This is a genomic window from Pandoraea bronchicola, from assembly GCF_902459805.1.
Taxonomy (GTDB): domain Bacteria; phylum Pseudomonadota; class Gammaproteobacteria; order Burkholderiales; family Burkholderiaceae; genus Pandoraea; species Pandoraea bronchicola.
This window is the reverse complement of record NZ_CABPST010000002.1, coordinates 57,672-115,342: the sequence shown is the minus strand read 5'-3', so window position 1 is coordinate 115,342 and position 57,671 is coordinate 57,672. Positions and strand designations below refer to the sequence as shown.

Sequence of the window (57,671 nt, the reverse complement as noted above, 5' to 3'; positions counted from 1 at the left end):
TGGTGAGCGCAGCGTGCGGCTGCGTCTGGAAGTGCGGCGACATGATCTGAACGCCGTAACGATTGAAGACGTCCTGAATGTTCTCGTGCAGCGCCGAAATCGCCGCGAAGCGCGTGGTCGGGTCGCGCAACGTGGCGAAGACCTCATACTCGACGTAGAAGTCCGACAACGCGCGTTGCAAGACATACGGCGCCGGCTGGGCGGCGACCTGCGGCGTTTGCCCCGCAGCTTCGATCAGCATGGCATGGACTTGCCGCCAAGGGCAGTCATAGCCGATGGTGATCGTCGTGCTGATGGCGACGCCCTGCTCTCGCCCCTGAGTCGAGAAATTGCGCACCGTCGACGCAACGACCACCGCGTTCGGGATGGTCAGCGACTCATGCGCCAGATTGACGATCTTCACCGACAGCGCGTCGATACTCACCACCACGCCCGTCGCATCACCGATCGAGACGAGATCGCCCTTCTTCAACGCGCGACTGTAGATCACGACCATCCCGCTCATCAACTGGTTGACGATGCCGCTCGACCCCAGGGTCACCATCAGGCCCAGCAACACGGACAGCCCCTTGAAGACGTCGCTCTGCGCGCCAGGCATATAGGGGTAAGCAAAGGTGATCGCCAACCCCCACACGACGACGGACACCACGCGCCGCGTGGCTCCGGCCGTCTCGGGGTGCATGCCGGGAATGCTCAGGCGCCCGCTCTGCACCGCATCGAACACGTTGTTGATGAGGCTTTGCAGCGCCCGTGTCAGCAAGAAGATGACAATGACCGTCATGACGCCCGGAATGGCTGCGGCCACCCCGATTCCGAAACGGTCGATCAGCGTCCACAGAAAGGCCGACAATCGCCCCGCCGTTGGCTGGCTCGCCGGGAACTGCATCAGCACGAAGATCAGATAAAGATAGGCGAAGACCAATACCAGGCACACGGCGCCGATCTGCACGACCTGATGGACGAGGTGGACGGCAGAGCCGGTCCAGTCGAAAGAGCGCGCGGTGCGTTGCAGAACGCGCTTCTCGAAAGCGATTTGCAGACTCGCCTCGAGCCGCGCGCGCATGCGCCCCACCCCCACCACAAGCACGGCCAGCACGACGAGTGCGAGCGCACTAAGGGCGACGCCGCGCAGAATCGTCGGCCAATGCAGTTGTTCGCGACGGGCGGCGAAGGCAACCTGGAGGCGATTTTGAACGTCGGCGGCGACGGCATCGAGCGTGCGCGGGTCGCCCGGCGCGAGGTCGTCGGCCGTCAGCGCAAAGAGAATTCGGTCCTGAACGCGGAAAGCGACACCGGAGACACCCCCCAACGAGGCGCGCAGCACGTCGACCGGTGCGTCGAAGGCCCGGCCGGGCAGACTCTCGAGCACCGACTGCGCCCGCGCCGCTCGCACGGCCGGCGTCGCACCAGCCAGCACGCCGCGAAAGGTCACGACGGGACGGTCCATGAAGCGCAGCTCGACGCCGTCCTGCGCGTCGCCAGCAGAAGCGTCGCTCTCCGGGGAGACCGCCCCGGACGCCCCGCTGCCTCCGCTTGCCGTGTCTGCGCCCTGAGGCGCCGCAGCCACCGCCGAAGACGTTGCCGCATCAGCCGGAGCGCCCGGCGCCGCAGCCACACCGCATACCACCAGCACTTGCAACAGCCACATGCGAATGCGCATAGCACGGCTCCTGCGGGCAAGTTGGCCACCAAGATTGACGCAGTGCGAGGAAATCCCACGGAAATCAGGCAAAATCGAGGGCTGCCATATTCTGCCCCCGCCTGCGCCGGAGTTCGTGTCCTCGACTTCGTGGTTCCGACGGGTTGCCACCGGCGCGTTGCACGCAAGACGCCACGAGGGCAGTCATCGCCGAGAACGCCGGCCGGGGCAAATATGGAAGGATTATTCACTATGGGATCGGCACTGTCGAGCACCGGCGCGACGCTCGCAGACATCGGCCGACGCCCTTTTCCCGTCGCATTGGACGGAGTGAACAGTGCGTTGTCGGAAAAATTCCGACACCCTCCCTCAACTATTGGCCGCCATTGCCGATAACCAGTTAAGCGGGACTTTTCGGTCGGTTTTCATATGTCCAGTTCGTACAGTGGTTGGCTCGTTGGGTTATCACTTGCAGTCGCAGTGCTGGCGTCGTTCACGGCGCTCGACCTTTCCGGTCGCATCTACCTTCTGACTCACCGTGCCATGCGCCATGCGTGGCTCGCCGTGGGCGCCACCGCCATGGGCATCGGCATCTGGTCGATGCACTTCATTGGCATGCTTGCCCTGTCGCTGTCGCCCGCGCGGTCGCCGCTGACGTCGACTGCCACCATCGCGCTGGGCTATGACCCAGCCATCACGGCAGGCTCGCTCGGCATTGCCATCGCCATCTCCTGGGCGGCGCTCTGGCTGATTGCCAATGAACACTTCACCCGGTGGCGGCTGGGCTGTGCCGGCGTCACGCTCGGTCTGGGCATCGCCGCCATGCACTACAGCGGCATGGCCGCGATGAAGATGAATCCGGCGATCGAATACGATCCTGGGCTCTTTGCGACGTCGATCCTGATCGCCATTGCCGCGGCAACGGCCGCTCTCTGGATCGCACGAACCCTGCGCGACGGCAGCCTGCGCTATGTCATGGCCAAGCGGGTCGGTGCCGCCACGGTCATGGGGCTGGCCATCACGGCGATGCACTTCACCGGCATGGCGGCCGCCAGTTTTGCCCCGGGCGCCATTTGCGGTGCCGCCGGCGGCGTCAGTTCGCCCTGGCTGGTGACGACCGTCAGCCTGTTCACCTTCCTGATTCTCGTCACCACGCTGCTCGTCTCGCGCCTCGACGCCCGCACCAGCTTCCTCGCCAATTCCGTTCTGCAATTGAACACGCAGATCGCCCGCATGGCGACTTACGATGCGCTGACCGACCTGCCCAACCGACGCGCACTGCACGACGCCGCGGCCCGCATGCTGATCAACTCCCGTCGCGACCAGCGCCGTTTCGCAGTGCTGTTCATGGATCTGGACGGGTTCAAGACCATCAACGACTCACTCGGCCACAACGTGGGCGACGATGTCCTGCGCGCGTTCGCCAAGCGCCTTCGCAAGAACGTGAACGGCGACGATGTGGTCGCCCGGCTGGGTGGAGACGAGTTCGTGGTGCTGCTGGGCTCCTTGTCGTCGCCGGAGGTTGCGGGCCGCGTGGCACAACGCCTGCTCGACGACATGCGCGACGGCCTGCGTGTCGGAGACCAGTCGCTGCACGTCGTGCCCAGCATCGGCGTAGCGCTCTTCCCGGACGATGGCGACAGCATCGACATGCTGCTCAAACACGCCGACACCGCCATGTACGAAGCCAAGCGCGCCGGGCGCGGCATCTATCGCTACTTCGAGCCACGCATGAACGCCGCGGCCCAGCGCACGTGGGAAATCCAGCAGGCACTGCACGACGCGGAGAACGAACAGTATTTTTCACTGCACTTCCAGCCGAAGTACCGGGGCGATACCGAAGCGTTGGCTGGCGCCGAGGCGTTGCTGCGCCTGACGCATCCGACCTTCGGTGAGCTGCAACCTGTTGACTTCATTCCCGTCGCAGAGCGAACCGGCCAGATCGTGCAGATTGGTTATTGGGTCGTGCGCGCTACGTGCCGGCACATCAAGGAATGGGACGCCGCCGGCCTCGCGCCGATCAAGGTCGCGATCAACCTCTCCCCGCGCCAGATGGCACAGTCGTCCCTGGTGGAGAACATCGTCGAGATCGTGCGTGAGGCTGGCATCGACTGCTCCCGGCTCATGTTCGAAATCACCGAGACGGTGGCGATGTCCGACGCTCAACACACCATCGACGTGATCCGCGCCTTTCAGGATCACGGCTTCGAAGTCGCCATCGACGATTTCGGCACCGGGTATTCGAGTCTGGCGTACTTGCAGCGCTTCCGCGTCAAGCAACTGAAGATGGATCGCTTCTTCACGAACGGCCTCGACACCTGCGGCCGCGAAGGCAGCGCTGTCGTCTCCGCCATCATCGCGCTGGCTCACTCGCTCGATATGGATGTCGTGGCTGAAGGGGTCGAGACCGCGTCGCAGCGCGAAGCGCTAAAGACACTCGATTGCGACGAACTGCAAGGCTTCCTGCTGGGCAAGCCGCTCACGGGCGAAGCCTTCGCACGGTTGCTCGCGTCGCCGCCGGGCGTCCCCGGCACGCCAGCGATGGCCTGAGCGTCCGGACGTCCACCGGCAATCGGATTAACGGGTGGCCGCCGCAGCGTCGGCGTCCCCCTTGCTCTGTGCCGCACCCTCATCAAACGGCTCGCCAGTCACAAAGGCGGCCGCCCGGGCGAGCCGCTTGCGCATGCCCTCATTGGCCGCCGGTCCTGCGCTCGGTATGTGACGCTCCGGGTCCAGACGCACCCCCGTTGCTGCATCGACCACGACCGGCTCGACGACTTGCCCCGTCTCCCGGTCAATGAGTTGAGCCGAGATGCCCTCCGGCGCAAAGTGCCGGTTTCCCCACGCGAGCAGTGCCCAGAGCACCGGCCGGAAGTCCTTCCCGGCGTCGGTGAGCACGTATTCAAAGCGCGGCGGTCGGTCGCAATACTGACGGCGCGCCAACAAGCCTTCCTCGACGAGCGCATTCAGCCGCCGGGTCAGCATGTTCGGCGCAATGTCGAGACGTCGCTGGAAATCGTCGAAGCGGGTCGTGCCGTAGCCCGCTTCACGCAAAATCAGAATGCTCCACCATTCGCCCACGCGCTCAAGGCTGCGGGCAATCGGGCACTGCATATCGCGAAAAGTCTTTCGATGCATAAGGAATCCTCGCGTTCGGAGAGGGCCGACGCTGCCTATTACCATGCAAGTGAGCATAAGCGCGTCGACACCTGCGGGCAAGCCGGCCGGTGCCTCCACAACATCATTTTTCGATCATGGGCCAAACACTCAAACTCAGTTAATAGAAAAATCAACAACTTACCCGTCATTCGCGATGTGAATTATTTGAAGTGAATTCTGATGCATCCGCCTCAATGTGCGTCTGCGCTCGGTGCTTTGGGCGGTGCAACCCGGCGCATGAGGGGCACCATCAACGTCACCCCAAGGAAGATCAGCCCCAACCCGCCGTAGATGTCTCCGAACGTGACCGTTTGCGCCTCGCGCAGCGTCAACGACCAGAGCTGACGAAGCGCCGCCGTTTGCGCATCCATGACATCAAGGCCCGCAGCACTCATCCTCGCCCCCACACTGGCCAGCCATGTCTCGATTGCCGGACTACCCTCACCCATGCGCTCGGCAAGCCGGAAGAAATGCAGGTTCGTGCGGTCGTTCAGAACAGTCGTACACACCGCAATGCCGATGGCACCCCCGAGATTTCGCATCAGGTTGAACAGGCCCGACGCCAGACGGAGCCGAGCAGGCGGAAGACTCCCCAGCGTCAGCGTGACAATCGGGGCGACGGCGAACTGTTGCGCCGCGCCGCGCAACGCCTGTGGGAGCATCAGTTGTGCCGCGCCCCAGTCATGCGTGATCGGCGAGAACTGCCACATCGACAAGGCAAAGGCGCCGAGCCCGACCATCATCAACACCCGCAGATCGACGCGGTTGGCCAGCATGGCGTAGATCGGAATCGACATCAGTTGAAAGATCCCCGTCGAAAAGACGGCCATGCCGATTTCAAAGGCCGAGAATCCACGCACATGTCCGAGAAATAGCGGCGTCAGGTAAATCGTCGCAAACATGCCGATACCGGTCGCGAACGAGAAGAAACAACCGAGTGCGAAGTTGCGCTCCTTGAGCGCCCGAAGATCCACGATGGGCCGCGCGAACGCCAGACTGCGCCAGAGAAACGCGATCATGCAAAGCCCGGCCAGCCATGCCGTCGTACGAATGGTGCTGTCGCCGAACCAGTCCCAGTGCGGCCCTTCTTCAAGCGTGTACTCCAGGCAGCCAAGACTGACTGCCATCAGGACGATGCCCAGATAATCCGCACCGCGCAGCAACGACCAGTCGGCACGGTCGATTCGCACCAGTAACGGCACCGTGACTGTCACGAATATGCCGGGCACGAGGTTGACGAAAAACAGCCAGTGCCACGAGTAGTTGTCGGTGATCCACCCGCCGACGGTCGGGCCCAATGTGGGCGCGAGCGACGACAGGCCGCCCACCACCGCAGCGGCCAGCACCCGCTGCGACCCCGTGAAAAAGGCAAAGGCCGTCGTGAACACCAGCGGAATCATCGAACCGCCGAGGAACCCCTGCAACGCGCGAAACGCGATCATGCTCTGGATGTTCCACGCCGCACCGCAAAGCAGACTCGCCACGGTAAAACCGGCCGCCGACGCCGCGAAGAGCCAGCGGGTCGACATGACGCGCGAGAGCCAACCCGAGAGCGGAATCACGATGATCTCGGCGATCAGATAGCTCGTCTGGACCCACGCCGTCTCATCAGCCCCCGCCGACAGGCCGCCGCCGATGTCTCTGAGGGAGGCCGACACGATCTGAATGTCGAGCAGCGCGATGAACATGCCGACGACCATTGTCGCGAAGGCAATGACCTTCGCATGGGTCGACATGGCGTCTGCCGAGAAGCCCCCGCCCGGCGCGGGGGCTGCGCCTGGGCGGCGTTCGTCGTTGGCGGAATGTGCCGGCTTGACCACGCCAGCGTCACCCGCAGGCAGCGGCTGCGCTACCTCCGTTTGCGCGGCGCTCATCGCGCGGCTACCTTCGCGGCTCCTGGCGCCAGTGGCTTGTCGTTGCCGTCGCCACGGGCATCCACTTGCGCCGTCACCGACAGTCCGGGCCGCAGCGTCCCCAGACGACCGTCGGCATCATCGAGTTGCACCCGTACCGGCACGCGTTGAACGATCTTCGTGAAGTTGCCCGTCGCATTCTCCGGCGGCAGCACGCTGAACTGCGCCCCCGTGGCAGGCGCAAGGCTCGCCACACGACCATGGAACACCCGGCCCGGCAGCACGTCGGCTTCGATCCTCACCGGCATACCTGGGCGCAAATGCGCCACTTGCCCTTCCTTGAAGTTCGCATCGACCCACAGACCGCGCGCAGGCACGATCGCGAGCAACTGCGTGCCCGCCGGCGCATAGGCGCCGGCCCGGGCGCGACGATTGCCGACGGCGCCATCGACTGGCGCACGCAACACGGTGTCTTCGAGATTGAGTCTGGCAACGTCACGCTCGGCCACGGCCTGCGCCAGTGCCGCTTGCGCCTGCTGCTTTTGAGTGGCGATGACCTCAAGCTGACGCTCGGCCGCTACGGCACCCGCCTCGGCACGCTCGCGGTTCGCCGCAATCTGCTGGTAATCCGCGTCCGCCTTCTGCGCGCTTTGGACCGACACCGCCGACTTGGCGACCAGATCCCGATAGCGCACCTGATCGTCATGCGCGCGGCGGGCATCTGCCGCGACCGCGACCACGCTGGCGCGTGCCTGCGCGATCACCGCCGCCTGCAATCTGGCGGTGGCATCGAGATTGGCCAGCAATGCCTGCTGTGCTGCCACCGCACCTTCGGCTTTTGCAAGCGCCGCGCGGTAGTCGCGATCGTCGAGACGCACGAGCACGTCGCCTGCACGCACCGACTGATTATCAGTGACCAGCACTTGCGCAATGTAGCCAGGCACCTTGGGTCCCAACACGGTGACGTCGCCACCGACATAGGCATCGTCCGTCGACTCCAGATAGCGGGCTGTCGTCCACCAATAAGTGCCGTAACCCAATGCCGCCAGCGCCACGACGACCAACGCACCGCGCAGGGCAAGGCGCCGGGCAAATGCGCGCCTCTCGGAATGGCCGCCAGATTGGCTGGATTGACTGGATTGGCTGACGCTCTGGGCGGGAGTCCTCGAGGATGTCATGAATTGATCCTTCTTCGCGCTAAAGGGGGTGACGAGACGTGCAACCATGAGTTGCTTTCATAATGGAAGTGAGTATAGAGTTGCAACTATCATCTTGCAAGTAACGAGTTAAACACCATGAACCACGCACTGTCGAAGATGCCCGGAATGACTCCCCCGATCCTGCGCCACGCCATGCTGGCCCTTTGCGCCGGTGCCCTTGCCGGTTGCGCCGTCGGCCCCGACTACGTTGCGCCGCCGGCCAATTTGCCCGGGCATTTCGCGGGCAGCGCCTTACTGACGCAACGCGATGCCACGCTTGGCGCGGCGGGCAACAAGACCGGCGAGTCGGCACAACTTGATACCTGGTGGACGAGCTTTCATGACCCGGTGCTCACCGGCATCGTCGAGCAAGCGCTGGCACAGAACCTCGATTTGCAGGCGGCAATGGCGCGCGTGACGCAAGCCCGGGCACAGGCGCGCGCGGCGGGTGCGCAGCGGCTGCCGTCGCTCGCGCTCGACGGCAGCGTCACCCGCGAGCATCAGTCGCTGGAAAGTCCGCTGGGCTCAGTGGCACGCACAGTGCCGGGCTACAACCGCAATTTCACGGACTACGGCATTGGGGCGGGCGCGAGTTGGGAAGTGGATCTGTTCGGAGGGTTACAGCGCTCGGCACAAGCGGCCAGTGCATTGGCACAGGCGGCACAAGCGCAGCGCGACGGGGTACGCGTGAGCATCGTGGCGGAAGCGGCCGACGCCTATTTCCGAGTCCGGGCCGCGCAGCGACGACTGGCCATCGCACAAGATCAGATCAAGACGGACGGACGCCTAATGGAGATCGTGCGTTTGCGCTATCAAGATGGCCTGGCGACGGCTCGCGAAGTGGCGCAGTCCGAGGCCCTGCTCGCTCAGGCACGCACCACGTTGCCGCCGTTGCGCATCGAACGCGAGACACAACTCAATCGACTCGACGTACTAATGGGCGCAGTACCCGGCACTTATGCCCGCCGCATGAGCGCAACGACGCAGAACGACGACCTGAACGCCCGGCCGCTGACGATCCCGGCCATTAGCGACGCAAGCGCCCCGGCCGACCTGCTGCGTCGACGCCCCGACGTCATCGCAGCCGAACGCCGGCTGGCCGCATCGAACGAGCGCATCGGCGCCTCGCTCGCGGAGTACTACCCAAAGTTGTCGCTGTCAGGGGTGCTGGGCTTCGAAACCTTGGCAGGGGGACGCGTGCCAAGCGTGGCAACGTTCCAGCCGCTGGCCGCGCTGGGATTGCGCTGGCGACTGTTCGATTTTGGCCGGATCGATGCAGAGGTCGCACAGGCGCGCGGCGCGAATGCGCAAGCGCTTGCGGCGTACCGCCTATCGATGTTGCGCGCAACGGAAGATGTGGAGAATGCGATTGTCACGCTCGTGGAGCTGGAGCAGCAGCGCAAGGATCTGGCGAACGCAGTGGATGCGCAAGCGCGTGCCCGCGACAGCGCCCAAGAGGCCTACACCGGCGGCACCGTCAGTCTGTACGAAGTGCTCGACGCCGACCGCCAGCTATTGACGGTACGTGACGCCGACGCCCTTGCGCAAACCGACAACGCCCGCGCCGCCGTCGCCACGTTCCGCGCGTTGGGCGGCGGCTGGCAATCGGATGCCCCGTCGCTGGCGCAAGCGAAGTGATTGCACGAAGGCGACGGCCGGGGGCTGCGCAGCCCCCGGCGTTCAGGGACGCCGCCCCCGGCGCAATACTGACGTCGCGGGTGCCGTGGCGCGACTCACGCGACGCTTGCGTCCAGCCGCCGCACCTCGCCCGACAGCCGCTGCCGGCGCAGGCGGTACAGGCGGTACAGGCGGCGCAGTCAGCATCGCCTGATAGGTCGCGGCAAGCGCCTCCTGCGCACTGACCTGCTCACGCAACCGCGCAATGACCGCGTCCTGCAACGTCTTGGCAGCACGCATCTCATGCTGCGCCTCACTCATCGCCGTCAACCCCGCCTCTGCCTCTTGCAACTGACGCTGCGATTGCTTGCGCTCTTGCTGCAACGATTTGATCGACTCGCGCGCGGCATCCAGCTCGAGCATCAAACGGCGCTCGTTCGCGTCGGCCCGCTCCCCCAGTCTGGCCCGCTCCGCATCCCAGTTCGCGCGATGCACGGCGTGCTCGTCCTGAAGCGCTTGCGCGGCATCACGCGCGCTTGCGAGGGCTTGTCGAGACGCAACGGCATCCGCCTGTGCCTCGATCAGCAGCGCCTCGGCGCGGCGCGCCTGTGCCTGCGCCTCATCTCGCGCCTGACGCGCATCCGCAGCCGCCGTCTCTGCCGACGCAATTCGTTCGTGAAGGACGGCGCGCGCCTGCTCCAGCGCCTCACGATCCGCCGTCAACGCAGCCTCACGCGCATCGAGTACCGCGCGGCGAGCCGCCTCGTCTTGCGCAAGCGCTGCACGTCCCTCCTGCAAGGCGAGCGTCCACAGATCGAGCGCGGCGCGCGCCACCGGCTCCGGCATCGTCACACCTTCCGGCAATCCGGCAACCGCATGGAGCCCGCCCTGCAGACGCCCACCGAGTCCGGCGAACCACGCATCGAGATACGGGCTCACGGTATTGGGCGAGCCTCGGCCTAATTGTTGTCGAATGCGCTCAATCGTCGGGCGCTGCCCTGCCATCAGCAGCGCGTCGGCCGCCGTCCAGACGTCTTGCTCGGAAATGCCGCGCCCGCCTTGCCGGAGCAACGGCGCGGATATGGCGGATTTCGGTGTTTGAGACGTAGTCATCGCGAAGCACTCCTGGATTTCGGCGCATTGCCAAATAACTCACGATAATGGAAGATTATCGCAGGTTATTTGGTGTGCACGTTATATTTTATACATATTACATATGAAATCATATGTTAGATAGAAAAATTACACCTAAGCGCGCGTCGTCGTCAGATCCGAGGTCGGGTGCCGTAGCGGAAATCAGCCCCACCACCGCGCTGCCTGTGCCGCTGGATCCGAGCGCACTGAACGACGATGCCCGTCAAGCCGCGCAGGCGCTCGCCCACGAAGGCGATTCGGCGAATACGCGCCAGAGTTATCAATCGGCCATGCGCTACTGGCTGGGCTGGTATCGGTTGCGGTATGGTCAGGCGCTAGTCACGCCGTTACCGCCCGCTGTCATCGTGCAGTTCGTCGTCGATCACGCGGAGCATCAAGGCAAGCACGGCCTCAGAACCGAGATGCCGGACGCTGTCGATGCTGCGCTGGTCGCGCAAGGTCTCAAGGCACGTCCGGGGCCGCCCGCGCTCGCCACGCTGCGCCATCGGCTCAGCGTCATCGCCAAGCTGCACACGTCGCGAGACTTGCCGAATCCGTGCGCCGAACCGGCGGTGCGCGAACTGCTCGCCAAAACGCGTCGCGCCTACGCAAAGCGCGGCGTTCGCACGGCAAAAAAGGAGGCCCTGACACGGGAGCCCCTACGCGCGCTGCTGGCAACCTGCGACGACTCCTTGCGCGGTAAGCGCGATCGCGCGCTGCTGCTGTTCGCCTGGTCGAGCGGTGGCCGCAGACGCTCGGAAGTCGTACGCGCGACGTGCGAGAACGTCCGGCGCACCGGGCCGGCGCATTACGTCTACACGCTCGGATGGTCGAAGACGAACCAGCAGGGCGCAGACCTCCCCGAAAACGAAAAACCGGTCGCGGGCGCTGCGGCTGCGGCGCTTACGGACTGGTTGGTGTCGGCCGGGATTACACACGGACCGATCTTCCGACGAGTGCGCCGAGGCGGGCACGTGGGCGAACCGCTCTCAGAGGCGGCAGTGCGCGACATCGTGCGTGAGCGCTGTGCACTCGCCGGCCTGGAGGGCGACTTCTCCGCTCACTCGCTGCGCGCCGGTTTCGTGACCGAAGCCGCGCTTCAGCAAGTGCCGCTGGCCGAGGCCATGACAATGACGGGGCACACGAGCGTGGCGACCGTCATCGGCTACTTCCGCCGGGCAGATATGCAGCGTTCGCGCGCCGCCGACCTGATGGGCGCCAGTGAGACAGACGAGACCGGTGACAGCCCCGACGAACCGGCCTGACGCTACGTCACCTGACGGGATGCCCCTGTCATTTTCAAGGGCAGCCGACATAAAGATGTATTTAAGTGGTATCTTTTACCGCATTAAGCGTATGCCATAGTGAACATACTGCCTGCTGTGACTGTCGCTGTCTCCCTCACCGCCCCCTCCAAGGTGCAGATCGTCATGCCTAGCTCCATCGCTTCCCAATCCCGCAATCGCGCACTGATCGAACGCCTCGGCTTGCTCACGCCGATCATTCAGGCGCCGATGGCCGGCACGTCCACCCCGGCGCTCGCCGCTGCCGTCTCCAACGCCGGCGGGCTCGGCTCGATCGGCGTTGCCGCGATGCCCGCCGAGGCGGCACGCAAATCGATTCACGACACGCGCGCCCTGACTCGTAAGCCTTTCAACGTCAACGTGTTCTGCCACGCGCCGGCCAAACTCGACACCGCGCGCGACGCCGCCTGGCTTGCTTATCTTGCGCCGGAGTTCGCCCGGTTCGACGCCACGCCGCCCGCCGCGTTGAGCGAGATTTATACGAGCTTTGTCGCGGACGACGCCATGTACGCCATGCTGCTCGAAGCGCGTCCGGCAGTCGTCAGTTTCCATTTCGGGCTGCCATCGCAGGACAGGATCGACGCACTGCACGCCGCCGGGATCATGCTGTTCGCTACGGCGACGAACCTCGCAGAAGCCCGCGCCATCGAGGCGGCCGGCATCGACGCCATCGTCGCGCAGGGCTATGAGGCCGGCGGCCACCGCGGCCGCTTCGAAGATCTGGGCGACCGCGTGCCGACCGATGACGAGCAACTGGGCACGCTGGCGCTCGTGCGCCTGATCGTCACGCACACGTCGGTGCCGGTGATCGCCGCTGGCGGCATCATGGACGGTGCAGGCGTCGCCGCGGTCCTCGCCCTCGGTGCGCAGGCCGCGCAACTCGGCACGGCCTTTGTCGCCTGTCCGGAATCGGCGGCCGATGCTGCCTATCGTGAACGTCTGACCAGCACGAATCCGCCACGCACTGCGCTGATCCGCGCGATCTCGGGGCGTCCGGCACGCGGCTTCGTGAATCGTCTGCATGCGCTGGAGCAGATGGCCGGCCGCCCCGACCTGCCGGCGTATCCCGTGACTTATGACGCAGGCAAAGCCATCAACGCCGCAGCCAAGGCGAAGGGCAATAGCGATTACGCGGCGCAGTGGGCCGGTCAGGCCGCGCCGCTCGCGCGCGCCATGCCTGCCACCGAACTCGTTGGCGTGCTGCATGCGGAACTGCTCGAGACGTTCGACGCGCTGCGCGATCTGGCGGCGACGTTCTGATCGAGGCACGGCCCATGACACCGACTTTACGTATCACTCGACGTCTCGGTATGTCGACGCCGATCGTTCAGGCCCCTATGGCCGTGGCGTCGACACCGGCGCTGGCCGCAGCGGTATCCAACGCGGGCGGCCTTGGCTCGCTCGCCGTCGGCAATATGGACGCCAATGCGGCGCGCGAGGTCATTCGCCAGACGCGCGCGCTGACGGACCGGCCGTTCAACGTGAACGTCTTCACGCACGTCCCGGCGCACGCCAACGCCGCTCGCGAAGCCGCGTGGCTAGACTACCTCGCCCCGACGTTCGCCCGCTTCGACGCCAAACCGCCCGCCGCGTTGCGTGAGATCTATCTGAGCTTCGTTGAAGACGTGGCGATGTACGAGATGTTTCTCGAGACACGTCCGGCGGTTCTCAGCTTCCATTTCGGGCTGCCGTCGCAGGCATGGATCGACACGCTGAAGGCGGCCGGCATCGTGCTATTCGCGTCCGCGACCAACGAGGAGGAAGCCGCTGCCATCGAAGCCGCCGGTATCGACGCCATCGTCGCGCAGGGCTGGGAAGCCGGCGGACATCGCGGACGCTTCAACGACGAAGGCGACCGCCAGCCGAGCGAAGATGAACAACTGGGCACCTTCGCGCTGGTGCGACGACTGGCCGCGCGCACGTCGCTGCCGATCATTGCCGCAGGCGGCATCATGGACGGCGCAGGCATCGCTGCGGTGCTGGCGCTGGGGGCGCAAGCCGCCCAAATGGGCACGGCCTTTGTGCCATGCCCGGAGTCCGGCGCTGACGCCGCCTATCGTGAGACGCTACTGAGCGGGCAACCGCCGCGCACCGCGCTCATTCGGGCGATTTCCGGACGCCCGGCACGCGGGCTGGCGAATCGCTTCTGGGCATTGGAGCAAGCGCCCGGCCGCCCCGCCATCCCCGACTATCCCACTACGTACGATGCAGGCAAGTCGCTCAACGCCGCCGCGAAGGCACACAAGGAAAACGGCTACGCGGCACAATGGGCCGGCCAGTCGGCGCCTCTGGCCCGCGCCCTCCCGGCCGCGCAACTAATCGATGTCCTCACGCAGGAGACTCGCGAGGCCGTCGCCGCAGCCGCCGCCTGGGGATCGAGGTGATTCGCCAAGGTCGCCTGAATGACCTTCTGAAAACGCAACGGGCAGCCGCACAGGCTGCCCGTTGTCGTTGAATCTGCTGTGAGCCGCGTCAGTGACTGCCGCCCAGATACGCCGCGCGCACCTTGTCGTCGTTGCGCAGACTTTCCGCCGGGCCATGCACGGAAATACTCCCGTTCTCCAGCACGTAGCCGTAGTCGGCCACTGCCAGCGCGGCCGCCGCGAACTGCTCCACGAGCAGCATCGTGACCCCTTCCGATTTCAGATTGCTGATGATACGGAAGACTTCATCGACCAGAATCGGCGCCAGCCCCATCGACGGCTCGTCGAGCAGCACGATGTCCGGACGCAACATCACCGCACGCGCCATCGCCAGCATTTGCTGCTCGCCGCCCGAGAGCGTGCCCGCCAACTGATTGCGCCGTTCCTTGAGGCGCGGGAACAGGTCCATCGCGCGCTCCATATCGGCGGCGACATCGCCGCGCGGACGACTGCCCGTCAGGCGCGGAAAAGCGCCCAGGCGCAAGTTGTCCGTCACCGACATGGTGGCGAACACGCGGCGGCCTTCCGGGGAATGCGCCAGACCCAGCTTGGCGATACGATGCGAGTCGAGGCCGTCGATACGCTTGTCGCCCAACGTGATTTGACCCGACGTCGGCTTGATCATGCCGGACACCGCGCGCATGGTCGTAGTCTTGCCCGCGCCGTTCGATCCGATGAGCGTGACGACCTGGCCGCTCGGCACATCGATATCGATGCCGTGCAGCACCTGCACTTTGCCGTAGCCGGCTTGCAGATTACGAATGGAAAGCATAGTGGTTCCGTTTATCCGTCGTGGCTGCGGTGCGCACGCCGGGGCTTCCCCCGCCGTGCACCGCATGCGCGAATGTCGTCAGTGCGTCGTCGTTGCGCCGCCCAGATACGCCTCGATCACCTTCGGATCGGCCTGGATCTGCGCCGGCAACCCCTCGGCAATCTTCTGTCCGAAGTCGAGCACGGAGACCGTCTGGCATGTGCTCATCACCACGTCCATGTGGTGCTCGATCAGAATGACCGTGATGCCGTGGTCGCGAATCTTGCGGATGATCGCCAGCAATTCACGAATGTCGGGCGCCGTGAGACCGGCAGCCGGCTCGTCGAGCAACAGCAGACGCGGGTCGAGCGCCAGTGCGCGGGCGATCTCCAGCAGACGTTGCTTGCCGTACGGCAGGTTGCGCGCCTCTTCGTCCGCGAGCGACGCCAGCCCGACGAAGTCGAGCAGCCGCATCGCACGCGCACGCGCGCCCGCCTCCTCGCGCTTGTAACGTGGCAGACGCAACGAGACATCGGCCAGCGTCGAGCCGAACGTGTGATGCAGACCGACCAGCACGTTTTCGAGCGCCGTCATTTCTCCGAAGAGCTGCACGTTCTGGAACGTACGCGCCACGCCGGAAAGTGCAATGTCCGACGACGTCCGCCCGGCCAGCGACTGCCCGGCGAACTCGATGGTGCCGGCCGTCGGCACGTAGATGCCCGTCAGCACGTTCATCATCGTGCTCTTGCCTGAGCCGTTCGGGCCGATCAGCCCGTGGATGGTGCCGCGCTTAACGGTCAGATCCACCTGATTGAGCGCCTTCAGACCATCGAACTGCATGAGCAACTGGCGCACCTTGAGCAGTTCTTCAGGCCCGGTGCCCGCGGCCGCCAACACCGGATCGGTGTCGCTTGCGGTGGTCTCGTCGACCTGCGTGGCGGAGACCGTCAACGTGCGGCGGCGATGCAGCACGCGCGAACGCAGAAAGCCGACAATGCCGTCCGGCAAGTAGTACACGACGAACAGGATCATCAGGCCGAAGATCGTCAGACGCCAGTCCGTGATGCTGTCGCGCCACCAGGTCACGCCCGCCAGCGCAATCGTGCCAACGATCGGCACGGCCGCCTTGGCGATCGAGGTGCGTCCGCGTGCGATGGCGGCCACCGCCACGACCGTGGTCACCGCAGCGATGATCGTGGCGACGATGCGGAAAATGCTGATGTCGTCGAGCAACTGCGGCAGCAACACGATGATCGCCGCGCCCAGCAGCGAACCGCTGCGCGTCTTGCGTCCGCCCATGATGACAGCCAGCAGGAACAGGATCGTGAGTTCGAAGTTGTAGGTATTCGGCGAGATGTACTGCTCGGAATACGCGTAGAGACTGCCCGCCAGACCGGCAAACCCGGCGCTGATCACGAACGCATACACCTTGTAGCGGTACACCGACACGCCCATGCAGTCTGATGCCACCGGCGAATCGCGCAACGCTTCGAAGGCGCGCCCGAGGTGCGACTTCAGAATCCGGTGCGCCACGAGCATGCTCAGTAGCAGCAACACCGCGACAAGCCAGTAATACTCGACCTCGTCGATCGGATGACCGCCGATGACCGGCTTCGTGAGCTTGATGCCGAGCGGGCCCGCCGTGAGGAAGTCCATCTCGTTGATCAGAATCTGGATGATGGTGCCGAAGGCGAGCGTCACCATCGCCAGATACGGACCGATCACGCGCAGCGCAGGCAAGGCCAGCACTGCGCCGAACGCCGCCGTGATCAGAATCGCGGCGGGAAGCGCCAGCCAGAGAGAGAGCCCGAGCTTGGCGAAGAACACACCCGCCACGTAGGCACCGATGCCGAACAGGCCCGCATGGCCCAACGACACCTGCCCCGTGTAACCCACGACGATGTCCAGCCCGAAGAGCAGGATCGCGTAGATCATGATCGTCTCGATCATGTGGATGTAATACGGATTGCCAACGGCCATCGGAAAGCCGAACAACGCAGCGATACCCACGATGCCCGCGAGCTTCGCGGTCACGCGCAGGCCGCCGAGATCGCCGGCCCCGCGAGTGGTAGAGGTCTGTGCGGTCATGATTACACCTTCTTGATGGCGGTCTTGCCGAACAGGCCCGCCGGCTTCACGGCCAGCACAAGCAGCAGCAGCACGAGACCCGGCACGTCTTTGTAGCCGGTCGAAATGTAGAAGGCGGTCGTTGTCTCGGCGACGCCGAGGATCACACCGCCCACGAGCACGCCCATGCCGCTCGACAACCCGCCGATGATGGCGACGGCGAAGGCCTTGAGCCCAAGCACCGCCCCCATCGTGGCGCCGGTCAGCGTCAACGGTGCCACGAGCACACCCGCGAAGGCTGCCGCCATGGACGACAACGCGTACGAAAAGGTAATGACCAGACTGGTGTTGATGCCCATGAGTCCGGCGGCATCACGGTCGTTGGCCGTCGCCACGACGGCCTTGCCGTAGATCGAGCGGCGATTGAATAGCTCTACGGCGGCCATCATGAGCAGCGCGCCCACAACGACAAGCAACTCCATCGGCAGCACATTCGCGCCCATCAGACTGATGGGCGATTCGGGCAGCGGCGACGGGAATTTGAGATCGTCGCGTCCCCAGACGTTTTCCGCGACGTTACGGAAGATGATGCCCAACGCAATGGTGGACATGATCCAGCCAAACTCCGACTTGATCCGCAAAGCGGGTTTCACGCCAATCCGTTCGACGAACGCGCCTTGCACGAGACCGAACAGGCAAACGATGGGGATCATCAGCCAGTAGTTCAGACCGAGGGTGTCGACCAGGGTGAGGCCGACCAGTGCGCCCAGCATCAGCGCTTCACCTTGGCCGAAGTTCAGGGTGCCGGATGTCGCAAACGTCAGTTGATAACCGAAGGCGATCACGGCGTAGATCATCCCCAGCGCGATACCGCTGTAGATGAGTTGAATCAGGATGGTCATGCGGTCCTCTCTCGCGAGTGCGAGCCTACGAGCGATGCACGGGAGGCATTCGATGCTTTTGCCGCGCGCCGGTCCCGAGTGCCGGCGGCTGACAGCGGCGTGTGGCGACGGCGCGCGCACCGTGCCCGGACACCCCGTTGCCGAAGGGGCCAGAGCACGAGCAGCGCGCGCCGTCGTTCACCCGTCATGGCTGCAAAGTGCAACCGGAATGCAGCGTTGGCGGGACGTTCCGCTTACTTCGCCGGCGCCTTCTCGCGAACCTTGCTGCCAGCCTTCAGATCGGTGTCGTAGGCATACACGACGCGACCGCCCTTCACTTCGCCCATCACCGGAATGTTGGCGGTAATGGCGTCGTGATCGTCGTGCGAGAACGGACGGTCATAGGTCGTGACCACACCTTCCACCGGCGTCTTCAGGTCCTCGAGTGCTGCGCGCACCTTCGGGCCATCGGTGCTGCCAGCCTGCTTGATGGCCGCGGCCAGCAGGTAGACCGAGTCATAGCCCTGCGCTGCCGAAACCGCCGAGTCGATGCGGTTGTTCTTCGGCTTGAACATGGCCAGATAGGCGTCGATGAAGGCCTTGCGCTTGGGCGTGTTGGGTTCCTGGATGAAGGTCTGCGGCATACGGGCACCTTCGCCGTTCGCGCCCGAGTTGTCGATGTAGTTGGCCATCGCGAGCGTCCAGCTACCGACGATCGGCAGTTTCCAGCCGAGCTTGCCCATGCCGTTGGCGATCTGCGCCAGTTCCGGGCCGATACCGTACGTGAGGATCACGTCGGCGCCGGCCTGCTTGGCCTTGAGCAACTGGGCCGTCATGTCGACGTCCTTGATGTTGAATTTCTCGACGGCGACCGGCGTAATGCCCTTTGCCTTGAGCGCCTTCTCCAGATCCTCGCGGCCGAGCTGACCGTAGTTCGTCGAATCGGCGAGAATCGCGGGCTTCTTGAAGCCGCGACGCGTAATGGCTTCTTCCACGATCATCGGCGCCTGAATGCTGTCCTTGGCGGCGTTGCGGAAGACATAGTTATCGGGATACTGAGGCGGCTTGAACTGGTCGGTGATGATCGTGCCCGTCGCCACGTTGTTGAATACCGGGATCTTGGCATCCTGGTAGAAACGCTGCGAGGCGAGTGCCACGCCCGTGTTGATGTAGCCGACAGTCGCGACCACCTTTTCCTTGTTGATCAATTCCTGCGCCACTTGCACGCCACGTTCGTTCTTGGCTTCTTCGTCGCGCTCCACCAGCAAGATCTGACGACCCAGCACGCCGCCCGACTTGTTGATTTCCGACGCCGCGAGACGCACGCCATCACGCATGGAAACGCCCATCGACGACGAGCCGCCGGTGAACGGGCCAGACACGCCAATCTTGATCGGATCGGCCGCAATGGCCATCGAGGCCGACAGGGCGAACGCGACGGCGCCAGCCATGAGCTTGAATCGGAATTGCATAAGGGTCTCCTTCGGTGCGATGCGTTTCGATATGACGCTTTTGTGCTGCGTTTTCCTGGTGTCGCAGGCCCTGCCGAGGAATGCGCGACTCACGGGTTGTCTCTGCCCGCCGCACCGCCCCGGTCTTGTAATTCGTGTCAGGGCGATACCGTAAAGCACGCTTCGAACGACCAACCTAGCGCGCCGATTATGTGATCGCTGAGTTTCGCCCGCAAAGGCGGGAATACCCCTACGGGGACGCGGGTTTGCGCCCCGTTATCACCATTTGGCGCGGGTTTCCAAGGAGTTTTTCGGCACGCGCCATGTACGGCGCGTGTCGGGACATCAGCACGGAGTGCCAAAGAGTTCGACTCGGGTGACGGGTCGTAAGGCAGATGTAAGCGATGGCGATTAGTCGCCCGGCGCTATCACTTCGCGTGCACCGTTTCGTCCCATCGGGCTGACAAGTCCGGCCGCCTCCATCTGTTCGATGAGGCGCGCGGCCCGGTTGTAGCCGATGCGCAATTGCCGCTGGACGGCAGAGATCGATGCACGGCGCGAGGTCAGCACGAACGCCGCAGCCTCGTCGTAGAGCGGGTCGGCCTCGGCATCGCCTGCCGACTCGCCGAACAGGTCGACGGAGGCGGCATCGCCCGGGTCGCCCGCGAGGATCGCTTCGTCGTAGTCCGGCTCGCCGTACTGCTGCCAGTGCTGCACGACGCGATGCACTTCGTCGTCGGCGACGAACGCGCCGTGGACGCGCTGAGGATAGCCCGTGCCTGGCGGCAGGAACAGCATGTCCCCCTGCCCCAACAACGATTCCGCCCCCATCTGGTCGAGAATCGTGCGCGAATCGATCTTCGACGACACCTGAAATGCGACACGCGTCGGAATGTTCGCCTTGATGAGGCCGGTGATGACGTCGACCGAAGGCCGTTGCGTTGCCAGTATCAGGTGAATACCTGCCGCGCGTGCCTTCTGCGCGAGCCGGGCGATCAGTTCTTCGATCTTCTTGCCCGCGACCATCATCAGATCCGCCAGTTCGTCGATGACAACTACGATAAACGGCAGACGGTCCAGAGGTTCCGGGGCGTCAGGCGTGAGCGAGAACGGATTGCTCACCTTCATGCCCGCCGCATGGGCGGCGTCGATCTTTTCGTTGTACCCGGCGAGATTACGCACACCGAGTGCGGACATCAGCCGATAGCGCTTCTCCATCTCGCCCACGCACCAGTTCAGCGCATGGGCGGCCTGCTTCATGTCGGTGACGACCGGCGCGAGCAGGTGCGGAATGCCGCCGTAGACGGACAGTTCCAGCATCTTCGGGTCAATCATGATGAGCCGCACGTCGTCCGGCGTCGCCTTGTAGAGCAGCGACAGAATCATCGCGTTGACGGCCACCGATTTGCCCGAGCCGGTGGTGCCCGCCACCAGCAGGTGCGGCGCGCGCGCGAGGTCGGCCACGACGGGCTCGCCCGTGATGTCCTTGCCCATGGCAAGCGCGAGGTACGAGCGATGCGTGTCGAACACCGGCGCCGTCAGAATTTCCGACAGACGGATCATTTGCCGCTGTGCGTTCGGCAACTCCAGGCCCATACAGGTTTTGCCGGGGATCGTCTCGACCACACGGATCGACGTCACGCCCAGCGCACGCGCCAGATCCTTCACGAGACCGACAACTTGCGCACCACGCACGCCCACCGCCGGTTCGACTTCGAAGCGCGTGATGACCGGCCCCGCCGACGCACCGACAACCGTCACCGGCACCTTGAATTCCGCCAGACGCTGCTCGATCAACTGGCCCACGGCCGCGAGCGCTTCGTCGGAAACGACATTGGCGACATCCTGCGCCGTCGCGGGCGACAACAGGTCGAGTGACGGCAGATCGTAATCGATGGCGACACGCGGCGGCGGCAGTTCATACGGCGTATCGGCCGAGAAACGGGCGGCTTGTGGCTCAACCGCACGCGTCACACCGAAAGGTGCGGATGCCGCAAACGTCGGAATGACAGGCGCGGTCGCAGCGGGAAGCGCCTGTGTGGCCGACGCGAGAGGTGCTACCGGCTGCGGGGCCTCATCGTCGTAGGCGAGTGGCGTCTCGTCAGTCCGAGCCCATGTGCCGTCGGCACGCAAAACGTAGTGTGGTTTTGCTAACGGCGCTATCGTCTGCGCGGTGTCTGATGCGTCCACGCGCCCGGGGGCGTGCGCATGATCCAAGGGCTCGTCAGACGGTTCGGCAGGTGGCGGGTTAAGCGGTGCAGGGACCGGTGCGTCGAACGCCTCGACACTCGCCAGCACCTCGGCAAAGACGAACGGACGAGGCGATGCGGCAGACACCGGGGCAGGCATCGGAATCGGCGTGACAGGCGCAACGACGGGAGTGTCCGTGAGCATCGCCGCTGGCTGCGGCTCGTCCACGACATCCCATGCTGCGGGGGCTTGCGAGATAGCCACGGGGGTGTCGGCAGGTTCGATGACGTTGATCGTTTCATCGGCTGCGCGCGCCTCGCTAACTGCGGCGCTGTCCTGAAGAGAGGCCGTGGTCGCGCAAGCCGCTGGCGCTAGCGTAGAGGCATCGACAACGTCAGCCGAATCGGAAGCACTCCACTGACGCAAATCGCGCAGCAAGGCTTGCGCTTCGTCGCGCAACGCCGCGAGGGCCGCTACGCGCGCCTGCTCGGCCACGCGTGCCGCCTCCTGCTGCGCGAGCATCTCCGGTGTGGGGCCCGAGGGCAACGCTTCCACAGCGATGATGTCGGCGTCTTTCGTCGACAGATCGACGGGCGTGAATTCGGAAATGCCGGAAGACAGCGGCGTGGCGGCATCGGTTGCCGACCAGAGCGCGGCGCCACGGATCACCGGTGCGGCCGGATGTGACGCGACGGCTGGCGGCACGGTCGAGGGTGCTGGCACCGAAGTCTTGGCCGGCGGGTTTGTCGATGCCGTGGCATCGACAGAGGCGCGACCGACGGCAGATGCATTGGCATCGTCCGGGGACGGCGCAACAGGCTTCGCGCCACGCGGCGGAATATCTTCGAGCCCAAGCTGAGGCTTGCGGAACGGACTATGCACAATCGTGCCGCGCAGATGTGCCGGTGCCATGCCTACGGGGCGGCGATAGCCCGTCACACCGGGAATCGACGTCGAATGCAGAGGGTCGGCGGGCGCAGCCGGCGATAGGGATGTGACCGGCGCTTGGGGCGCTGACGCACTCGTCGCCGCCGGTGCCGGCCGCGGGTTCATGGGCGATGCACCATGCGTCTCGCGAGGTGTCAGGCCCGGCTCGGCGCGCACGAACTCCGTCATGCGGAGCGTATCGCCACGACTAGGGCCCGATGCATACGCGCCACGCGGCAAAACAGGGCGCACCCCAGCCGCTGCACTCGTCGCCGCCGTGGCGGCCACCGTCGCAGCAACACCGGCACCGGTACGTCCCGCCGAGGTGCCCTTCCCTGCCGGACGACGCCCCGCGCCACTCGCGAACGACGGCTCCGTGCGTGGCGCACCCCGCGCCGTCAACGGCGGCGGTTGCATGGCGTCCAGACGTGCGCGTTCTTCGTCGGACAGCTTCCATCGCGGTTGCGAGGCAAGCCCGCGACGACGCGGCGCCTGCGCTTCCATGAGGCTGCCGACGTTGTGATGCCCTTGCCCGAGCGTGGGTGTGAAGCGCTCGCCACGTTCGCTCGTGTCGAACGACATCTGCGACAGACCACGCACCGGCTCACTTCCACCGCTATCGAAGCGTGCGTCGTACGTGGGTTCGTCAGCGTCGTCATCGGCAGGTTTGGCGCGCGCGAGCATGCCCCACCAAGTGGTGCCGAAGACCAGCGGGAGAGAAAAGAGGAGGACGGCGCCTGCAACGCCCATCGCGAGCGTGCCGCCCAGCGCGACGTGCAAGCCGTGAGAGAGGGATTGGCCGATGCTGCCGCCAGGGATATTGCTGTCGCCGCCGGTCAGCGCGGCAAGCGTCGCGCTCGACACCATCGCGAGCGGCACGCCGAGCAACATACGGAGTGTGCCAGGGCCGAAGATTCTTATCTCACCGCCAAGCAGACCCCGTACGCCAGGCCAGCACAATGCCAGCAACCAAAACGTCGACAGTCCGAACCAGCCAAACCCCATAATCGCTCGTGCATCAGGAAAACCCGGAGTGCGATTGTAGCAGGTAGGCCACCGCGTGGCGGGCCTGTCCGCAGGGTCATTCGCGCTCCGGCCTGTGCCGGAGCCGCGAATCAGGAGTGACCGTGCGTCCCGGTCGGACGCGGTGCCAGCACTGCCGCCATCCCGGCGCTCTGGTCAGACGGCGCCGGTACGGCTTCGTCGGGAACGACCAGACTCAGGTTTCGGCGGCGCAGCGAACGCCAGTCGACCTTCTTGAAGATATCGTCGCCCAGCGCGCTGACATACGACAGATTCTCGACGCGCACGCCACGTGCTCGCAAAACCTCGGACGCATGACGGAACGACGGCTCGATCAGATCGGCGTACTCGGCATCGAGCTGCGTCGGCGCGCGGGCCTGCATCGTCTCGTAGAAGCGCGGCGTCTGCGACGCGGCGCGCAGATCCACGCCATGCAAGTACATCTCGGTAAAACCCAGCCAAGTGGCCACCTGAAGCGCGAAATACGCCACGGTGCCGCCGTGGAAGAAGCCGTTGTCGATGTCGAAGCTGAAACCCAGCCGGCCACGTTCGCCCACGAAGGCAGCGCTGGCGGCAACTCGCGGGTCCGCCCGCAATGCCTCGGGCGTGCGGGCCGCTTCCATCCCGCGCTTGAAGATGTCGTCCACCAGGTAGAAACGGCAACCGAATGCCGACATCGGGAACATCTCCAGCAACCGCGCGAGCACCACCGGCGTGACGAACAGCACCAGATCTCGCGCCACAATACGGCGCGCCAGATCCGGACGCTGACGCACGAAGCCGGCGTCGAGAATGCAGTAGTCATTGAATTTGACTGGCGCACGGTCGGCCAGCGCAATGGCTCCGTTCACGCCCATCACGTGATGCATCGGCAGCGCGTCGTAATCGATATCTGCGATCGACGGGCCGCTGGCGATGATATGGCAAGGCAATCGGCGCAAGCGCTGCAATTCAGAGCGTCTGGCAAGCGGCACATGTCGCCCGCGCCAGGTGAAGCGCTCGATGACCCCAACGGCGTCGCGCTCGATACGCGCATGCGGCCACAGTCGTTCGTTATGCCGCCACTTCGACGTATGACTGTGGCGGTACACGAGTTTGAGAAGTGTCGAGATCATTGTCGTTGTTCTGGTTAGGCTACTTGGTTGCGCCGTACGCGTCTCGTGGATGCGTGCGGTCCTAACCCCGTTCATGTCGCGTGTCTGTCCTTACCGAGCGCCGATGAGCTTCATTGAACTCCGCGGTTCTCCCCCGACTGCGGAAACCGCCCACCGGTGCATGGAGACCTGGCTCCATCACGTCGACAAACAAATTCTGCCACCCCAGCTTTGACCCGGACAATATTTATTCCGATTGGAATTCTTACGTCGAGTTACGTCCTGATGACACCTCAGCAAAAGGGGCTTGACGTCGAAACGCCCTATTCATGCGGACTTTCGGTATGTTGCGGCCGGCAAAGCAGGGGGCGAAAGGAAATCTGACGAGAAATAGAGCATTGCGGCAAATACAGACAATGCGCAGTGCTGATGGTCGATTGATGCCACTTTTGCCGGGTCTCATTGGCACGTCACCGTCGCCCCGGCCGGCGACCTAATGCAATGCCGAACGGCTGCTTCGTTGCGGGTAGAACGACTGTCCCAACTCAACGAGCAGCGATGCCAGTTGCGGATCGCGAACGAAACTCGCTGCGGAGTCGGCGGCAAGAATCGCCTCGGGAGTCTGCGGCCGGGCAATGAGGAAGCCCTGCACATAATCGACGCCGAGTTCCGACAGCGCTTCGAGCGTTGCGGCATCCTCCACCCATTCCGCCACGCTGCGAATCCCCAGATTCTTCGCCAGCGCCACAATCGACTCGACAATCGCCAGATTGGCCGGATGTGCCGCCATGCTCTTGACGAACGCCCCGTCGATCTTAATCGCATCGACGGCGAGGTCCTTCAAATAGGAAAATGAACTGAACCCCGCACCGAAATCGTCAAGCGCGATGCGCCCGCCCAGTTGGTGAATCCGATCGACAAAACGACGCGTATTGTCGAGATCGTGAAGCGCCACGGTTTCCGTGATTTCGATGCACAGCAACCCGACAGAACGCTCATGGGCCGCCAGCGTTGCAAAGATATCCCGGACGAAATGCTCGTCGTTGAGCGATGCCCCCGAGAGGTTCACGCACACGAATCGCGTCTTCGAGAGTTGGTCGCGGTGCAGATCGATCCACGTGAGCGTGTTCGTGAGCACCCATTTGTCGATCATGCCGATGCTGCCGTTCTCCTCGGCGGCACTGATGATGCGCGAGGCCGGCACGATATTGCCGTCCGAATCACGCATGCGCAGCAGCACCTCGAAGTTGAGGGACTCGCCGGGCGACGCCATTTCCATGATCGGCTGCATTTCGAGAAAGAGCGTATTCGGCGTGAGTCCGGCGTCGAGCGCGTCAATCAGCCGTAGTTCGGCAAGGCGCTCACGAAATGCCGCCGCCCCGCGTTCGTAGACGACCAGTTCGCGGCGGCCCTTCTTGGCCTCGCGGCACGCGCGATCGGCAGACGAAATCGCGTCCGGCACCCGCATATCGGCCGTCAGTTCGATCACCCCGGCCGATGCGCGCACCTGAAATGCGCGATCACCGATCTGATAAGGCTCACCGGAGATGGCGTCGACGAGCCGGCGCCCCACCGCCGCGGCTTCCTTGATCGTCGCGTCACGAAAGACCACGATGAACTCGTCCCCCCCGGTGCGGCCAACGCTCTGATCTGCCGACAGCCGTGCGCGCATGCGATCACATGCCTGACGCAGCACTTCATCACCGGCCGCATGGCCGAAGAGATCATTGACAAGCTTGAACCGGTCCAGATCCAGATAGGCCAGCGCCGCCGGCCGGGCATCCGACAAAGTCCGGATTGCCTCGCCGAGCGACTTCTCGATGCCGCGCCGGTTCGATACCCCGGTGAGCGGGTCATTTTCCGCCAGATAACGCAATTGCTCCATCGTGCGGGCGCGCTCGGTGATGTCCTGAAGCGAGCCTTCGATCCGCCCGCCGGCGAAGATCGCCTTGACGAGGTATCGGCTCGTGCGGCCATCGTCGCGCGGCAGCGAGAGGATTTCGAGTTCCGATTCGTCGCTGTGTTGGGCGACGTCGAGCAGCATGCGCCACGTGCTTTGGCCGAAGAACTGATCCCAGCGAAACGCGCGTCCCTCGGTGTTGGGAATGCCCAGCATGGTATGCAACGCGGCATTGCCTCGTACGAAAACCCCCTGATCGTTGAGGGTGAACAGGCCGACAGGCGTCACGTCATAAGCATTGCGAAGCTCGGTCTGCGCTTCGAGTTTGCCGTGATGCTCCGCCCGCATCTGCTCGGCAATTGCCAGCGCCGCCATCAGGCTCGAGAACAACGCCGCCGTCACACTGTTCAGCGCGGACGACAACGCCCGCGCGTTGAAGGCGGCGGCAATCACTTCGGAAAACGTGGCAAACAGGACGATGGCCAGCGAGGCGCTATACCAGATGGCGACTCGCGAGCGCGTCAGCACGAGAATGCGAGCCAGTAGCACCAGGACGATCACGATACCCAGCGCAGCGACCGCCCACAGCACCGGGATGAAATGCGCGTACGGCAACGCAATCGCCGCGCAACACAGCACCACCCCCGCCCATTGCAGCACCATCACCATCCATCGCAAACCGATGAGCCGCAGCTCCCGCTTGAAGAGCTGCGTGAACAGCGAATAAGTCAGCACGTAGTAAATGGCGAATGTCGCCTTGCGCACCAGTACATCCCAGTCGGTCGGAATGGCGCGCTCCAGCCACTGCGTGTCTGCGCCGAGTGAGTTCGCCGCGAGCCGCAGATTGCCGATCAGCCACGCCGCAAACAGAACGTAGAGCCATTCCTTATTGATGATGGCGGTGACCAGCACGAATGCCGAGAGCGTGAGCAGCCCACCTTCGAGCAGGCCATTGCTGCGGTGAAACTCCTTTTCGGAGATGCGCAACTGGGACGCCGGCCACGCCACCAGCGACAGATGTGCCGGCCCCGAGAACTTTCCCTCGCAAAGGAGCGTCACGGGTGTGACGAGATGGCCCAGATCGATGGCGAATCCCGCCTTCGAGACACGGATCGCCCCGCTCACCGCGCTGCGGTCAGCACGGCCGATGGGCGGCGCGTCGGGATTGCGCCAGCAGACAAGCGTTTGCGCATGGCGCGAAGGGAATTCAATGACGGTGTTCTGATCGTCGCCCACAGGCGGCACGGTCACCCGGAACCAGACCGGTGCCTCGGATAGGTGCGTGCTGAACTGCTCAACGACAGGGGCGCGCTCAAGCGAGCCCTGTACCAGCGGCAGACCGAACGTCGCGGGAAGATCGCCCTGCGCCTGAAAGCTCAATGGCGTGGCGCCGTGCACGGCGTACTGACTCTCCTGGAACATCAGCACGATGCCCGAGAGCAGCATGATCGCCGCAGGAACCGCATACAGGGAAATGCTGCGAAAGATTTCGTCCAGCCGCGCGGTTACACGCCAACGGCGCCGCGTGCCGGTGAGTTCGGCAAATTCGTCAGCGAAATCGTTCGCATTGCGGCCGTGATCGTCACGCTCGTTGCCGAGTTCCCCCGCCATATGACTCGTATGCCCTTATCTCGTTGATCGCCCCCGCGTTGATTTCCGGACAAGGCGTGCATCTCTGCCTGCCTTGCCGGCCGGGCCGGCCCTGTCCCGTGCAGCCGATGTTCCGGCCCGCACGGTCAGGTGTCTCTCGCCCGTCCTGCCCGTTACCGCCGTCGCCGCAACAACCGATACCTGCGCACGACGGGATAACGTTAGTTCGAATAACGGCATTACACCGCCAGGCTTAAGCCCGATGCTACGCATCGTACCTCGTCGGCACCAAAAGATAAATGCCGCAAATGCGCGTCAATACTGGCTTCACCCGACAATGCGCCATGCACGCCCTCTTCATCGCCCGGCACCCCCAGTCGCAAGTCCGGATGATGTGTCAGACACATGTAGGCAAACAGCGGATGCCCCGCCGCCTGCCAGCGTGCGCGCGCCTGCGCCACGTCCAGCGCCAATACGCGATGCCCGATGCCCCCCACATGCGCCATCGGAATCAGGGCTTGTGACGGGAACACGTCGACAAACATCAGTGCTTCGTACTGCCGATGCAAAGGCGGGCGCGCCGTAATCACCATCCAGTCGATACCGGAGAGTACGCAATACTGGTAGAACGCCTTGAACAGCGCCGTCTTGACGACGCGCCCGACCGGCCCCGCCACCACACCCAGACGTGTCGCCTCGGCCAGCGCTGCGCTGCCCAGCCACGAGGGCAAGGGCGCCGAGTCCTCCAGATGCAACGACTGATATCGATTGGTCTGGATGCGCATCGTACCGAGCACGGCGCCGTCGAGTCTCGCGCGTGCCACGAGTACGATGGCGCCCGGCTCGCGATCGCTGGCCTCCGGCTCGTTCAAGGTGGCGGCGAGTTCAGGAAGATGGCGTCCGTATGCGGCCTGACGCATCGCCACCGCGTCGCGTAAAGCCGTCTCATCGCTCGCAATGGTCACGATGAAGGGCAGTCGCTCTTCGCGCATTGCATTGAGATCGGAAACCGGCGGGCGGGCGGCGGCTGCCGGCGATGCCGGAGGAAGATTGCCGGTCGGCCGGTCGGTTTCAGTGATGGAAAGGACATCCGAAGCTTGTGAAAGGTCAAACATGATTGACACTCCTTAAGGTCAAAAAGAGGGCTGGTGCCATGCTCGGGCGATCTCGCCGATGCATCGCACCATTCCTTTCTTGATCCGCCGAGGCGAAGTGTCAAGTGCTTATTTCTCTTGGCTTTTTCACAGTTTCGGGAGCGTCTCACGCCCCCGCGGCCGTCAGTTGTGCCAACCGCCCGGGAACCCCCGTCGCACCGTGTAAAACCGCCCCTCCCCCGTTTGACCTGCCGGACGCTCCCGCACGAGTGTCACCTATTTGCGACAGTTGCCGCCCGAAGCGTGACTCTGGCAAAATGCTAAACGTGTTTACTATTTGCCCCGCCGGAGCCGCCTGAGCGCGACGCCGGCTTTTTTGCTGCGACATGTCGAAAATTGATTGGTCGTCCCGTTTCGGCACGCTGGTGCACGACGTCGCGCGCATTCACTCGCGCTTGTTCGACCGGCGCGCTCGCGGCAACTTCGATCTCACGCGGGCGCAATGCCGCGTGCTGGTCATGCTGCATCGCTATGGCGTGCAGACACAGGCCGAACTGGCCGAACGCATGGAGTTGACGCCGATGGCGCTCGTCAGACTGCTGGACCGGCTCAGGGAAAAGGGGCTCGTTCGTCGCGAACGCGATCCGAACGACAAACGCGCGCACCTGCTTTACCTGACAGAGGCCTCCGAGGCGAAGATCGACACGATCGTCGCCTTCGCCAACGTGACCGAGCGCGAGGCGCTGGCCGACCTCACACCGGCCGAGCGTGCCGAGTTGTCGCGCTTGCTGGGCAAAGTGCTGACGAACCTGACACGCGCCGAAGCCGAATGTCCCGCCCCCGCGCGCCGTACCGAGGAGGCGGAGCCGGAGTAATCCCACAAGGTGCAGGAGACAACGCATGCGAAGGCAAACCACTTCGCATCGCCATAACGACAAGAACAACGATCTACCCGAGGAATTACCGTGTCATCTCCGCAAAAGACTGACGATCCGGGCAAGCACCGCGCGCTCGTCAGTATGTCCGTCATGCTCGCGACGGTGTTGCAGACCCTTGACAGCACCATCGCCAACGTTGCCCTGCCCCATATGCAGGGCAGCCTTTCGGCCTCGCAGGACTCGATTACCTGGGTGCTGACGTCGTATATCGTGGCAGCCGCCATTGCGACGCCGCTCACCGGCACGCTCTGCGCTCGCTTCGGACGCCGGCGCGTCTTCCTGTGGTCGGTCGCCGGCTTCACGATTGCGTCGGCGTTGTGCGGCATGGCGCAATCGCTCACGGAGATTGTGGCGGCACGTCTGTTCCAGGGGATTTGCGGTGCCGCGCTGGTGCCGCTTTCGCAGGCGACCATGCTCGACATCAACCCGCCGCACAAACACGGTTCGGCGATGGCGGTCTTCGGCATGGGCGTGATGGTCGGTCCGATTCTCGGCCCCTCGCTCGGCGGCTGGTTGACGGATAGCTACAACTGGCGCTGGGTGTTTTACATCAACCTGCCCATCGGACTGATCGCATTCCTCGGTATTGCCGCCTATCTGAAGGAACCGCCGGAGCCGAAAGCCGGAAAGTTCGATGGGCTGGGCTTCGTCACGCTGAGTCTGTCCATTGGACTGTTGCAGTTGTTGCTCGACCGGGGCGAGCAACAGGATTGGCTGAACGCCACCGAGATCTGGCTTGAGATGCTCGGCGCCATCGTCTGTTTCGCGTACTTCATCGTCCACACGTGGACCGCTGGCGAGCACTCGTTCTTCAACCGTGCGTTGCTGCGCGACCGGAACTTCAACACGGGCGTCGTCTATATCTTCGTCGTCGGCATCATTCTCTACGCCACGCGCGCCCTGCTCCCGCCGATGCTGCAAAGTCTGTTCGGCTATCCCGCGATCCTGACCGGGCTGGTGACGGCACCCTCCGGGGCGGGCACCATGGCCGCCATGCTGATCGTCGGGCGGCTGGTCGGCAAAGTCGACGTTCGCTATCTGCTTGGCTTCGGCTTTGCGCTCACCGCGTATTCGCTGTACCTGATGGCCGGATACTCGCTCACGCTACGTCCGTCGGACATCGTCTGGCCAGGTGTCATTCAGGGCTTCGGTCTCGGCTTCGTCTTCGTGCCGCTCACCACGGTCACGTTCGCCACCCTGCCCGGCACGTTACGCGCCGACGGCGCAGCGATCTACAGCCTGTCACGCAACATTGGCAGCAGTATCGGCATCTCGGTCGTGCAGACGCTGCTCACGCAGAACACGCAGGTCAATCACGCAGTGCTCTCGGAGTCCATCACGCCGTTCACGCAAGGCGTCGAGGCGTACGCGCAGACCTATGGGGCGGCCGCAATGGCTGCGCTCAATGCTGAAGTCACGCGACAGGCCGCGATGATCGCCTATCTGGACGATTTCAGACTCATGATGGGGCTCACGCTTGCCGTCATGCCACTGCTGCTCTTCATCCGCATGAAGAAGAAGCCCCCCGGCGGCGTGGACGAGATGGTGCACGTGGCGGCGGACTGACGCCTACGGCTTGACGCGGCGGGCATGCGCCGCCGCGCGCTTGCCTGCCTGACGTGGCTGACGAGGCTTCGGCGCCACGCCGATACGCGGATCGCCAGCGAGAACACGTGCCGTCAAACGCTGCGCGATGGACTCGAAGTCCGCTTCGCTCTGCGGCAGATACAGCCACTTCCCCAGCACCGGGTGCGGACGCAACGCTGGCATCTCCGCCATCAGCGATGCGTGATGCTCACGCGACGTACACACGAGCAGCCCATCCCACGGCGCCTCACGGTCGATCACGGCCAGACACTGCATCCCATGCACGTAAGCGGCATCGGCACCGAACATTCTACGAGTCAGAAAAGTCTCGTCCTGTTCGAATGGATCGAACACCCAAATTAACGAATTGCGAACAGTCGGGGGCACGGCGCTAGTTTTTAATCAAGACAATGGGTGAAATGCGTCGCAGAACACCGATTCACGACGCCCAATACACGGCGTACCCGCGTTGCGGGCCGCAGGCCGTTGCGCAGCGGGGGCCGCGTGGACCTTAGCGGCAACACGCCTCTCGTGACCCGCGCCGCCTGCCGCCAATCTCGGGGCACCCAGGCAATAATGTGTCAGCCCCCGGCCGCTGTGCGTAGCGGCTGCACCTCGACACGCGTCTGCGCGGGCGGCATCGCCGTCTCCGGCGTGTAACGCATACAGCGATTCCGGCCAGCCGCCTTGGCCTGATACAGTGCGCGATCGGCCCGTTGCACCAACGACGACAACTCCCCACGCGAACGCTCGTCGCAGGCGATCCCGATGCTCACCGTCGCAGCCACCGTTTCACCCTGCACCATGCGGCCCGCCCGCTCGAAGGCTTCGCGCACTCGTTCAGCGATGGTCTGCGCCTCAGTCGCGCCCACCCCCGGCAGAAACAACGCGAACTCTTCGCCGCCGTAGCGCCCGAAAATGTCGTCCGAGCGCAGTTGCTGCGACGCCGTGCGGGCGAACAACAACAGCACAATATCGCCGAACGGATGTCCATAGGTATCGTTGATGCGCTTGAAGTGGTCCAGATCCAGCAGCAACAAGGCCACCGGCGCGCGTGACGCGCTGTGCTTTCGCAACTGCTCGCGTGCGAGACGCGTGAACTCCGGACGGTTGAATGCCTGCGTCAGGCCGTCTCGCGTGGCGGCGCGATGCAGCGCGATTTCCGAACGCTCCTTGCCCAGCGAGACCATCAGGAAGCTCGCCACCACGATCAGCACCAGCATTTCCGTCGTCGACACTTGCGGGCCGAACCACGTCAGAAACCGGGGATCCGCCGGCCCGAGCCATACCAGCGCCACCGCCCGCACCGCATAAAACGAGCCGTGCAACACCGCGACCACCGCCAGCACGACGCTGCTCGGCAGGCGCAGTCCCGAGGCCTGCCAGAATTCCTTCGCCGCCATCAGGCTGTAGAACGCGAGTAACGAGAAGAACAGAACACCCCCGCTCCAGGCATCGAGCGGGCGGGCGAACAGCCACGTCCCCCACAGCAGCACCGCCGGACCGCCGAACACCGCGACCCATTGCACGCTGCGCGAATAGAAACGGCGCGCGCCGCTCCATACCATCGCGAAGGCGAGCGTCGCCACGGCATTGCCCAGTGGATAAAGCACCGCGAGCCGGGAGCTTCGCGCAGCAAGCAGATAGAGAATGGGAGAGAACGTAGCGAGCAGGAAGGCCAGACTCCACCAGCGCGGAGACTCGGCTTCGTCGCGACGCAAGGCGTCGAGCATGAACAGGATGCCTGTCGCAATACTCAACAGGAAAGTCACGAACTGCAATGTCGGCAGGTCCAACGCCGGCAGCGACAAACCAAGCGCCATGGCTCCATCCCCCATACGCGCCGCAAATCCTCGGGCATGACCGCCCGGAACGCGATGCGCAGTTTGAAGTACGGGGGAATGAAAACCTGTCTGAGAGATCAGCGGTTCGTTATTCGGTATGGAAAGTCTGGCAGCGGCTTGCGCACCGTATGCGGTGCACCGTCTGGCCGCCCCGGTCCGGCCATCGGTTTCTCAAAGGAATTTCGGCACGACATGCCTGATCACGTGTCTTCCCTGGGGCACGTTGGGTTGCGTGCCGCGACGCGTGATGCCGGAATTCCCGGAATTCAGCCTTGCTCCATACCCATGGGGCGGGATTTTAGCACGCCATTTTGAGAGGACTACCGGTCGGCCGACCAACCCATTCGCGGCGCACTGAATTCCCTTACATTTCCTGTCGACGCCGCGCCGACAATGCGCCCGCCGTCTGGATCACGAGATCGGCGAAGCGTCGCTCGTCGCGCTCGGCATTCCAGCGCACCCGGGGTACCGCAATATTAATCGCCCCGATGGCCCTGCCGTCCTGATTCACCACGGCGGCCGCCGTCGAAATGTCGCCCATGAAAAACTCATCTTCCGTGTGCGAATAGCCCTGCTTGCGAATGCGTGCCAGCCGCTCCTTGATCTTGCGCGGTTGCGCCACGGTGGCGGGGGTGAACTGTACGAGATTCGTGCGCGCCAGAATGTCGTCGATCTCAGCATCGTCGAGTGTGGCGAGCATCGCCAGCCCCGGCGCCGTGCAATACGCGGGCAGGCGCGAGCCGACGATGACGTTCGCGTTGAACACGCTTCGGCTCACGATACGCAGCACGAACACGATGTCCGTGTCGAGGCGGACCGTCAGATTCGTGGCCTCCTCCGTCTCGGCCGCGAGTTGCTGGAGATACGGCGCCGCGCGGCTTACCAGTTCGTTCGAGACGAGATAGTGATACGTGAAATCCAGCAGCTTCGGCGAGAGTTCGTACTTCTTGCTCTGCGGGTCCTTGAGCAAATAGCCCAGCGCCGACAGCGTAAAGGTGAAGCGCTGCGCCGCGCTGACGTCGAGGCCCGTCGCCACGGCAATTTCGGAGAGCGATAGATGACGCTTCGAGCCGTCGAACGCCGTCAGCACCTTCATCGCCTTTTCGACGGACTGAACGTAAAGCGTGGAGTCGGCTGCCGGCGCACTTGCGGCCGGCGTCTCGGTGGCGCCGGCCGGTTTGGCGCGGGGACGAGGGGTTTTAGTGGTGGCCACGATCGTTATGGAATGGGGCAGACATGGCGCGATTATCTCATAAAAATAACTTCATATCTTATGCCGATAACCCGAAAATCGCCGTCATGACCTCGATGACGGCACCACCACCCTGCCCGAACGGATCACTTTGTCACCGTCATCTCCCACGCCCCATCGGTATCGCGCGAGAGCAGATGCTTGCGAATGCGCTCCGACGGTGTCGTCTCGAAGTGCGGCGTCTCGCGATAGTAGCGTGGCCGCTGGTAGCTGGCCAATTTGTCTGCGGCCCATTGCGAGAGCGTCGTCCAGTCGATGGCCTGACCGTCGCGGAACTGCACGTAGAGCATCACGTCCTGCTCACCGATGTCGCTCGCGATGCCGATGGCCGCACACGCCGCTACTGCCGGATGCCGCGCGAATACGCGCTCGATCTCCCAGGCCGATACGTTCTCGCCGCGCACCCGCATGCTGTCCGTGCGACGGCCGATGAAGACCAGGCTGCCGTCGGCACCGCGCCGCGCGCTGTCCCCGGTGAAGAGCTTGCCGTCGCGCAGCGCCTTCGATGTGGCTTCCGGATTGTCGAGATAACCGGGCAAAAACACCCCTTCCACCTCGCTCGACAGAACGATCTCGCCCGGTTCGCCGTCGGCCACCGGTTGCCCGGCATCGTCGAGCAATTCCAGCGTCAGCCACGGCAGTGCATGGCCGATGGAGCCCGGCACGTCCTCGTCATTGAGGGTGGCGAAGCTCGAGCACTCGGTCATGCCGTAGCACTCTCGCAATGTGCATTGCAGACGCGTTCGCGTGGCCTGCCATGCACTTGCGGAGACGCCTGCGCCCCACGCTACGCGCAAGGAATTCTGCGCCGGCTGGGCGTCGCGCGGCAGTTGCATGAGGATGTCGAGAATGCCGCCGAGGTAGTGCAGATGCGTCGCCTGCGCGGCCGCACATTGCTGCCAGAAGCGGCTCGCGGAGAAGCGCTCCACCACATGCATCTCGACGTCGGCGAGGAACGGCAGCAACAACATTTGCGCGCCGCCGATGTGGCACAACGGCTCCCACAGGAACAGCCGGTCGCCGTCGTGCGCATCCGCCACCCGCAGTGCCGCCTCGCTGGCGATGCGCATCATGCGGTGCGTGAACAACACGCCCTTGGGCGCGCCGGTCGTGCCCGACGTGTAGATGATGCACAGCACCGACGCAGGGGTGACGTCCGCCGCCACCGGCCGGGCGCCGGCATACGCGGCAGCTTGCGCCGTCACCTCGGCCAGCAGACAACGTTCGACGCGCGTCCCGTGATGATCCGGCTGCTGCGCCGCGAGGGCCACACCAGCGTCCAGCACCTCGGCAAACGCCGGCTCTGCGATGAGCAGCTTCGGCTTGGCGTGGCCGAGCAAATATTCGATCCCGTCGCCCTTCAGACGCGTGTTGACCGGCACCCACACCAGCCCCGAGAGCATGAGGGCGTAGATCAAGGCAACCTGCGCCGCGCTGTTACCCAGCATGACCGCGACCCGGTCGCCCGGCACGAGGCCCTGCGCGGCGAACCAAGCCTGAAAGGCCCCGACACGCGCGGCCATCTGCGCACGGTCGATGGCTTCGCCCTCGAACACGACAACCGGTTTGGCTGAAGCGCCCTGAAGGCCCGCCATCAGCAGCGGTACGACATCGAGCCGGTCGCCCTCGGCCCGCTGGGGAAAGTACTGCGTATAAGGATGTGAAGAGGAAAGCAACTGCGCATTCACCGGCGCAACTCGGGCAACGTTGGACATGGACATACGGAAATCCGCAGATATCAATAGCTCTTGCGTTTGAAGATCGAAGACAGCCAGACGATGAACACCATCAGGAACACCAGCGAGGTCGCGACGGCAGCCAGCGTCGGCGTGACAGCCAACTGGATGTCGTCCCACATCTGCTTGGGCAGCGTGGTGTTAATACCGCCGGAGACGAAGATGGCAATCGTCAGGTCGTCGAACGACACGATGAAAGCGAACAGGAATGCCGAGCCCAGACTCGCGGCCATCAGTGGCAGCAGTACCGTACGCACGCGAGTCAAGGCCGAGGCGCCAAGCATCTTGGCAGCGTCGTCGAGCCGCCAGTCGAAGCGCTTGAAGCTCGCCGACAGCGTGACCACGACGTACGGGATCGCGAGCACGGTATGGCCAATAACGAGGCCAGCATTGGTACCCGCCAGTTCCCAGCGCGCAAACAGATACAGCAGACCGACGGCAACCACGATGCGCGGCACGATCAGCGGCGCGATGAACATGGCAAACAACGGCTTGCGCCAGCGCGACGGCAACCGCACGAGCGCAAGACTTGCGCCGAATCCGAGGACAAGTGCGAGGGCGGCGGTGGCAAGACCCACGCCGAGCGAGCGCAACAACGCCGCCTGCCATACGCTCGACTCGAGGAACGCCACGAACCATTTCATCGTGAAGAGTTCTGGCGGGAATGCCACGAACGACTGCTTGGTGAAGGCAAGCGGCACCACAAAGGCAATCGGCAGCACCAGGGCGAGAACGACTACCCACGTATAGGCCTTCAGTCCGAAGCTGCCCCCTGCCCCCTCTGCGCGCTCGCGTCCTCGCGACAGCGAGACCTTGCCGGCAAGTCGTCCGATGGCGATAAGCGCCGGCAACATCCGCCCGCCCGACCCCGCGCGGCGCTCCGGCGCCTCACCCGCCAGCGACGACAGCCCCACGACCCGGTCGTACACGTAGAACACAACGATCGAGCACAGCAGCAACACGGTCGAGAGCGCACCGGCAAAGCGCAGGTCGAACAGGTCGAGCACCGACGAGATGACCAGTTGCGCGACCATCGACTCCCGCGGCGAACCCAGCAGCGCAGGCACGATGAAGAAGCCCAGGCTCGAGATGAAGACCAGCAATCCAGCCGCGGCGGCGCCCGCCCCCGATAGCGGCAGAAAGACGGTGAAGAAGCCCGTCGCACGGTCCGCGCCGAGCGTCTGCGCTGCCTGCACCAGTTGCATGTTGATGCCGCGCATGATCGGCAGCATGGTCATGACGGCGAGCGGCAGCATGGCGTGCGCCATGCCGATCAGCACGCCCGTGAGCGACGGTGCGAGCGTGCTCGCGCTATCGATCAGGCCGAGATGCGTAGCCACGATCGTGAGCAGACCGGTCTTGGACAGCAACAACATCCACGCATACGTCTTGACGAGATAGCTGGTCCAGAACGGCAACACAATCCACAGCAACCAGCGCTCGCGCGAGCGCGCCGACAGACGCGCCAACAGGTACGCCACCGGATAGCCGAGCGCAACGGAGAGCGCCGCAGTGAGGAAGGCAATCCAGAACGTCGAGGCCAGCACTTTGACGTACACGGCGGAGTGCGTCATGCGCGCGAACTGCGCGACGGAGAGTACGCCGTCGCCATCGTAAAGTCCGCCCTGCAGAATCTCGACGACCGGCACGATGAAGAACACGGCCAGGAACAGCAAGGCGGGCAAGGCCGGCAGCCACCGGGCCAGATGCTTCGGCCAGGCAATACGGGACCCCGCCTGGGGCAGGCGTTGAACAAGCCACATGGCAATGACTCCTGAAGCGGATGACTTGGGTATCGGGTGAGAAAGGTTCAGCGCGTGAGCAATGTGGCGCGGCCGTGATCCCACGCCAGCCCGACGCGCTCGCCGACACGCGGCGTGAGCTCACGCGGACAGCGCACGGTGAAGTCGGCGCCGTCGTCACGCTCGGCCCCCTGCCCCAGCGACACGATTGCGCGCGTATCCGCCCCCAGAAAGACGACTTCGCGAATCGTGCCGGCAAGCGCGCCATCTTCCGGTGTGGTCAGACGCGCCGCCTCCGGACGCACCAGCAAACTGGCCGCCCCCGCCGACGGCAGATCGGGACTCGGGCCGATGGGCACCAGACGTTCACCCACGCGCAACGCGACGCGGCCGTCGGCCACATGTTCGACCACGCCGTCGAGCAAATTGGAGTGCCCGAGGAAATCCGCCGCGAACCGTGTCGCCGGCCGGTCGTACAACTGTGCCGGGGTGCCGATCTGCTCGATGCGTGCCTGATTCATCAGGCAGATCCGGTCGGACAGCGTGAGCGCCTCGTCCTGATCGTGCGTGACGTAGATGAACGTCGCCCCCAGTTCCTGATGCAGACGCCGGATTTCCATCTGCATGTGTTCGCGCAGCTTCTTGTCGAGCGCGCCAAGCGGCTCGTCGAGCAAGATGATCGAGGGACGGAACGCGAAGCAGCGTGCAAGCGCGATGCGCTGCTGCTGCCCGCCCGACAGCTCCGACGGCAAACGCTGCGCGAAGGACTGCATCTTGACCATCGCGAGCGCGGCGTCCACGGCCGGAGCCAGCTCTGCGCGCGGCAGCTTGCGCATGCGCAAGCCATACGCCACGTTGTCCCAGACGGTCATGTGCGGAAAGAGCGCGTAGCTCTGGAACACCATCCCGATGCCGCGCTTGCCTGGCGCGTCATGCGTCGCGTCGCGCCCATCGATGAGGAGTTGCCCGGCGCTGGGCTCGACCAGCCCCGAAATCATCTGCAACAGCGTGGTCTTGCCCGACCCCGAAGGCCCGAGCAAGGTGAGAAATTCTCCTGCCGCGACCCGCAGGTCCGTCGGCAGAAGCGCGGGGGTCTCGCGATACGTCTTGGCAAGACCGATGGTTTCCAGTTTGGTACTCATGTTCGTCTCTTCCTGCTTCGCGGCTTCTGACAACTTACGACAACAGCCATGCGTTGAAGCGCTCGGTGGCCTTCGTGCGGTTCTCGGCCCACCACTGCGGGCTCGGCAGACGCATCCCCTTGAGGTTGGCCGGCGCTGTCGGCAGCAGCGGCGCGCGCTCCTTGGCAATACCGTCGAATGCCTTGAGGTTGGTCGGGCCATACGCGAGATCCTGCGTAATGAGCGCCTGACGGGCCGGATCGCCGCAGAACCGCACGAACTGGCGTGCGAATTCGGCACGCGGCGTGCCCTTCGGAATGCCCCACCCTTCGATGGAATACAGCCCCTGATTCCAGACGATCTTCACCGGCGCCTTGTTGTCGATGGCGGCCTGCGCACGGCCGTTCCATGTCGACATCATGTCGACGTCGCCACTCTGAATCGCCTGCATGGCCTGTGCGCCCGACGTCCACCACAGATCGATGTGCGGCTTGATCTTGTCGAGCGACTTGAAGGCACGGTCGAGATCGAGCGGATACAGCTTGTCGATCGGCACGCCATCGGCCATGAGTGCCTGCTCGAGCGTGTCAAGCGGGCTGCGGCGCAGTGAGCGACGCCCCGGGAAGCGCTTCACATCCCAGAAGTCCGCCCACGTCTGCGGTGCGTCCTTCTGGAACTTGTCGGTGCGATAGGCCAGCACGGTCGAGTACACGTCGACGCCCAGCCAGTCGGGTGTCACCGCCTCGGGCATGATGCCGGGGAAATCGCTGACCTTCATGCCGATGGGTTCGAGAAAGCCTTTCGACTCGAGGTAAGGAATGTCGGCCGAGAGCGTGAGCGTTGTCACATCCCACACGAAGTTCTTGGTCTGCACCATGGCGGCGAACTGCGCCACCGGCTGCGAATCACGCGCCACGCTCACGACCTTGATGCCGGTGGCCTTCTCGAACGGGTCGTAGAACGCACGACGGTAGGCCACGGTGTACGGGCCGCCCGGATCGGAGACAATCAACTGGCGTGCCTGCGCATGCGCCGTGCGCGACGCAGCTAACGGCAAGGCGCTTGCCAGTGCGGCAGTGCCGGCCATTTGCATGAGACGGCGACGGGACGGGTTTTGCGGGTCGTGCGGGTGAGACATGGGAAACTCCGCTAGCGTGTGGACAGACGCGACGCGCATGTCCTGTAAGGTTCGCCACCCGGCAGCACTGCGCGCGACGCCGGGCGGCGGGACTTTATTCGACGGCGACCGGTATGACTCAGGCCTTGGCCGCCTCGGCCTTGGCCGCGCGCTTGGCGAAGAACGCGGCCATCATGCGCGCGGGTTCGCCCGATTCGTACGATTCGCGCTGAATGCGCATGCCGGCTTCGATGGCGTCCTGGAACGTGCCCTCGGTCATCTCGCGGAAACGCTGCTTGTCCAGACGCATGGCCACCGGCGGCTTCTCGGCCAGCTCGGACGCAATCTCCAGCGCCTTCTCGAACACCTTGTCTTCCGGCACGAGATGATGGATCAGGCCCAGTCGATAGCATTCGTCGGCCTCCATCAAACGGCCCGTGAGCGTGAGTTCGATGGTGCGCGACAGACCCAGCATGTGATTCATGATCCACGGACCGGTCGTGCTGGCGATCCCGGCATTGATTTCCGGCTGACCCATGCGCACGCCCGGGTGGCCCACACGAATATCGCCCAGCAGCGATACCTGGAAGGCCGAGCCGGCCGCCGTGCCGTTCAGCGCCATGACCAGCGGCTTCTTCAGGCTGCGAATCACGTCGTAGTAGTGCTCCCACCCCTTGATCCACTCGATGGCCGTGTCGCCGTCGAAGTGCTTCGCTTCTCCCAGGTCCTGCCCGGCCGAGAAGGCACGCCCCGCCCCGGTCATGATCACAGCCGCCACGTTCTCGTCGGCGTTGAAGCGCTCGAGCGCATCGATGATCAGTTCGCGCATGGCGATGGTCCAGGCGTTGAGCGCCTGCGGGCGGTTCAACGTAATCACCGCGACGCGGCCGATCTGCGTGAAGAGAACTTCCTGTTCCGTTTGCTTTGCTGTCTCGCTCATTTGAACTCCAAGGACACCGACGCGTGACATCACGCGTGCATTGAGATGGCAACAAGGTGGCCATCGAATTTTTCATAAACAGTTATCTCAGTGCAATAACTATTATTTGAAAGAAATATAGTGTCTTCAAAAAAATGACGCAAGCCGAATCGACTCGGGGTTTACCTCATGCGGTTGCACCTCACGAATGGGACCGTGAAGGCGAAAAAAAACGGGCAGCCCGTGAGGACTGCCCGTGTTGCTCGATACCGCGTGACGACTGTGGCGTGACGCCGACGGTGGTGCGCCCGGCTTGACCGGCGTCTTACCGGGTCAGCGCGCTTCCTTTTGCTTGCGCATGCGCCGGATCGCCTGCAACTGCGCTACGGCCTCCGTCAGCTCTGCCTGCGCCTTGGCGTAATCGATGTCGCTCGCCTGCGTCTCGAGCAGCGCCCTGGCCTCTTCGCGAGCCCGCTGGGCACGCGCTTCGTCAAGGCTCTCCGCACGTATGGCGGTGTCGGCGAGAATCGTCACCCGGTCGGGCTGAATTTCGACGAAGCCGCCCGCGATGTACAAAAACGTATCGGCACCGTCGTCCGCTTCGATCCTGACCGTGCCGGGGCGAACAGCCGTCAGCAACGGTGTGTGCCCGGGAAGCACGCCCAGCTCGCCCGAGGTGCCCGGCACCGCGACGAAGCGCGCCTCGCCCGAAAAAATTGCCCGCTCGGTGCTCACTACGTCGACCTTAAGTAATGCCATGCCTTTCACTTCTCCCTGCAATGCCAACGGCATCGCCCAAATCCATGCTGGTTTCGTATCGCCATCGTCGCATAAAGGGAGCCGCGCGACAGTACGTTCCCTTTGTGCGGCTTACAACGTGCGCACAGGCGCGACGCCAAGTTCCGCAGCCATCCTCGTCAACGACGCCCAGATCGGGGGCGTCAGATCGATGTGATCGTGATGCTTCTTGCGGTTCTCCGCCTCGTATTCGCCCGGATATTGCACCCGGTCAAAGCCGGGCTGCGGCGGGCACGACGTCAGATAGTCGATGAACGCCTCGACCTCTTGCGAACGCCACGTCGCCGAAAAATCGACCTGTGGATTGAGCACGATGGCGAACATGTTGTTCGTTGCCACGCCCGCGCGCGGGTGCGCCGGCTGAATCGTGCCACCGCCCGACAGCACGCCGGCGAGCAGTTCCGTCACGATCCCCAACGCGTAGCCCTTGTGGCCGCCGAACGGCAGCAATGCCCCGAACGGTTCGGAAAAGAGTGCACTCGGGTCGGTCGACGGATTCCCGTGGCCATCGATCAGCGAGCCCGGCGGCGCCGGCTTGCCTTCGGCAGCCAGTACACGCGCCTTGTTGATCGCAATGGCGCTGGTCGCCATGTCCACCACGAGTGGCGGACGATTGTTTGGCAACGGCCCGGCAAAGCACAGGGGGTTCGTCGTCAGGCGCGGCTCGCTACCGCCGTATGGGGCCACCATCGGCTGACGGTTCGTCACGTTGGTGAACGCCATGAACACCAGGCCCTGCTGCGCCGCCATCTCGCCATACTGCCCCATCCGGCCCAGATGGTGACTGTTGCGCAGCGTGAGGATGGACACGCCCTTGTCGAAAGCCCGCGCAATGGCATGCTCGACCACGAACTTGCCCACGTGCTGGCCGAAGCCGCGATTGCCCTCGTACAGCAGCAGGTTGCCATGGTCGGTGAGCACGCTCGGACGTCCGCTCGGGTTGACCTGTCCGTCTTCGAGCACCTTGCGGTAGGTCGGCAGAATCGAGAGTCCGTGGCTCGCATAACCGACGCGATCCGACTCGACCAGATGCTGCGCGACATCGAACGCAATATCGTCGGGGACACCTTGTGCGAGCAGCAGTTGCTTGCCGAAGTCGATCGCGTCATTCAGGGAGATTCGCATGTTGGCTCCTTGTTCGATCTGCGCGAATTACAGCCAACCCAGCCAGCGCCAGTACGTCGCAGCGAAGAGCAGCAGCAGCGCATAACCCACGAGGGTAATCACGATACCGACCCTCGCGAACTGCTTTGCGGTGAAGGTGTCGGTGCCCAGACACACCATGTTCTGCGGTGCGTTGATCGGCAGGATGAAGCCGAAGCTCACGGTGAAGCCGAGCAGCATGGTCATACCCAGCCGGTTGAAGTCGCCCGGCAGCGTTTGCAGCACGGCGATCAGAATCGGCAGCATGGCTGAGGTCAGCGCCGTCGCGCTGGCGAAGCCCAGGTGAATGAGGATCAGGAATACCGCCAGAATCGCGAAGACCCACAGCGTCGGAAGCGAGTCGAGACCGGTCGCCGCGACCACGTGATTGCCGAGCCACTGACCTGCCTGCGTGGTCAGAAGCGCGGTGCCGAGACTGATACCCACACCGAACACGATCACCGTGCCCCAGGGAATGCGCGATTGCACTTCCTTCCAGGTCATCACGCCGAAGCGCGGCAGCATCAGCACCACGAGACCGACGTAAGTCACCGACGTGGTATCGAAGCGGTGCAGCTTGCCTTCCGTCGCCCAGAACAGCAGCAGGCCGATCGACACGGCGAGCAGACGCTTCTGCGCACTCGTCATCGGCCCCATTTCACGCAGTTGCGCTTCCACGGCTTCCTTGCCACCGGCAATGGCGTCGGCTTCGGGCGGCATCATCTTGAGCACGAGCACCACGAGGATTACCGACATGATGACGGCCCACGGCGCGCCGGCCACCAGCCACTCGGCCCAGGTAATCCGGTCGCCGAGCATCTTGTCCATGAAGCCCACGGTCAGCAGGTTTTGCGCAGCCGCCGTCTGAATGCCGACGTTCCAGATGCTCGTCGCCTGTGCCACGATGATCATGACTCCGGCCGCGATGTTCGAGCGCTTGTCGACCCCGAAGGCGGCAATCACGCCCATCATGATCGGCACCACGCAGGCACTACGCGCCGTGGCACTCGGCACCACCAGCGAGAGCAGAATCGTCACTGCGATCGCACCCACCATCACACGGCGTGTGCTGGTGCCGATCTTCGAGAGTGTGACAAGGGCGATGCGCCGGTCGAGTCCGGTCAGGGTCATCGCGGCAGCGATGAACAACGCGCCGGCCACGAGCGCGAGCGCCGAGTTCGAGAAGCCTGCGAGCGCCATGCTGATCGCGCGCGAGGTACCGTATTCGACACTGGGGTCCTGCACGGTGGGCGCCGTCCCCACAAGGAAGGCTATCAACGACGTAATGATGATGGCGCTGGCTTCATACGACACGGCTTCGGTAATCCACACCACCACGGCGAAGGCGAGAATCGCCAGCATGCGGTGACCGGCGACCGGCAGGTCGTCGGGCATGGGAATCAGGAGCACAGCGATCATCACGATCACACCGGCAATCAATCCGATGGGAAGCGCTTTTTTCTGGGGAGGACTTTGCACAGAAACTTCAGGCGTGCTCATAAGGGGGCTCCGGAACGGAATGGCATGCCGGCAGTCGGCATGTCTTGAGAAAATGCCACGCTTGAACTGCGGGTTAATCCTAACCGCATTGATCTTGGCGAGGCAAGCGTAGGGGAACGGCGCATGCCATGCATGGCGCGCCCGAAAAACCGGGCGAACGCAGGCTGTGCCGGCATAAGAGATAGCGTGCAGCCATCGTCGTGGCACACACGGTGCATCGGAAGACAATCAACGCTGTGGTGATTGGCGCAAGCGCTTCGAAGGGATTGAACGAGACGCGCGCACGTGTCCCGCCGCGATATCCGCCTCGATATCCGCCTCGATATCCGCCTCGATACCCGCCGGTTTAGAAATGCAGTCCGAAGTATTCCGGAGAACCGGCGAAGAGCTGAGTGCTCAGAACAGGATTGGATAGCGCGCGATGCCAGACGGTTTGATACAGCCCCGTCAACCCGGCGCGGGGGCCGGTGATCATGCCCTCCGCCCCTTTCGTCACCCCGGCGTTGCCTAGCGTGTCGCCCAAGGTCCGGCCGCTGACGATGATCGGTTCGGACGCCCAGGCGCCCGCCTGCGCGAACACATCTCGCCACGGCGCGGGCGCTGCGCCGACAAGTGCAGGCGGTGGTGAACCGGGCGGCGAGAAAGCCGGCGCTCGGGCCGCACGCTTCACGCGCGCGGCCCGCGACGGCCGGGCACCATGTCCGGCGCTGGCGGTTGCGGTCTTCTCGCTTGCCGAGGCAAGCGAATGACTCGCGGCATGTGCCGATGCCGGAATCCAGAAGCAACACAACAACGCCAACGCCATCGTGGCGCCCATGAGGCGGGGTAGCGACTTCGTCATGACATCCTCGTCTGCCGGCGGTGAATCCCGCCTGTCGTGAACGAGTCACAGCAAATTTCGCGCCATGAACAATAACCTGTTGATTCTTATGAAATTCCATTTTCACCACTCGCGTAATGCCAAGACGGTCCCGAAAAAGTGTTTCATTTCAGAAACATCCGGCAGCCGCGATTGAGTCGTCGGCGAAACGCCCGCAACGCCTTGTGAGCGAGCGGCCACGCGTGCCGTTGAAGCATCGATCGACTTTCGACGCGTTCGATTGTCGTCCCGCGTTTCATCTGGCGCATTGACGTGAATCAAAGGAGGTGAACGACCGTGCGAAAACCCGAATTGACGGACACCCAACGTTATGGGGTACCGGTACGAGGTGAATGCTGAAGCTGAACTCGGACGACTTCGAAAGCCCGAGGCGCCTGCCGACACGCTGTGCAGGTCTCTGGCACAATCGATCAACGCCAGAAGCGATGGCCGTCGTGACGCTGTCCGAATCATCGTGTCAGTCCGACGTGCCGCATGACATAAAGGAGTCAGCAATGCCCCAGTTCGATGTGGATCTTTTCGTGATCGGTGCCGGTTCCGGTGGCGTGCGGGCAGCACGCGTCGCGGCGCAATATGGCGCACGCGTGAAAGTGGCCGAGGAGTTTCGTGTTGGTGGCACCTGCGTCATTCGCGGGTGCGTCCCGAAAAAGCTGCTCGTCTACGCCAGCCGTTTCGCCGACGAGTTCGAAGATGCGGCAGGTTTCGGATGGCAAGTGCCCTCCGCCACGTTCGACTGGAAGACGCTCATCGCGCGCAAAGACAGCGAAATCGCCCGGCTCGAAGGCATCTACCGAACCAACCTCGAACGCGCGGGTGCCGAACTCGTCGCAGCGCGGGCCGTGGTTGAAGGGCCCCACACGGTCGTCTTGCCCGCCACGGGCGAGCGCATCACCGCCCGCCACATTCTGATCGCGACTGGCGGCAAACCGGCAGATCAACCCCACTTTATCGGCCGGGAGCATGCCATTTCGTCAAACGAAGTGTTTCATCTCGAATCGCTCCCCGAGCGCATCACGATCATCGGCGGTGGCTACATCGCGCTGGAGTTCGCTGGCGTTTTCGCCGGACTCGGATCGAAGGTCACACTTGTACATCGTGGCCCGCATCTGTTGCGCGGCTTCGACGAAGAGGTACGCACCACACTCGAAGCCGCCTATCGCGAGCGCGGCATCGAGGTGCTGCTGGAGCGCAACGTGGAGCGCGCGGAAAAGCTGCAGGACCGCCTGCGGATCACCCTGTCCGATGGCAGCACACACGACGCCGATGTGCTACTGAGCGCAGCCGGCCGTGTGCCCTACACGCAAGGCCTGGGCCTTGCCGCCACCGGCGTGGCGCTCAACGAAAAGGGGGCCGTCATCGTCGATGAATTCTCGCGCACCAACGTGCCGTCGATCTTTGCCGTGGGTGACGTCACCGACCGCGTCAATCTCACGCCGATGGCGATTCGCGAAGGACAAGCATTCGCCGATACGGTGTTCGGCGAGCGTACAACGCGCGTGGACCACAAGCTGATACCGACGGCCGTGTTCAGCACCCCCGAGATCGGTGTGGTTGGCCTGACCGAAAGCGAAGCGCGCGCCCAGTATTCGCAGCTCAGGGTTTATAGGGCGTTGTTCCGGCCGCTCAAGGCGACGCTGTCGGGCCGTCAGGAAAAGATTCTGATGAAACTGCTCGTGGATGGCGCCACTGACAAGATCGTCGGCGCCCACATGGTGGGCGATCACGCGGGCGAGCAAGTACAGTTGCTTGGCGTGGCGCTATCGATGGGGGCGACGAAGGCCGACTTCGACCGCACACTCGCGGTACATCCTACCGCTGCCGAAGAGTGGGTGACGATGAGAACGCCGGTGGCCTGATCGGTTCGTCAGCGGTTCGTGGGCGGTTCGTGGGCGGTCGATGATCTTCCCGCGGTCCGCGGATATCGCGTCAGTCCCGGACGGGCATGCGCCCGCCCCCTCACCTCAGAGACTCTGATACCACACACCGACGATCGCGACCGGCGTGAGAACGAGCAGCAGCGCCCGCCATACCGGCACGAACCACTGCCCGCGTGTGTCCTCGAGTACGGTGCGCGCCAATGGCCAGATGCGCACACCGACGAAGAACGCTACGCATAATCCACCTGCCGGCATGAGCAGATTGACGGTCACATAGTCCATCAGATCGAAGATCGTCCGGTCGAAAAGACGCACGTCGGACCACACGCCGAAAGACAGCGCGGCCGGTGCGCCGAAGAGGAACGTCGCCACCAACACGGCGACCACAGCCGGGCCACGACGCCATTGGTACTCATCGATGAGAAACGCAGTGACCGGTTCGAACAACGAGACTGCCGACGTCAGCGCCGCGAACAGCAGCAGCAGGAAGAACGCGACCGCAACGAGATGACCGAACGGCATCTGCGCGAAAATCGCGGGCATGGTAATGAAAGTCAGGCCCGGTCCGGCGTTGGGGGCAACACCAAAAGCAAACACCGCGGGCAGGATCATCAGTCCCGCGAGGAAGCAGGCGAGCGTTGCGAGGGTCGCCACCCAGACGGCGGAGCCGGCCAGCTTCGCGTCCTTGGGCAGATAGGAGCCATAGACCACGATCATGCCCGCCCCCAACGACAGCGAGAAAAATGCCAAGCCAAGCGCTTCGAGCAAGGTACTGCCCGAAATGACGGAGAAGTCAGGCGTGAGAAACCATGCAACACCTGCCATGGCGCCCGGCAATGTAAGTGCGCGCGCAATGACGAGCAGCATCAGGAGAAACAGGGCAGGCATGAGCCACTTGCCTGCCCGCTCGATGCCCTTCTGAACCCCGGCGGCAACGATGAGGCAAGTGAGCCCCAGAAACACCCCCATGGTGGCGAGCGATGCGACTGGGTCTGCAATAAACGTCGAGAATTCGCTGACAAGACGCTCCGTGTCGGCTACCAGTACCGCGCCCGTGATCGCACGCTGTAGATACGCCACCGTCCAGCCGCCGACCACGACGTAAAACGACAGAATCGCAAAGGCGTTGAAGGTGGCGATGCGCCCGACCCACGCCCAGTGGCGTCCGCCCAATTCACGCAATGCCGTTGTCGCGGACTTGCCTGTCAATCGACCAATGGTCATCTCGGCAAGCAACAATGCGACGCCAAGCGACAGCACGCAGCCGAGATACACGACAAGAAACGCACCGCCACCGTGCGCCCCGACGACGTACGGAAATTTCCACACGGCACCGAGCCCCACAGCAGAACCGGCCGCCGCCAGGACAAAGCCCAGCCGTGACCCCCAGGTGGCGCGGCCAGCGGCAGCGGGCTCGCCGGATGCCGCTGGCGGCGAAGCGGCGGACGGTGCCGAGGGGGTAATGGGCGAATGGGACACGTATCTGCTCCGGAAACGGCCGCGCACGCCCGGCGGAATGACTCCCGCAGGGGCAACACGACACTTGTCATGGAATGGCGTCAGGCAGATTACTGGCACAGCACGGCGTTGCCTTACCGGCAATACGGTGCGCGTGCGCCAGCGCTCGACGCCACAAGGGTGGTCGAAGAGTCTACGCGGGAAAAGGTGCCCATCGCTTTAGGAAAGCACCCAAATTTGAGATGGCGCCGGGGAAATTACCATCCCCGGCAGCCGCAACGTCAGTGGCCGAGCGCCACTTCGCCTGCGGACGCGGAGCGTGTGCCCGGCGTTGGCGGGTTGCTCTCGCCGCGATACGCAAACACGACAGAGAATTTCGTGGTATCGCCCTCGTTGCGCCCTGCGGCGTGGAACAAGCCGCTGTGGAAAAGGACGACATCGCCCTGCGCCAGTTCAACCTGCTGACCACGCGCGACGAGCGGCTGGTTGTCCGGCTCGTCGGGACGCAGGAAGTCTAGCGAATCGAGCTGATGCGACTTGAGCTGCTCGCGATGCGAGCCGGGGATGAAGCGCAGTGCGCCGTTGTCACGCGTTTCCGGCCCCAGCGCGAGCCACACGGAAATGAGTGAATTCTGCGGGAACGACCAGTAGCGGATGTCGCGATGCCAACCGGTCGCTGTGCCGAAGTGCGGGTGCTTGGTCATCACGCAGTTGTGATGGGCCAGCGTCAGCACCACGTCCTCGCCGAAGATCTGCGCGAGCGACTCGACCAGATCCGGGCGGGTCGCCCAGCGGCGCAGCGCATCGCCACGATCATAGGCCTTGAGCAGACGACGAACGGTCTGACCGCCCTCAGCTTCACGCGACTGCGGTGCGCCCTCATAGCCCACGTCGGCTTCGAACTCGAGCGGCGGCGTCGCTGCTGCCAACTGCGCTCGCGCATCAGCCAGAATCGCCTCGCAGTCGGCCTGCGCCACGTAGCGCGGAAGGATCAGATAACCGTCGTTACGGAAGGTTTCGAGTTGCGATGCAGTAAGCGCCATGATGGTCGGCGAAGCGAGCAAAAAGCTGAATATTGAGGGAGATTCGGTAACGTTACTGGGTAAATCGGACGAACTGAAACGGTACTGGTCGAGACCTGGCTGTCACGGCAACAGCACTTAGGCGGCGCGTTTGCGTCGTCGTGGCGGTAATTCGGTGGCGGGCTTGCGCTCGAGCTCAGGCTCGGGCTGCGGCACGTCGGTGCCGGGCAACGACGCTTGCGGATTCCCCGTGGGACGCGGCGTATCGACCACACTGCGCAAACGATCGAGTTCGCGCGTGAGCTTGGCCAATTGGTATTCGAGCTGGCAATTACGGCGGTACAACGTGCGCATTTTTTGGCTGAGCGCCTGCGTCTGTGTCCAGTACTCCGGATACATGACGAAACGCCCATCGGGGCGCTCGACGACGCCAAGCCCGCTCTGCCCCATCACATCGATGGTTTCCAGCGCGTAGCGTCGAACTTTTTTTACCGTACCTGCCGCCATTTATTTCCTACAGTCCCAGCCTGAGAGAGTCAGGCGCGGCATTTTGCCATGAATTCACCCCGGCCGGGCGGCAAACCCATGCCGGGGCGGAGATTTATTTTCGGCCGGCGGCCCCGTCAGACGGGGCTGCGCCCCAAACATGCCGGATTGGCACGCCATCCACCGGCATTGCACCGCAAACCTACGGCAACCCTACCGTAACCTTACGGCTTCGGCGTCTTGCCGATATCGATCGACACCGGATCGCTCGCGGGGAAGGTGGCTTCGAGTCCTTTGTCGAGACGCTTGGTCTCGGCGGTTTTCGATGCAGGGGGACGCTTCGGCTTATCGATCTCGATGGAAACGGGGTCGCTCGCCGGAAACGTCTCCTCGAGTGCTTCGTCGAGGTCGCGCTCCACATTGTCCTCCTCGTGAGGTTGCTGTGGGCCGGGCTTGCGCGTGGGAGTATCGCTCATCAAGTCCTCCGCTGGTGAGGCCGCGCCGGTGCGCGACCGTCCCTCTACTATACTGCGAGCCGCGTATGCTCGCGCCGAAGCGGGTTTCAGCTTGACGGCGTCAGCCGGGCGCGATGACGGGCCAGTGCTTCACGCACAAGCGAGTGCATCCCGGCCGCTTCGGGTGTGTCGGCCAACGCCAGAATCTGAGCACGCATGCGCGGATCCCAGAACTTGTGCAGATGCGTGGCGACCTCGCCCAGCGCCTCCTCCCGATCGGGCAACGATTCAAAGAAGTCCGCGATGCGATTGGCCATGCGCACGAGGTTATTACCGTCCATCAGAGGTCTCCTGCTCAATCGTTGCCATCAGACGCTGTCATCGAGCGCCGCCCCGCCTGTGTAAATGACACACTGCTCACCCCGCACAAACCCCACCAGCGCTACACCGGCCGCCTGCGCCGTTCGCACGGCCAGCGCCGTGGCCGCCGAGACGGCCGCGATCATCGGAATACCGACTTGCGCGGCCTTCTGTACGATTTCGACGCTCGCACGGCTCGTCATCAATACAAAACCGCTGTCGAACGCCTGCTCGTCGCGCGCGAGTGCGCCGATCAGTTTGTCGAGGGCATTGTGCCGGCCGACGTCTTCGCGCAAGCCAAGAATTTCCCCCTGCGGCGAACACCAGGCTGCGCCGTGCACGGCCCCCGTCACCCCGTTCAACGGCTGATGCCGTGCCAGCCCGGCATGCGCGGCGGCCAGCGCGGCGTGAGACACGCGAAGCGCCTGGCCAGCCGCCGGTAACGGGCGCAGCACCTGATCGAGGCTTTCCGTGCCGCACAGTCCGCACCCGGTGCGCCCCGTGAGGTTGCGGCGACGCTCCTTGAGCCCGGCAAACGCTCGCGACGAGATTTCGAGGTGCGCGGTAATCCCCAGCGCCGTCGCCGTCACGTCAATGCCATAACACTCGCGCCGGTCGTTCAGAATGCCCTCGGAAAGCGCAAATCCCAGCGCAAAGTCTTCGATATCGGCCGGGGTCGCGAGCATCACCACATGAGAGATGCCGTTGAACTCCAGCGCGACGGGCACTTCCTCCGCCAGTTCATCGCCCGCGTGCTGCCACGCCCCGTGACGAAAGCGCCGCACGGCGAACGTCGCGTGCGGTGTCAGGGCCTCCGGATCGATCGCGGCAGGTGCCACGCCGCACACGGGCGCAGCAATGCCCTGCGAGTCTGCATCACTCGATTCGCGTCCGGATTGATCGTCATCGCGCTCGCGCAAAGGGTTGGACATCGTCAAACACTGACTCCACTTCAAAACACTGATTGCCGCCTACTTCGCCGGCACCGGCTCGGAGGGCGTGCGGGCCGCATCGAGCAGCTCGAGCTGCGTGCGGTTGAACGTCGAATAGTTGGCCTGCCATGCCGAGGGCTGTGCCACTGGCAGCACTTGCACGGCCGTCACCTTGTATTCGGGACAATTGGTCGCCCAGTCCGAGTTGTCGGTCGTGATGACGTTCGCCCCCGACTCAGGGAAATGGAACGTCGTGTACACCACGCCCGGCTGCATGCGCTCACTGAGCACCGCCCGCAGCACCGTCTCGCCCGCCCGGCTCCGGATGCCGACCCAGTCGTTATCCTTGATGCCCCGCTCCTGCGCGTCGTGCGGGTGGATCTCGAGCCGGTCTTCATCGTGCCAGTGAACGTTGTGCGTGCGGCGCGTCTGCGCTCCGACATTGTATTGCGAGAGGATGCGCCCCGTGGTAAGCAGCAGCGGATAGCGCGGCGTAACCTTCTCGTCGGTCGGCACGTAGCGCGTGATGATGAAGCGCCCCTTGCCGCGCACGAAGCCGTCGACGTGCATGATCGGCGTGCCGTCCGGGGCATCGTCGTTGCAGGGCCATTGCAGGCTGCCGGCCTCATCGAGACGCGCGTAGCTCACCCCATGGAACGTCGGCGTGAGCCGGGCGATCTCGTCCATGATCTGCGACGGGTGGGCATAAGGCATGTCGTAGCCCAGCCGCTTCGCGAGCGCAATCGTCACTTCCCAGTCGGCCATGCCGGGCAGCGGCGCCATGACGCGACGCACGCGCGAGATACGCCGCTCGGCATTCGTGAACGTTCCGTCCTTCTCGAGGAACGTGGTGCCTGGCAGCAGCACGTGCGCGTATTTGGCCGTCTCATTGAGGAAAATATCCTGCACGACGATGCATTCCATCGCCTCCATGGCCGCCGCGACGTGCTGGGTGTTCGGGTCGGACTGCACAATGTCCTCGCCCTGGCAGTAGAGCCCCTTGAAGCTGCCGTGAATCGCAGCGTCGAACATGTTGGGAATGCGCAGGCCCGGCTCGGCCTGCAACGTGACGCCCCACGCCGCTTCGAATTGCTCGCGCACCAACGTATCGGAGACATGCCGATAGCCGGGCAGCTCATGGGGGAACGACCCCATGTCGCACGATCCCTGCACGTTGTTCTGCCCGCGCAACGGGTTCACCCCCACGCCCTCTCGCCCGACGTTGCCCGTGGCCATCGCCAGATTCGCAATGCCCATGACCGTGGTCGACCCTTGTGCGTGCTCCGTCACCCCCAGCCCGTAATAGATCGCCGCATTGCCGCCCGTCGCGTATAGCCGCGCCGCGCCGCGAATCTGCTCGGCAGGCACACCGGTGACGATGGACACCGCTTCGGGCGAATTCTCCGGCAGCGCCACGAAGTCGCGCCACTGCGCGAACGCCCGGTCTTCGCATCGTTCGGAGATGAACTCCTTGGCCAGAAGCCCTTCGGTCACGATCACATGCGCCAAGGCATTCACCATCGCGACATTGGTCCCAGGACGCAACGGCAAGTGATACGCCGCCTTGACATGCGGCCCGTCGACGATGTCGATGCGGCGCGGATCGATGACGATCAGCTTCGCCCCCTCACGCACCCGGCGCTTGAGCCGCGAAGCGAATACCGGGTGGCCATCGGTCGGGTTGGCCCCCATCACGAGAATGACGTCGGCGTGCTCGATCGACTTGAACGTCTGCGTGCCGGCAGACTCGCCGAGCGTTTGTTTCAGGCCGTAGCCCGTCGGCGAATGGCACACCCGCGCGCAGGTATCGACGTTGTTGTTACCGAACGCGGCGCGCACAAGCTTTTGCACGAGGTACGTTTCTTCGTTCGTGCAACGCGACGATGTGATGCCCCCGATGGCGTCACGCCCGTGCTTTGCCTGAATCCGCCGGAACTCCGACGCCGCGTAGTCCAGCGCCTCGTCCCAAGACACTTCGCGCCACGGGTCGGTGATCTTGCTGCGGATCATCGGCTTGGTGATGCGCTCCTTGTGCGTGGCGTATCCCCAGGCAAAGCGTCCCTTCACGCAGGCATGCCCCTCGTTCGCGAGACCGTCCTTGTAGGGCGTCATGCGCACGACTTCCCCGCCCTTCATTTCCGCCTTGAACGCACAGCCAACACCACAGTAGGCACACGTCGTGACCACGGCATGTTCCGGCTGCCCCATCTCGATGACACTCTTTTCCTGCAGCGTCGCCGTCGGGCAGGCCGCAACGCAGGCGCCGCAAGACACGCACTCCGAATCCATGAACGGCTGGTCCTGCCCGGCCGAGACGCGCGCCTCGAAGCCACGGCCTGAGATCGTCAGCGCAAAGGTGCCCTGCGTCTCCTCACACGCCCGCACACAACGGTTGCAGACAATGCATTTCGACGGGTCATAAGTGAAATACGGATTCGACTCGTCTTTTGCGCTCTTGATATGGTTCTCGCCATCGAAGCCGTAACGCACCTCACGCAGCCCGGTCACGCCCGCCATGTCCTGCAATTCGCAGTCGCCGTTGGCCGCGCAGGTCAGGCAGTCGAGCGGGTGATCGGAGATGTAGAGTTCCATCACGTTGCGACGCAAATCCTGCAACTTGGGCGACTGTGTTCGCACCTTCATGCCCGGCTCGACGGGGGTCGTACACGAGGCGGGAAACCCGCGCCTGCCCTCGATCTCGACGAGGCACAACCGGCAAGACCCAAAGGGCTCGAGCGAGTCCGTCGCACAGAGCTTCGGGATGTTGACGTCGTTACCCGCAGCGGCGCGCATGATCGACGTGCCGGCAGGCACGGTCACGGTCTGGCCGTCGATCTCGAGCGTGACATCGACTTCGCTCTCGCGTAGCGGCGTACCCATGTCCGGGCCGTGCCCCGGCGTGACGTGTGCATTCGAATGGATCATGTGTTCTCCTCTCTGACCGGCGCATGCGCGTCAGGCAGCTTCGGCGCCCCCGGCGCCATCGGGCAGACCAAAGTCCGCCGGGAAATGGTCGAGCGCGGAGCGCACCGGGAACGGCGTCATGCCGCCCATCGCACACAGCGACCCCGCCACCATCGTGTCGCAAAGATCGTGCAGCAGTTGCACCTGCCGCGACGACGTATCCCCACGCCGGATCCGATCGATCACTTCGACACCGCGCGTCGACCCGATACGGCACGGCGTGCATTTGCCGCACGACTCGTGTGCGCAGAACTGCATCGCGTAGCTGGCCAGCGCCGCGAGATCCGCCGTGTCGTCATGCACGACCACGCCGCCGTGACCCACGACTGCCCCTAGCGCCGCATAGGCCTCGTAGTCCATCGGCACATCCCACTGCGCGCTCGGCAGATACGCGCCCAGCGGGCCACCGACCTGAATGGCCTTGGCGGGACGCCCACTCGCCGTACCGCCGCCAAAGTCGTCAAGCAGCGTGCGCAGCGTCACCCCGAACGCCAGCTCCACAAGGCCGCCGCGGCGAATGTTGCCCGCAAGCTGGACCGGCAGCGTGCCCTGCGAACGGCCCATGCCGAACTCGCGATAGACCGCAGCGCCGTGCGCGAAGATGAACGGCACGCTCGCCAGCGTAATGACGTTATTGATTAGTGTCGGTTGCCCGAAGAGCCCTGCCAGCGCGGGAATCGGCGGCTTCGCGCGCACCACGCCACGCTTGCCTTCCAGACTTTCCAGCAACGCCGTTTCCTCGCCGCAAATGTAGGCCCCGGCGGCTTTGGCCACCCGCAACTCGCACGCCCGCCCCGATCCCAGCACATCGGCACCGAGCCAGCCTTCGCGGCGCGCCACGGCGATGGCGGCCTCGAGGGCCGCGATAGCGCGGGGATACTCGCTGCGCACGTAGACAATGCCCTCACTCGCGCCGACAGACAGCGCAGCAATAAGCATCCCCTCGATGAGTACGAACGGATCGCTCTCCATGATGAGCCGGTCGGCAAATGTGCCCGAGTCGCCTTCGTCGGCGTTGCAGACGACGTACTTGCACGCCGATTGAGCACGGCTCACGGTGCGCCATTTGATGCCTGCCGGAAAGGCCGCCCCGCCGCGTCCACGCAGCCCCGAGTCGAGCACGGTCTGGCACGCGGCCTCGGCGTCGAGCGCAAGACAGGCGCGCAGCCCCGCCAGACCGCCATGCGCTTCATAGTCCGCCGGGTCGAGCGGATCGGTCACGCCCACACGCGCAAACGTCAAACGCTGCTGGCGCGCGAGATACGGGATCGCGTCGACCAATCCGACACATGCGGGCATCGGTGCTTCCCAACTGCCGTCGGGATCTTCAGCGGAAGATTCGCGCGCGGCGTCTTGCATCGCGCGGGCAGGCCATCCGCTATCGAAAAGCCCGGCGACCTGCGCTGCCTGCACGTTGCTGTAGCCAACACGCCCGGCCGGTGTCGCCACTTCGACAAGCGGCTCCAGCCAGAACAACCCTCGCGAGCCGTTGCGAACAATCTCGACGGAAACCCCTCGCCGGACGGCTTCCGTTGCCACTGCAGCCGCGAGCCGGTCCGCGCCTAACGCCAGGGCAGCCGAATCGCGCGGGATATAGATGCGATACGGCGCTTGCTTCGAAGGCTCAGACATGTCCCCCCTCCTTGGGCGCCGACGCCGATGCCAACAAGGCGTCGAACCGCGCCGGGCTTACGCGCGCATGCAGTTCGCCGTTGATCGTCACCGCCGGGGACAAGGCGCATTGCCCAAGGCAATACACCGACTCGATACCAACACCGTGACACGGTTCGCCATCGATATGCGCCCCCGTACACGCCTCAACATGAGCGACGAGCGCTTCGCCGTCGCGACTGCGGCACGCCTCTGCACGGCAGATCTGCACCACGGTGGACGGGGGCGGCGCGCTGCGGAAGTGGTGATAGAAGGTGATGACGCCGTGGACTTCGGCGCGTGAAAGATTCAGGGCGTCGGCGATCGCCGGCACATGCGCCGGGTCGACGTAGCCATCGCTGTCCTGCAAGGCATGCAACAGCGGCAGCAACTCGTGCGCGCGGCCGGCGTGGCGAGCCAGCAACGGCGCAAGCGTTGCATTAGAGGTGGGCACCATCTCGAATATCTCCTGAGGCAAAACGGCGTCTCATATGTTCTTCATTGCATATGATGACAACCCGTTTCTGGGGGCTCGGCACTTAGGACATTAGTCCAAATGCCCCCACCCAACAAGCCTCGTGAAAACACCGATGG

General features: G+C 64.1%; 42 protein-coding genes (1 of these 42 only partly in view). 8 read left to right on the top strand and 34 right to left on the bottom strand.

Annotation, left to right across the window (positions count from 1 at the left end):
* Nucleotides 1-1,660, bottom strand: partial view of a mechanosensitive ion channel family protein gene (locus PBR20603_RS04760; protein WP_150558416.1) — the 5' portion only. It extends 113 nt beyond the left edge of the window; 1,660 of the gene's 1,773 nt are visible here — the first part of the coding sequence; its start codon is at nucleotides 1,658-1,660; its stop codon lies beyond the left edge, outside the window.
* 408 nt (nucleotides 1,661-2,068) lie between these two features.
* Between PBR20603_RS04760 and PBR20603_RS04755 the strand changes: the two genes are divergently transcribed.
* Nucleotides 2,069-4,189, top strand: a complete 2,121-nt coding sequence (locus tag PBR20603_RS04755) for a putative bifunctional diguanylate cyclase/phosphodiesterase (protein WP_150558415.1) — start codon at nucleotides 2,069-2,071, stop codon at nucleotides 4,187-4,189.
* 27 nt (nucleotides 4,190-4,216) lie between these two features.
* Here PBR20603_RS04755 and PBR20603_RS04750 read toward each other — a convergent pair whose 3' ends face one another.
* From PBR20603_RS04750 to PBR20603_RS04740, 3 genes are all read right to left on the bottom strand, one after another.
* The gene (locus PBR20603_RS04750) at nucleotides 4,217-4,777 is read right to left on the bottom strand and encodes a winged helix-turn-helix transcriptional regulator (RefSeq protein WP_150558414.1); all 561 of its coding nucleotides are present in this window, start codon (nucleotides 4,775-4,777) and stop codon (nucleotides 4,217-4,219) included.
* Nucleotides 4,778-4,989: 212 nt separating this feature from the next.
* Nucleotides 4,990-6,534: a DHA2 family efflux MFS transporter permease subunit gene (locus tag PBR20603_RS04745; RefSeq protein WP_174977822.1), complete on the bottom strand. Its 1,545-nt coding sequence runs from the start codon at nucleotides 6,532-6,534 to the stop codon at nucleotides 4,990-4,992.
* Between the two features lie 134 nt (nucleotides 6,535-6,668).
* The gene (locus PBR20603_RS04740) at nucleotides 6,669-7,829 is read right to left on the bottom strand and encodes an HlyD family secretion protein (protein WP_150558412.1); all 1,161 of its coding nucleotides are present in this window, start codon (nucleotides 7,827-7,829) and stop codon (nucleotides 6,669-6,671) included.
* 117 nt (nucleotides 7,830-7,946) lie between these two features.
* On the opposite strand from PBR20603_RS04740, the gene PBR20603_RS04735 reads away from it, so the two are divergent.
* Complete coding sequence (locus PBR20603_RS04735; protein WP_425495788.1) at nucleotides 7,947-9,488, top strand: efflux transporter outer membrane subunit; 1,542 nt, start codon at nucleotides 7,947-7,949, stop codon at nucleotides 9,486-9,488.
* Nucleotides 9,489-9,530: 42 nt separating this feature from the next.
* On the opposite strand, the gene PBR20603_RS04730 is transcribed toward PBR20603_RS04735, so the two are convergent.
* The gene (locus PBR20603_RS04730) at nucleotides 9,531-10,580 is read right to left on the bottom strand and encodes a DNA-binding protein (RefSeq protein WP_150558411.1); all 1,050 of its coding nucleotides are present in this window, start codon (nucleotides 10,578-10,580) and stop codon (nucleotides 9,531-9,533) included.
* Between the two features lie 113 nt (nucleotides 10,581-10,693).
* Here PBR20603_RS04730 and PBR20603_RS04725 point away from each other — a divergent pair, with 113 nt between their 5' ends.
* The 3 genes from PBR20603_RS04725 to PBR20603_RS04715 all read left to right on the top strand — a co-directional run bounded on the left by PBR20603_RS04725 (nucleotide 10,694) and on the right by PBR20603_RS04715 (nucleotide 14,289).
* On the top strand, nucleotides 10,694-11,866 hold the full coding sequence (locus PBR20603_RS04725; RefSeq protein ID WP_150558410.1) for a site-specific integrase: 1,173 nt from the start codon (nucleotides 10,694-10,696) through the stop codon (nucleotides 11,864-11,866).
* Nucleotides 11,867-12,031: 165 nt separating this feature from the next.
* On the top strand, nucleotides 12,032-13,165 hold the full coding sequence (locus PBR20603_RS04720) for an NAD(P)H-dependent flavin oxidoreductase (RefSeq protein ID WP_150558409.1): 1,134 nt from the start codon (nucleotides 12,032-12,034) through the stop codon (nucleotides 13,163-13,165).
* 14 nt (nucleotides 13,166-13,179) lie between these two features.
* Entirely contained in the window at nucleotides 13,180-14,289 is a 1,110-nt protein-coding gene (locus tag PBR20603_RS04715) for an NAD(P)H-dependent flavin oxidoreductase (protein ID WP_150558408.1), read from the top strand.
* 88 nt (nucleotides 14,290-14,377) lie between these two features.
* Here the strand turns inward: PBR20603_RS04715 and PBR20603_RS04710 are convergent, their stop codons facing one another.
* The 8 genes from PBR20603_RS04710 to PBR20603_RS04675 form a co-directional block, all read right to left on the bottom strand.
* Complete coding sequence (locus PBR20603_RS04710; protein WP_150558407.1) at nucleotides 14,378-15,100, bottom strand: ABC transporter ATP-binding protein; 723 nt, start codon at nucleotides 15,098-15,100, stop codon at nucleotides 14,378-14,380.
* Between the two features lie 78 nt (nucleotides 15,101-15,178).
* Nucleotides 15,179-17,059, bottom strand: coding sequence for a branched-chain amino acid ABC transporter ATP-binding protein/permease (locus PBR20603_RS04705; protein WP_150558900.1), 1,881 nt, complete (start codon nucleotides 17,057-17,059; stop codon nucleotides 15,179-15,181).
* A 110-nt stretch (nucleotides 17,060-17,169) separates the two neighbouring features.
* The gene (locus PBR20603_RS04700; protein WP_150558406.1) at nucleotides 17,170-18,048 is read right to left on the bottom strand and encodes a branched-chain amino acid ABC transporter permease; all 879 of its coding nucleotides are present in this window, start codon (nucleotides 18,046-18,048) and stop codon (nucleotides 17,170-17,172) included.
* 233 nt (nucleotides 18,049-18,281) lie between these two features.
* Complete coding sequence (locus PBR20603_RS04695; protein ID WP_150558405.1) at nucleotides 18,282-19,499, bottom strand: ABC transporter substrate-binding protein; 1,218 nt, start codon at nucleotides 19,497-19,499, stop codon at nucleotides 18,282-18,284.
* Between the two features lie 390 nt (nucleotides 19,500-19,889).
* Complete coding sequence (locus PBR20603_RS04690; RefSeq protein WP_150558404.1) at nucleotides 19,890-23,600, bottom strand: DNA translocase FtsK; 3,711 nt, start codon at nucleotides 23,598-23,600, stop codon at nucleotides 19,890-19,892.
* Nucleotides 23,601-23,710: 110 nt separating this feature from the next.
* A complete protein-coding gene (locus PBR20603_RS04685; RefSeq protein WP_150558403.1) occupies nucleotides 23,711-24,733 on the bottom strand; it encodes a hypothetical protein in 1,023 nt (340 codons plus the stop codon).
* Between the two features lie 472 nt (nucleotides 24,734-25,205).
* Nucleotides 25,206-28,223, bottom strand: coding sequence for a putative bifunctional diguanylate cyclase/phosphodiesterase (locus PBR20603_RS04680; protein WP_150558402.1), 3,018 nt, complete (start codon nucleotides 28,221-28,223; stop codon nucleotides 25,206-25,208).
* 218 nt (nucleotides 28,224-28,441) lie between these two features.
* The gene (locus tag PBR20603_RS04675; protein ID WP_150558401.1) at nucleotides 28,442-29,317 is read right to left on the bottom strand and encodes an N-acyl amino acid synthase FeeM domain-containing protein; all 876 of its coding nucleotides are present in this window, start codon (nucleotides 29,315-29,317) and stop codon (nucleotides 28,442-28,444) included.
* Nucleotides 29,318-29,682: 365 nt separating this feature from the next.
* Between PBR20603_RS04675 and PBR20603_RS04670 the strand changes: the two genes are divergently transcribed.
* Both PBR20603_RS04670 and PBR20603_RS04665 read left to right on the top strand, forming a co-directional pair.
* A complete protein-coding gene (locus tag PBR20603_RS04670; RefSeq protein ID WP_150558400.1) occupies nucleotides 29,683-30,171 on the top strand; it encodes a MarR family winged helix-turn-helix transcriptional regulator in 489 nt (162 codons plus the stop codon).
* Nucleotides 30,172-30,255: 84 nt separating this feature from the next.
* Complete coding sequence (locus PBR20603_RS04665) at nucleotides 30,256-31,800, top strand: MDR family MFS transporter (RefSeq protein WP_425495795.1); 1,545 nt, start codon at nucleotides 30,256-30,258, stop codon at nucleotides 31,798-31,800.
* A gap of 3 nt (nucleotides 31,801-31,803) precedes the next feature.
* On the opposite strand, the gene PBR20603_RS04660 is transcribed toward PBR20603_RS04665, so the two are convergent.
* From PBR20603_RS04660 to PBR20603_RS24065, 12 genes are all read right to left on the bottom strand, one after another.
* The gene (locus PBR20603_RS04660; RefSeq protein WP_150558399.1) at nucleotides 31,804-32,208 is read right to left on the bottom strand and encodes a hypothetical protein; all 405 of its coding nucleotides are present in this window, start codon (nucleotides 32,206-32,208) and stop codon (nucleotides 31,804-31,806) included.
* 194 nt (nucleotides 32,209-32,402) lie between these two features.
* A complete protein-coding gene (locus PBR20603_RS04655) occupies nucleotides 32,403-33,644 on the bottom strand; it encodes a GGDEF domain-containing protein (protein WP_174977780.1) in 1,242 nt (413 codons plus the stop codon).
* A 385-nt stretch (nucleotides 33,645-34,029) separates the two neighbouring features.
* On the bottom strand, nucleotides 34,030-34,878 hold the full coding sequence (locus tag PBR20603_RS04650; RefSeq protein ID WP_150558397.1) for an IclR family transcriptional regulator: 849 nt from the start codon (nucleotides 34,876-34,878) through the stop codon (nucleotides 34,030-34,032).
* Nucleotides 34,879-35,003: 125 nt separating this feature from the next.
* The gene (locus PBR20603_RS04645; protein ID WP_150558396.1) at nucleotides 35,004-36,638 is read right to left on the bottom strand and encodes an AMP-binding protein; all 1,635 of its coding nucleotides are present in this window, start codon (nucleotides 36,636-36,638) and stop codon (nucleotides 35,004-35,006) included.
* Between the two features lie 17 nt (nucleotides 36,639-36,655).
* Complete coding sequence (locus PBR20603_RS04640) at nucleotides 36,656-38,416, bottom strand: ABC transporter permease subunit (protein ID WP_150558395.1); 1,761 nt, start codon at nucleotides 38,414-38,416, stop codon at nucleotides 36,656-36,658.
* 47 nt (nucleotides 38,417-38,463) lie between these two features.
* The gene (locus tag PBR20603_RS04635; RefSeq protein WP_150558394.1) at nucleotides 38,464-39,537 is read right to left on the bottom strand and encodes an ABC transporter ATP-binding protein; all 1,074 of its coding nucleotides are present in this window, start codon (nucleotides 39,535-39,537) and stop codon (nucleotides 38,464-38,466) included.
* A 34-nt stretch (nucleotides 39,538-39,571) separates the two neighbouring features.
* The gene (locus tag PBR20603_RS04630) at nucleotides 39,572-40,654 is read right to left on the bottom strand and encodes an ABC transporter substrate-binding protein (protein WP_150558393.1); all 1,083 of its coding nucleotides are present in this window, start codon (nucleotides 40,652-40,654) and stop codon (nucleotides 39,572-39,574) included.
* A 118-nt stretch (nucleotides 40,655-40,772) separates the two neighbouring features.
* Complete coding sequence (locus PBR20603_RS04625; RefSeq protein WP_150558392.1) at nucleotides 40,773-41,573, bottom strand: enoyl-CoA hydratase/isomerase family protein; 801 nt, start codon at nucleotides 41,571-41,573, stop codon at nucleotides 40,773-40,775.
* 312 nt (nucleotides 41,574-41,885) lie between these two features.
* Nucleotides 41,886-42,311: a F0F1 ATP synthase subunit epsilon gene (locus PBR20603_RS04620; RefSeq protein WP_150558391.1), complete on the bottom strand. Its 426-nt coding sequence runs from the start codon at nucleotides 42,309-42,311 to the stop codon at nucleotides 41,886-41,888.
* Between the two features lie 111 nt (nucleotides 42,312-42,422).
* Nucleotides 42,423-43,475: an Ldh family oxidoreductase gene (locus PBR20603_RS04615; RefSeq protein ID WP_150558390.1), complete on the bottom strand. Its 1,053-nt coding sequence runs from the start codon at nucleotides 43,473-43,475 to the stop codon at nucleotides 42,423-42,425.
* Nucleotides 43,476-43,502: 27 nt separating this feature from the next.
* A complete protein-coding gene (locus tag PBR20603_RS04610; protein ID WP_150558389.1) occupies nucleotides 43,503-44,993 on the bottom strand; it encodes a DASS family sodium-coupled anion symporter in 1,491 nt (496 codons plus the stop codon).
* Between the two features lie 346 nt (nucleotides 44,994-45,339).
* Nucleotides 45,340-45,834 (bottom strand): hypothetical protein, encoded by a 495-nt coding sequence (locus tag PBR20603_RS24065; protein WP_174977776.1) that lies wholly within the window; start codon nucleotides 45,832-45,834, stop codon nucleotides 45,340-45,342.
* A 533-nt stretch (nucleotides 45,835-46,367) separates the two neighbouring features.
* On the opposite strand from PBR20603_RS24065, the gene gor reads away from it, so the two are divergent.
* Nucleotides 46,368-47,729 (top strand): glutathione-disulfide reductase, encoded by a 1,362-nt coding sequence (gene gor, locus PBR20603_RS04600; protein ID WP_150558388.1) that lies wholly within the window; start codon nucleotides 46,368-46,370, stop codon nucleotides 47,727-47,729.
* Between the two features lie 105 nt (nucleotides 47,730-47,834).
* On the opposite strand, the gene PBR20603_RS04595 is transcribed toward gor, so the two are convergent.
* From PBR20603_RS04595 to PBR20603_RS04555, 9 genes are all read right to left on the bottom strand, one after another.
* Nucleotides 47,835-49,229 (bottom strand): sodium-dependent transporter, encoded by a 1,395-nt coding sequence (locus tag PBR20603_RS04595; RefSeq protein ID WP_246174400.1) that lies wholly within the window; start codon nucleotides 49,227-49,229, stop codon nucleotides 47,835-47,837.
* Between the two features lie 260 nt (nucleotides 49,230-49,489).
* On the bottom strand, nucleotides 49,490-50,251 hold the full coding sequence (locus PBR20603_RS04590; protein ID WP_150558387.1) for a phytanoyl-CoA dioxygenase family protein: 762 nt from the start codon (nucleotides 50,249-50,251) through the stop codon (nucleotides 49,490-49,492).
* Between the two features lie 117 nt (nucleotides 50,252-50,368).
* On the bottom strand, nucleotides 50,369-50,737 hold the full coding sequence (locus PBR20603_RS04585) for a hypothetical protein (RefSeq protein ID WP_150558386.1): 369 nt from the start codon (nucleotides 50,735-50,737) through the stop codon (nucleotides 50,369-50,371).
* A 203-nt stretch (nucleotides 50,738-50,940) separates the two neighbouring features.
* Nucleotides 50,941-51,192: a hypothetical protein gene (locus PBR20603_RS04580; protein ID WP_150558385.1), complete on the bottom strand. Its 252-nt coding sequence runs from the start codon at nucleotides 51,190-51,192 to the stop codon at nucleotides 50,941-50,943.
* An 86-nt stretch (nucleotides 51,193-51,278) separates the two neighbouring features.
* Nucleotides 51,279-51,512: a formate dehydrogenase subunit delta gene (locus PBR20603_RS04575; RefSeq protein ID WP_150558384.1), complete on the bottom strand. Its 234-nt coding sequence runs from the start codon at nucleotides 51,510-51,512 to the stop codon at nucleotides 51,279-51,281.
* Between the two features lie 27 nt (nucleotides 51,513-51,539).
* Nucleotides 51,540-52,469 carry a formate dehydrogenase accessory sulfurtransferase FdhD gene (gene fdhD / locus PBR20603_RS04570; protein WP_150558383.1) on the bottom strand — a complete coding sequence of 310 codons (930 nt, stop codon included), beginning with the start codon at nucleotides 52,467-52,469 and terminating at the stop codon, nucleotides 51,540-51,542.
* Between the two features lie 33 nt (nucleotides 52,470-52,502).
* On the bottom strand, nucleotides 52,503-55,388 hold the full coding sequence (gene fdhF / locus PBR20603_RS04565; protein ID WP_150558382.1) for a formate dehydrogenase subunit alpha: 2,886 nt from the start codon (nucleotides 55,386-55,388) through the stop codon (nucleotides 52,503-52,505).
* A 30-nt stretch (nucleotides 55,389-55,418) separates the two neighbouring features.
* Nucleotides 55,419-57,059 (bottom strand): formate dehydrogenase beta subunit, encoded by a 1,641-nt coding sequence (locus tag PBR20603_RS04560; RefSeq protein ID WP_150558381.1) that lies wholly within the window; start codon nucleotides 57,057-57,059, stop codon nucleotides 55,419-55,421.
* Nucleotides 57,052-57,534 (bottom strand): NAD(P)H-dependent oxidoreductase subunit E, encoded by a 483-nt coding sequence (locus tag PBR20603_RS04555; protein ID WP_150558380.1) that lies wholly within the window; start codon nucleotides 57,532-57,534, stop codon nucleotides 57,052-57,054. Before PBR20603_RS04555 ends, PBR20603_RS04560 begins: the two co-directional genes overlap by 8 nt.
* Between the last annotated feature and the right edge of the window lie 137 nt (nucleotides 57,535-57,671).

Coding starts and splice junctions, on each gene's coding strand:
- PBR20603_RS04720 (WP_150558409.1), top strand. CDS start 12,032: ATGCCTAGCTCCATCGCTTCCCAATCCCGCAATCGCGCACTGATCGAA.
- PBR20603_RS04580 (WP_150558385.1), bottom strand. CDS start 51,192: ATGAGCGATACTCCCACGCGCAAGCCCGGCCCACAGCAACCTCACGAG.
- PBR20603_RS04555 (WP_150558380.1), bottom strand. CDS start 57,534: ATGGTGCCCACCTCTAATGCAACGCTTGCGCCGTTGCTGGCTCGCCAC.
- PBR20603_RS04710 (WP_150558407.1), bottom strand. CDS start 15,100: ATGCTTTCCATTCGTAATCTGCAAGCCGGCTACGGCAAAGTGCAGGTG.
- PBR20603_RS04585 (WP_150558386.1), bottom strand. CDS start 50,737: ATGGCGGCAGGTACGGTAAAAAAAGTTCGACGCTACGCGCTGGAAACC.
- PBR20603_RS04735 (WP_425495788.1), top strand. CDS start 7,947: ATGAACCACGCACTGTCGAAGATGCCCGGAATGACTCCCCCGATCCTG.
- PBR20603_RS04700 (WP_150558406.1), bottom strand. CDS start 18,048: ATGACCATCCTGATTCAACTCATCTACAGCGGTATCGCGCTGGGGATG.
- PBR20603_RS04655 (WP_174977780.1), bottom strand. CDS start 33,644: ATGGCGCTTGGTTTGTCGCTGCCGGCGTTGGACCTGCCGACATTGCAG.
- PBR20603_RS04725 (WP_150558410.1), top strand. CDS start 10,694: ATGTTAGATAGAAAAATTACACCTAAGCGCGCGTCGTCGTCAGATCCG.
- PBR20603_RS04640 (WP_150558395.1), bottom strand. CDS start 38,416: ATGTGGCTTGTTCAACGCCTGCCCCAGGCGGGGTCCCGTATTGCCTGG.
- PBR20603_RS04645 (WP_150558396.1), bottom strand. CDS start 36,638: ATGTCCATGTCCAACGTTGCCCGAGTTGCGCCGGTGAATGCGCAGTTG.
- PBR20603_RS04610 (WP_150558389.1), bottom strand. CDS start 44,993: ATGAGCACGCCTGAAGTTTCTGTGCAAAGTCCTCCCCAGAAAAAAGCG.
- PBR20603_RS04690 (WP_150558404.1), bottom strand. CDS start 23,600: ATGGGGTTTGGCTGGTTCGGACTGTCGACGTTTTGGTTGCTGGCATTG.
- PBR20603_RS04745 (WP_174977822.1), bottom strand. CDS start 6,534: ATGTCGACCCATGCGAAGGTCATTGCCTTCGCGACAATGGTCGTCGGC.
- PBR20603_RS04740 (WP_150558412.1), bottom strand. CDS start 7,829: ATGACATCCTCGAGGACTCCCGCCCAGAGCGTCAGCCAATCCAGTCAA.
- PBR20603_RS24065 (WP_174977776.1), bottom strand. CDS start 45,834: ATGACGAAGTCGCTACCCCGCCTCATGGGCGCCACGATGGCGTTGGCG.
- PBR20603_RS04620 (WP_150558391.1), bottom strand. CDS start 42,311: ATGGCATTACTTAAGGTCGACGTAGTGAGCACCGAGCGGGCAATTTTT.
- PBR20603_RS04635 (WP_150558394.1), bottom strand. CDS start 39,537: ATGAGTACCAAACTGGAAACCATCGGTCTTGCCAAGACGTATCGCGAG.
- PBR20603_RS04625 (WP_150558392.1), bottom strand. CDS start 41,573: ATGAGCGAGACAGCAAAGCAAACGGAACAGGAAGTTCTCTTCACGCAG.
- PBR20603_RS04575 (WP_150558384.1), bottom strand. CDS start 51,512: ATGGACGGTAATAACCTCGTGCGCATGGCCAATCGCATCGCGGACTTC.
- PBR20603_RS04675 (WP_150558401.1), bottom strand. CDS start 29,317: ATGTTTGACCTTTCACAAGCTTCGGATGTCCTTTCCATCACTGAAACC.
- PBR20603_RS04750 (WP_150558414.1), bottom strand. CDS start 4,777: ATGCATCGAAAGACTTTTCGCGATATGCAGTGCCCGATTGCCCGCAGC.
- PBR20603_RS04615 (WP_150558390.1), bottom strand. CDS start 43,475: ATGCGAATCTCCCTGAATGACGCGATCGACTTCGGCAAGCAACTGCTG.
- PBR20603_RS04755 (WP_150558415.1), top strand. CDS start 2,069: ATGTCCAGTTCGTACAGTGGTTGGCTCGTTGGGTTATCACTTGCAGTC.
- PBR20603_RS04715 (WP_150558408.1), top strand. CDS start 13,180: ATGACACCGACTTTACGTATCACTCGACGTCTCGGTATGTCGACGCCG.
- PBR20603_RS04630 (WP_150558393.1), bottom strand. CDS start 40,654: ATGTCTCACCCGCACGACCCGCAAAACCCGTCCCGTCGCCGTCTCATG.
- PBR20603_RS04695 (WP_150558405.1), bottom strand. CDS start 19,499: ATGCAATTCCGATTCAAGCTCATGGCTGGCGCCGTCGCGTTCGCCCTG.
- PBR20603_RS04685 (WP_150558403.1), bottom strand. CDS start 24,733: ATGATCTCGACACTTCTCAAACTCGTGTACCGCCACAGTCATACGTCG.
- PBR20603_RS04680 (WP_150558402.1), bottom strand. CDS start 28,223: ATGGCGGGGGAACTCGGCAACGAGCGTGACGATCACGGCCGCAATGCG.
- PBR20603_RS04590 (WP_150558387.1), bottom strand. CDS start 50,251: ATGGCGCTTACTGCATCGCAACTCGAAACCTTCCGTAACGACGGTTAT.
- gor (WP_150558388.1), top strand. CDS start 46,368: ATGCCCCAGTTCGATGTGGATCTTTTCGTGATCGGTGCCGGTTCCGGT.
- PBR20603_RS04670 (WP_150558400.1), top strand. CDS start 29,683: ATGTCGAAAATTGATTGGTCGTCCCGTTTCGGCACGCTGGTGCACGAC.
- PBR20603_RS04705 (WP_150558900.1), bottom strand. CDS start 17,059: ATGGCCGTTGGCAATCCGTATTACATCCACATGATCGAGACGATCATG.
- PBR20603_RS04730 (WP_150558411.1), bottom strand. CDS start 10,580: ATGACTACGTCTCAAACACCGAAATCCGCCATATCCGCGCCGTTGCTC.
- fdhF (WP_150558382.1), bottom strand. CDS start 55,388: ATGATCCATTCGAATGCACACGTCACGCCGGGGCACGGCCCGGACATG.
- PBR20603_RS04560 (WP_150558381.1), bottom strand. CDS start 57,059: ATGTCTGAGCCTTCGAAGCAAGCGCCGTATCGCATCTATATCCCGCGC.